Raw genomic sequence first — 55,980 nt, 5'->3', positions numbered from 1 at the left:
AATCTGGCATCTTTGCTCATAGGTCAGTTGCTTGTAGTGTCTCATTGCATAACTCTTGCCGGAGAAAAAGCGAGAAGTCTACGGGCAACTGGCCGCTTTTTCTAGCTCCATTGAGATATGCACTTACAAGTTGAATCTAGGTACCCTTTCTGAATTGTGACGATCACATTACATTAATAAAAAATAACATTCAGGACCCGTGCTTTTTGGTATCTTGATATTGCCATAATACATTAATAATTTTCCACTTTTTATTCTTATTTTTATATAAGTGCAGATAATCTATCCATTCATCTACAGTCAATTTCACAGAAGCAACCCGTTTATCAATGTCCAGGATTTGGATATCTACTTTGGGCGACGGTGGAAATCTATTTCCGTCTTTATTGTAGGTTTCAGCAACCTTGAGCATAGTGTCAAAGTCGGTCTCCAGTATAAACTCGGTGCCATCTTTTGCACGCCAATAGGTTCTTTTCGCTAATTTATTATCCAGGCTTCTTTCCATTAAGTCCGGGCGAACTTTGTGTTGAGATTCAATATAGTCAAGCACCGCCCTGTGTATATGTTCACTATCATTCAGAGTATTGGCCGATATTGAAAAGGATAAAACGGCGAGTAAAACCACAATCATAACACGGCACATTGAGATTGCCTCCAGTAGATCAGTGAGTTTAGGGCAGACAATAGTATAATACTATTGGCTTGAGCACTTTCTTTTGAGTAAGTATTTTGCCTCGAGTGTCTATCGCACTTGTTTAAGCTTCTCATCTTGGTCAAGGAGCTTAATCATTTCCTTTGCCACAAGTGCCGCTGATGGCAGGAACATTGTAGAGACAATACGTTGATCAATGACCACCTCATGCTTGTCCGCAATGTTCTCTTTATTAATAACAAAGGCACCATTTTTTTCAAGCTGCTCTTCCACAAGAAACGGCAACAATGTGCCCTGCTTTGCCCAGCTTTTTATCTTTTCCGTTGAATCCGGAAATCCGGCAACGCGCTTTTCTTGAACCAGGAACCTGCCATTAGGCAATTTCACCTTTGCAAATACCCCAGCGCCATGACCACAACTGCCTATCACGCCACCTGCCCGATAAATTTTCGCGATGATATCAAGCAGCTCCTTATTCAATGCCACATCAAATAAAGTGCCATAACCTCCACCAATATATAACGCGCTATAGTCCTCCACATCAACCTGGCCTGGAGACAGGGAAACATTGGCTTTATCCAGAAACCCTTCGTATTTAATCGTGTAGCTGCTGATACCCAAAGGGTCCATCATGAATGGTATTTTTCCACCCGAAGGGGAAACAAATTCCACTTCATATCCATGGGAGACAAAAACATGATATGGAGGGGCATATTCCAGAAGATTATTTCTTGCGTCATGCTTTTCCGGATCACCCATGTCCTCAACATTGGAGGCAATGATCAGAATTTTTTTAGCCTCATCTGAGTAAACATGACAGGCACCCATAGAGAAAAAAATGCTAACCCACAGCAAGATTTTTTTCAGCACAATTTAATCCTTTAATTCTATTTGTTCGCGAGATTGCTATTTATTCACCGGACTTTATCAGCACCGACACCCCAATCAGGACCACTCGGAAACATCACAGATTACAAGTCCTCTCTGGCCGGATTGGGTTTCTCATGTATTTTAGCGTGCATTTTTTCGATTTGCTCCAGTACGATCCACGGATCCGTTTCATCAAACAGATGGGATGCATATTTCATAATAACAACATCCGTATTCTCTGAAAGAGTATGTAGCGCTTTCTGAGATCGATTCCATGAATCAGTATACGCATCAACATCCCTATAACGCATTTTTGTTTGGCGTATCGAAACATGTGGCAACCCTCTCGACAGCACAATTACCGGATGATCTCTTTTAAAGCTGTAGAGATCGGATTGACGAGAAGCTTCAGCAAAATCCTCGAAAGAATGGCTGTTTCGCTCCCATTCGATAATGGACTCCATTATAGTCCAGGCAGAATCAGACATGGATTCCCTTAAATCCTCATACCACGATTCATGGGCTGAATCTACAAAGATTATCCCTTCAATCAAGTCAGGATTTCGGTGGGCAAAAGCGCGTGCAATAAATCCTCCAAATGAATGTGGAACGAGAACCAACTGCTTCATTTGAGCTTTTCGTGTCAAGACTTCCAACTCGCTTGCCAATTCGGCCATAGTGCGAACCCCAGGGTTTTTTAAGGCACTATTTCCTGTTCCAGCACGATCATAGAAGCATAGCTGGTAACCGTTTGGTTTAGCGTTATGAAATGTATTCTTGTAGGTTGAATGGGCATCAAGGCCCATGCCTGATATCAGTAAAAATGTCAGGTCCCCACTTCCTTTGCACAGGTAAGCCAATTGATTTCCATTCACCTCAACGTAACGATAATCATGGTCGTCAGCGAATAATGGCATGGAAATCAATAAACTGAAAAATACATACAGGATTTTCACAACACTGCCTTCAATAAAAACGACGCTGCCAATAGAGGAACCTCTTTAGTTTATCTACTAGTTGGTACGTATGTACGTGTAGGTACAGTGAAAAACAAACCCACTGCCGGATCGGTAACGCTGCTGAGGTCATTTTACCCATACCAAAAAGTGCAAGTAGACAGACACCATTTAATTAGTAGAGCGTCAAGTCTATTTTATTTGCGCGAACTTTAAAACGTTTTTTCCAAGACACTGCATTTGGCGCCAGGTTGTCTGAGGCGCTGGCCTGCACACAGGACTGGATCCAGCCCGACGCAACAGAACAGCCCGTCGCACCTGCAGATGGGACGGAACAGGCTGCTCTGCTTCAACCACACCTCCCAGGTGCGCTGCCAGTAACCATCAGCCCCCCAGCCCTACTCAAAGTCACAAACCTGGTCACTACAACCACGGCCAATCAGACATATAGGGCGCGTCGCCACGACGGACATCGCTGGGTTACTTCTCAATGGGAGATAAAAGGTCTGTGTTAATCACAAGGTTTCTTACACCATGAGCCTGATTTTCATTGAAAACATTCTCTTCACACCATTTGCCCACGGTCTCTATATTGACCTTGGCAACATTGGGACGAACAGCCCAGGTCACCTGGAATGGCGAACCCGCTTCATTGTAGCCGGGACCCGTTGTTGAGCCACTATACACAATGGGTGTGCCGGTATTATCGGGTATATTCAGAGCCTGGTAAAAAGTATTTTTTTGACCGAGCCTGGTCAGCGCCATAAAGTCCATGGCACGACTATCGTTGACTAAAACAAATACCTGGGCCTCCACCCGTAATTGCGGGTTATTGATTGAGTCACTCAGGCAGGCACCCAGGGTAGGACCAGGTTTTACCTGGGCCGAAGAATGCACATAATGCACCTCAATGGTATCTCCAGACTGCAGGCTGCCGTGCTTGCCTGGACATATCTCCCGACTCACAGGCAAAATTTCGCTCTGGGTTAAATCACCTGAAAAAACGTACCCGGTTTGATACCCATTGCCATCGCCGTTGCCTGCATATTTTGAATATTGACCACCCGCATGCTCTGCAGACTTATGAAAGTGTATATTGCACAAGTGCATTTCGCTGTAGGCAGGCGCCGCACCAAATACAGCCCGATTATTCCCCAGTGGGGAATCGATATCACGCGGAGACTGAGGACCAAATCCTTTACCTTTGGTATTTTGTTTGAGATTAAGTCGTTGCTTGGCAATGACCGCATCGTCAACTGCACCCGAATGACGAGATTCAGACGCAGCGCTGAGTGATAAAACCAGTGTTGCCGATGATAATAAGCAGGCTATTTGCTTCATAAGATCTCCCGATGCACATTAAAGGATATCAATATTGACTGGGTTACATGCATGTTCATATTAACTGCTGAAACTTTCATCATTTCTGCCAGGGTTTTGGGTAACAGCGTGCGTTAGGGTATGTCCACGCGCCAGATAACGCAGCCGCTCCCATCCGATATAGTTTTCCAGTGAAGCACGGGCGCATGAACAACCGGCATCACGGACCTCCAGACGCTGCAGAGCCGGGTTGATCAGGCGCCGGGAATTACCCTGCATGCACAGTTATCGCTCTCACGGGTGCCTGTGGTTTGCGGACCCTGCTCCCGCAGCCCTACCCGGTCACAAGCGTTAGCGCGTTTTTCCTGAACCCGGGGGTGACCGCCCCTCTTTGCCTCTCTCCCGCCACACGGCTTAACGCGGTGTAAGAGGCATTGGCCCGGCTGGGCCTTCAGGCCGTCTCTTTCTCACCAAAATAGGTGCGGACCTACTCTGATAGTCACCAGGTATTGGATGGATACTTTCAGAACCGGTGTTCCCACCCTCCCGAAGCGGGCAATTCATGGCCCGGACCGCCCAGGGTAATGCATGTGTCGATAAGGCTATCTGGCTGTCAAAGAATTTTATACACTCCAAGCGCTGAAATAACTGCACTAGCGTTTGCACTCCACATAACATACAAGAAACTCAAGGAGAAGAGTACAGATGTCAATCACAACCCTCATCAGTATGGCTGTAATGGGCCTGAGTATAACGGCACTACAGGCAACTCCATTGCCGCCAGCCCCCACCTCTCTTTCCGGCAATCCCCAACAGATCGATATGCAGCTTGTTAAAACTGGCGTCTTGTCATCCTTTCAGTTCGCCAGTGGCTTGACCCGACCGGTTTTTGTAACCCATGATGGCACGAATCCCGACTGGATCTATGTGGTTGAACAACGTTCCGGGTCCACTGGGCGGATCAAAATCCTCGACCGGGCAAGCGGCTCCCTGATCTCGACTTTCCTGTCGGTCAGCGGCCTAAACACCGGCTCTGAACAGGGCCTGCTCGGTCTCGCATTCGATCCCGATTATGCAAACAATGGCTATCTCTATATCAACTACACCCAAAACAGTCGCACCCATGTAACACGTTATCAACGCTCCAGTACCAATCCGCAAACAGCAGACCCCGGCTCTGCGCAAGCGGTATTTTCCATCAGCCAACCTTTCGCCAACCACAATGGGGGCTGGATGGCATTCGGCCCCGATGGTTACCTGTATATCGGCATGGGTGACGGTGGCTCAGGCGGAGACCCGGATAACCGCGCGCAGAATCTCAATGACCTGTTGGGCAAACTACTGCGTATTGATGTCACTTCGCTGCCCTATTCAATCCCCGCGAGCAATCCATTTGGTGACGAAATCTGGAGCTACGGCCTGCGCAACCCCTGGCGCTCCAGTTTTGACCGCGACAGCGGCGACCTCTGGATTGGTGATGTCGGTCAGAACAACTGGGAGGAAATCAATTTCCAACCAGCCTCCAGCAGTGGTGGCAATAACTGGGGATGGCGCTGCTACGAAGGCAACAATGCCTTTAATACCAGCGGCTGCCCGAATCCCGGCACTATGGACTTCCCGATATGGGAATACAGTCACGGTGGCTCCCCATTCCGCTGCTCCCTCACCGGAGGCTATGTCTATCGGGGCACCAGCATACCCTGGCTGGACGGAACCTATTTCTTTGCCGATTACTGTTCCAACCAGATCTGGTCGCTGAAGTACGACGGCAACATGGTATCCGAGTACACTGACCGCACTGCAGAACTGGCCCCGAACAACGGCAGCATCAGCAGAGTTTCAAGCTTTGGTGAAGACTATTTCGGAGAACTGTATATCTGCGACATTAATGGAGAAATCTACAAGATCATCCAAAATTAACCCAATAGAGACTGAGATGGTTTAATAATTACCGCCGTTAAGCCATCCCTACCGGGGTAAGGCACGGACACTCAGGAAATACGCCACCAGGAGCATGACCCGGTCTCATCTGGTTGAAAGATCGGGGCCGGATCATGCAATAGATTCCATATTATTTCTGCAGGCCAATTTTGATCAAAAGGTGTGACCACCATGTATTTACTGAGATATAGCGTATTTTTTAGCATTATTTTTACACCACTTGCCCAGGCATCGATGGATTGCCGTTCTTTGGAGGACATTGACTGGATATTGGGCAGTTGGGTTTCTGAATCCTCTCAACGAACCTATAAGGAACATTGGAGTAAGGTCAGTGAAGCTACTTATGAGGGCTACAGTGAAGTAACACTCACCGATGGTAAAAATTCCGGCTATGAGTCGCTCAGATTGGTAAATATGGCTGGAAATATCTTCTACCTTGCCAAAGTCTCTGAAAATACCCTACCCATTGCCTTTAAATTGGTTTCCTGTTCGAAAGACCGGTTACACTTTGAAAATATTCATCACGATTTTCCACAATCCATTCAATATGCCTATAACAACGCGGGCAATCTCTCGGTATTAGTTGCGGGTAGTGGAAACAAAGGGTTTAAGCTCAATTTCGATCGCAGTACAGTGATCAAATAAAAGAGAGCACCCGATGACAGCATCGATAGCAAATGCCTGCTGTAGGGTAGTCTCCCAGAGGAGGAATAGACAGCTAAAGTGGTGGCTTCTCCTGCCCTAGCCACAGGGGAACCTGCCAGACAGCCCCCGACCCAAGAAGCGATATGGCAATGCGCGTCTCAGCCCCGGGATTGTACCGCAAGCCGGTTTTTACTCGGCATCGATGAAATCGGCAAGTTGCTGGCGCTTGCGGTCTACAACCAGGCGGGTGACATCGGGCCTGCTGTAATGGCCGGTGGGGTCAAAGTTCTGGCGCTCCCCCCGAACAACTGCGTGGTCCAGCTCTGCAGTGATCAGGATCTCCTTACCCACCTGAGGCGCCACCACCCAGGACCCATCCGGTGCAGCAATACAGGAGCCTCCATTTGCCAGAAATGGGTCCCCATTCTCAAGAATTTCCGTCCGCGCCAGTGTATCCTCGGGAAAATCTGCAGGGCGCATAAGGCCGGAGACCGAGATCACATAGCTTCTGCTTTCTTTGGCAACAAATCTGGTGGTGTCTTCTGTATTGTGTAGCCCACCGGGCCAAACAGCCACATGCAGGTCTTCTCCTTGGGCATAGAGCGCCGCGCGCGACAGCGGCATCCAGTTTTCGTAACAATTAAGCCCCCCAACGGTAAAGCGGCCCAGGGGGTGCACGCGCAACCCATTACCATCCCCCGGCGCCCAGGCAAGACGCTCTTCGTAGGTCGGCTGCAGTTTGCGATGCGCAGAACCGACCTCTCCCTTCTGGTTGATATAAACCAGGGTACAATAGAGGCTGTGTCCACTTCTGTTCGCCGCGCGCTCCATAATGCCGAGATAAACGGCAATACCATACTGCTTCGCCAGGCTACAGATTGTATCCAGGTGACCATCTTCAATCACCACACCCTGTGCAAGGTACTCCGCATAGATGGCCTTTTGTTTGGGATCATTGAAGCGGGCACCATCCGTACGCTCAATCCAAAACGGATACCCGGGCACCAGTGCCTCGCCAAAGGCCACCAACTGGCACCCCTGCCTGCCGGCCAGTTCAACCGCACCGGCAACTTTATTGAGAGTTTCCCCGCGCTTCAGCCAGATCGGCGCGATCTGGGCAAGTGCGACCTTGACTTTATCCGCAGCAGCAATTGTCTGCGCCTTATCCGCAACTGAAAAAAATTTCATAGAGGTCTACCCAGGTTGTAACAGTAATAGCGCTAATGTGAAAAGCGGGAAAACAACCGGTCCAAAGCGCCCCTCCTTGTACCGCTGCTAAGTTTCGGATTTCCAACACACTACAGGAACTTGATTCCCGGCTATAGGGGACAGCGTTGAATCGACAAGATGAGCATCGTGATGCCAGCCAAAACCACCACAGCAGTCTTGTCAGCCTTTCCCCGCCATAGCATAACCCTGCCACAATGCCATTTCCACAGGCTGTAAAGGTGTACCATCGGATAAAGCGACCGCGGCAATGCCTTAATTGAGCAGAAAGATCGTGACAGGGCCTTTCCAAATAATGCAATGCGGATCACCGGGCCAAGCGGGGAGTAAAAAAAGAAGGGGCGATTATGCAAGCTGGGCATAAACCACAAGACAACGGATGCTTTTGCATTTGACCTAAACAGTGGGCCAGCTGTGAAGCCGGACTTCCCGCACTCCCAAAGGGGCTATTTTCCCTCAGGCTGTTGGCTCTGTTGCTCCGGCAAGAGAGAGGAAGTTGGTCGGGGATAGAGGATTCGAACCTCCGACCTTACCGTCCCGAACGGTACGCGCTACCAGGCTGCGCTAATCCCCGATAAAGGCGGCACGGATGGTAGCGGTAAGCCCGGCCTTTGTAAAGAGGATTGTGCCCGCCCGCGCGCACCGGCGCGTAAAGCAAGTAGAACCTACTGGCCATAAAGAGATTTTAGGCTCACTCAGCGCATTTTTTTGCAGAAAAAGGAGGCCAGACCGGGGCTGCCCCCGCCACCGGTGTAAAGGCTCCACCCCTGGCGGGTTTTTGATGGTTGAGCCTTGATCTCGCTGTGGGGCCTTGTGCAAGGCTTCGGGGGCGGCTACCCGATATCCTCAAACCAAATCTGGCAGAAACCATCCAATTGCGCTTCACTGACCATGGATTTTTATTACCATTTCTGCGTTGCGCCCTAACGCTGCGGCAGCCGCGCGCCCTGTTCGATTGGAGGGGGACAGGGAAATCCATCTCCCAGTCGACACCCTACTCTTCTTCGCTATCCCACTGCTCATCATATAACCAATCAGCGTGTGGAAGATCGCCTCTGTTCGGGACTCGAAGCCCTCGCGCTCCAGTATCGGCATGGCCCGGCCGCGATCATCCAATAGAATCTGGAGAGCACCAGGGCTTCCGGAACATTCTGTACAGCGTGTTTTTCCAGTGGGATTTTGACTTGGGTTTTGCCCATCGTATCGGCGTAGTGGAAAGGGATTTGTTCTTCTTGCGGATATTGATTTTCGATCATAGTGCGTCCTGCGCCTCCCGAATTACAGACACTCTGTCGGCAACCCAGATGAGTTTCCCCACCGGGGGATATCCGCCTCTTCCAGCACCCAGAAAGCATGGATGGGCATGCCGTGGATCACTTTCTTTTTTAAGCGATAAATACGCTTCAGGTGTTGCCAATGGACAGAGAAAGGCAAGCCCACTCGCTTGTGGGGCAGCACCCATTGTTCACCTTGGGAAAACAGGTAATAAGGCTTTCAAACTCCCATGACCATCGAGGCATTGTGACTGCTTTTAGCAGAGTGGGGTACGCCCCCTGTGCTGTGGGCCGGGCATAAAATGGCCCCCATGCCCAGCGCAGCGCACCCCACACCCTACAGAGCCTTACAATCACCAGGCAATGCCCGCACACGCGAGTCACAGAAATCCGGCTAAGCACGGCACATGAGTCATAAGCGGCTCAAGGCCAGTTTGTACAGTGTGGGGGGTGCAATCGCAGGTGGAGGGGGCAGTGCCGCGCTATCCCGGCCAACTAGTCCTGGCCGCAGGCAGGCATTCGGATGATAAAATGAGTTCCGCTACTGCCGGAGTGCTCAATGTCCAGTTGCCAGTTCAGGCGCTCACTGATCAGTTGTACAATAAGCAGGCCAAAACTGCTTTCCTGCAGTCCGCCGGGCGCTTTGCCGGGGGCCTGCGAAAACTGGCTGACCACACTTTGCGGCAAGCCGCTGCCAAAATCGTTGATGTGTATCGACTCCCTGCCCAGCCGTATTTGCACCCTGGCGGCGGTATGCATCAAGGCATTTTTAATCAAGTTGCGCAACAGCATGCGCACCAGTGCGGCGTTTGAATAGACCAGCAGCTCTGCACTGTCATAAATGACCTCGGTGCGGCCCTTGAAATTGCCATTGCTGCTGCCGAGATCGGCAACGATTTCGGCTGTCAGTTTTACCATGTCGAGTGCGACAAACTCCTCTTTGGCGGTTTTGCCCCGTGCCAGTTGCAGCAGCATTTCGGTATCTTCCTGCATGGCACGGGTAGCGTTACGAATTCTCAGTAGCGTTTTTTGATCGCTTTGTGAAACATCGCGACGCTGCTCCAAAATCTCAAGCGCACCACTGATAATGGCCAGCGGGGTGCGCAATTCATGGCTGGCCAGTTTGACAAACGATTTTTCCCGGTGAATATGGGATTCCAATGCGCACAAAAATCGGTTAAATGATTCAGCGATCTCTACAAACTCGCTGTCGCGATAATCCCTGGTGAGGCGCTCCATGGCAATACCGGGTTGGATTTTTTGGATATCCCGGGAGAGCCTTTTGAGCGGTCTGGTCAGTAATTTTGCACTGCCCTTTGCCACCAAAAATCCCACCACCAGCATGATGAGGGCAATTGACAAAAGCAGGATTTTAACCAGAACCTCCCGCCGCTCCAGGATAGTAAAATCCCGCGCCAGGAACAATTTTCCAGGCGGGCTGTCTATTTTTTCAATAATAATTAGCAGGGTCTTGTTACCCACTGCAATTTCTGCGGAAAGCGGCACCGGTCTATTGCGGAAAAATTCCGGCAGGCGGGATTCACCCTCTCCACTGGGCAAAAAAACTGCTTCCAGGTTTCCCGTCCTCCAGCGTTTGAACTGCCCGTTATCAATATGGGTTTAAAAAACTCCGCATCCGCATTTAATTCAAAATTCAATGCATTGTATTCAATATCCTCCACAAAGAGATCCACGGTGATCAGGGAAATCACTATTGTGACCGCAATCATTAAAAACAGCGTCTTGTAAAGGCGGCTGGAGAGGGTACTTTTTTTCATTGCCGGTCTTTGTTATGGTTCACGGCTTCCAGCCTGTAGCCACGCCCATGTACCGTTTTGATAAGACTGACCCCAAACGCAGTCTGCAGGGTTTTTCGCAAGGTATAGATATGCGTGCGCAGACTATGGCCATCGGTCTCCCTGCAATCTGCGCCCCAGATGGCCTCATGCAGGGCACCGTGACTGAGGAAGTTGGGATAGGCACGGATCAACAACTCAAAAATCCGGGCGGGAGTCCCCGCCAATTCCACTTGTTTGCCGCGCAATCGGGCTGTGAGCGTTCCCGGATCAAATGACAGGCTGCCCGCCTGTAAATTCGAGCTTTTCAAAGCATGGCGCCTGTACAGAACCTCAATACGTAACTGCAACTCCCTCAATTCAAAGGGTTTCACCAAATAATCATCTGCCCCGCAGGAGAAGCCCTTTTCCTTGTCGGCCAGGGAGCCCAAGGCGGTTGTCAAAATAACCGGGGTGTCGCATTTCAGGTCCGAGCGAATTCTCCGGCAAATTTCAAGGCCATTGACGCCCGGCAGCATCAAGTCAAGGACGATAACATCATAAGACTGGGTGGCCAACAAGTGCAGGGCCGTCAAGCCATCGGGTGAAAAGTCGAGGTTGTAGCGCGCCTCCCCCAGGAATTCGAACAGGTTCTCCGCCAGGTCTATTTGATCTTCCACAATCAACAGGCGCAGTTTACTGCCCGTCAATGAAGACTCAATCGAATTCGGCACGGCTTGATGGCTCACGTTGGGACATCGGGCTTTTTACAGACAGCAGTCTGAACCTGCGGTTTTGCATTTCCACACTGCCGGTGGTAAAAAGAGGGGCAAGTTGGCTGTCGTTCATTCGCTTTGCAGGAATGACAACGAAATATTCCCGGTAGGTATTGTCCTCTTGCATTTTTTCCAACTGCTTTAAATGTATGGATCGGGCGGTACCGCGTGAGTAGAAACGGGCAGAAAAAGGTGCTTTTCCAAGGTATAGTAAAGGACTACTACCAGCTTCCCTGCGCTGATTATAGTAGCTCACCAAATGTTTTTCACTCTTTACAGAATAGAGGCCGCTACTCCAGGCCAGTGTGATAACAAGCAAAATCAAAGGGCATACGGCCACTGTGGGCACATAGAGAAACTTAATCGTATTCGGCCTGCCAACTCCTGAAAGCTGTCGCGCTATGAGCACGGCACTAAAGGGGAGGGATGGCAGAACATAAGTCCAGAGGGTATTGCCGGCCAATGTAAAAAACAGCAAGGGCCCAAGGGCGCAGAATAGTAATAAAACCGCGCGTTTATCTTGCCAAAAGCCGTTGAGACAACGCGCACTGCCTCCTGCCATACGGACTCCCAGGACCATGAGCGCGAGAATACCCCAGGGAAAACTGGCCCAAAGCCAGAATACCCAAATCATGCCCTTAGGCTGCGAGTGCGCATTGCCGTAGAGGTCACCGGACCAGCCGGGATCAATAAACCGCAGGATATGTTCACCAACGATGAAATAATCGAGAAATCCGGGGGTCTTGAGTTCGGCTGACAAATACCATGGCAGGGTCAGTGCCAGGGTTGCCAGACTGCCCCACAACCACGGCAACCGAGCCAGCACTGTCCATCTGTACAACCCAAACAGTATCCCCAAGACAATCGGTATGCCAACGAGCACGGCTGCCAAAGGCCCTTTGGCAAGAAGCCCGGCAGCCATCCCCAGAAAAAACAGCCAACCCCAGCAGGATTTGCCCCCCTGTATAGTACGGAGGAAGCCCACCAGGGACAAGGTGATGCCCAGCGCAAGAAACGCATCGGTCATCACGGCACCGGCACTGATATAAGGCAGCGCCATACTGACAAAAATCAGCACGGACCAACGCGATGTTTTATCATCCCGGTACCCTTGGGCAAGCCGCCAGGTAAGGAAACCGGTCAAAATCGTGGCTATCAGGGCGGGCAGACGAAAATAAATTTCACTGAGACCAAACGTCTTTGCAGAGGCGGCCTGTGCCCAGAACGATAGCGGTGGCTTGCCCCAAAACGGCATGCCGGCATCAAACCAGGGGGTAATCCAGTCACCGGTATCGGCCATCAGGCGGGCAACTTCGGCATACCTTGCCTCTGTTGTATCAACAAATGGAAACAGGGCCATGCTGATCAGGCGACTTATCAGGATAGCACCCAGCGCCAGGACCCAGTACCTATATTGCCTTGGCATGCTGCAGGGTTCCCTTGCGTTTGATTTCCAGATACGTTTGCACTGACTGGCTCTCCAGGATTTCCTCGATCAGGTATACAGGTCTTTGTTTTGCTTCTATATACGCTTTACCAACGTATTCCCCAACAAGACCGATGCTGAAAAGCTGAACGCCGCCGAGGAAGGTAATAATGGCCATAAGAGAGGGGTAGCCCGCGGTGACATCGCCGATGAATACGGTTTTTGCCACAATCCAAATACCAAATAGTGCACCTGTCAGCGCGGAGATAAGCCCCACGCCCACGGCCCATCTTAAGGGGGAAATCGAAAAGGATGTCAAGCCTTCAAACGCGAGTCCAAACAGTCCGCAATAGTTCCATTTGGTTTTCCCGGCAGCCCGCTGTGCCCTGTCGTACCGGATAACTTTTGTCGGCATGCCCACCCAGGCAAACAGACCCTTCATATACCGGTTGCGCTCCCTGAGGGTTAAGAGTGCATCGACCGAGCGACGGCTCATCAAGCGAAAATCCCCAGTATCTACGGGAATTTTTGTCTGGCTTATGCGGCTCAGAAAGCGATAAAACAAATGTGCGCTCAGGCGTTTGAACAGGGCTTCCCCTACCCTGGACCGACGCTGCATCAGCACCACATCGGTACCGGACAACCAGGTATTGAGCATGGTCGGGATACATTCTGGAGGATCCTGCAGATCGGCGTCCATGATCACAACCGCATCCCCACTGGCATGTTCAAGGCCGGCGGTGATCGCAGCCTCCTTACCAAAGTTCCTACTGAGTTTGATCAGTTTCTGACCTGGGTAATTGTCCAGAGCCTGCCTAAGATATTCCGCACTGTTATCGGTGCTGCCATCGTCAATAAAAATCAACTCCGTCTTTAAAGGCAGCTTTTTCAGGATGGGTATCATCTGCTCAAGAAAAGTCGGCAGCATTGCACTTTCATTGAAGACCGGCACAACTACCGACAGCAACAAATCCTCAAAGTGATTAGCTACCGGATTAAGGTGTTTTTTCATGGAATACCAACCTTTTATAAACAATAAAGTTCAAACCGGCCACCAATGCAGTAGTGACCACCTGCGCGATAATGATTGGAAAATGGACATCCCGTGTTAGTACGAAAAATACAGATACATTGACAATCCATGCAAAGGCACAGGAGGCAAGGTAGCGAAAAAATGTCCGGGCATACATTTCAGCACCCGGAAAAGCCAATCGGTGCTGAAGCCAATAGTTCACTATTGCACCGGAGGCGGAACCGATCAGGGTGGAGAAAACCGGCAGACTGGTCAGCCCAACAAACAACGCCATGACGGCCCAATGCACTGTGGTAGCCAGGCCACCGGCCGCTAGGAATCCGACAAAAGTTACGCGAAAACGGCTGAACTCAGAATCACCGTACATAGGAATCCAGTTGTTAAAAATCAGGGTGCGGGCCCATTAGCCACAGTGGTTATAGGCCCGTATTTTATGGATTCCTGCGTCAGCTTCTTGTGTAGTTTTTGTCAAGAAAGTGTCAAATTTTGCGAGTTTGACGGTTTTTGGAATAATACTATCGGGTCGGAAGCAAAGAATAACTTCCTCTCGGGGCACGCTGTGAATACCGCCCTGTACATTCGTAGTCGGCGTCGATGCCCCATACGGTCCCGAGATAAGGGTATTCTTCACTTCCGCCTTGTTGGTATGTGACCTGAGCAACTATAGGAGTCGGCAAAATTCTTATACAGTCACGAAGCGTTGATGCCCTCCTGCGACATCATAGCCAGGGTACATATCCAGATGATATCGGCACAAATCTTCTCGAATTAGCAGGGAAAACTCTCAAAGCTGGTCGGAAAAATACTCCACACCACGCCAGACCAAATGGAAAAACTGTCGTTGATGAACCCCCGCAGTTGGACACAGACAGCAAGGAACTATCTGGAATTTTTCGATAGTAATTTGCCCGATTGAAGCACCTCACATCAGGTAACCATTTTGCACGATGGCCTTAAAGTTGGACCCTCTACCGTATCGTCTTCAATGATATCATGTTCGCTGTTTGCAAATACCCTTTTCTCGTAATCTGGAACAGATGTTTTCAACTTTTTTGTACCACTCTTGTAAAAATAGATATTTCATTAATAATCTTGTTTTATAATCACTCTAAATATCTTACGCTACTGCTGTTAAATATTGGTTTTGTTGGATAATTTCATCCAGTGGTTTTCAGATTAAAACATGTATAATCCATTGAATGTACTGATAAGGATGACGGGGATAATACCCCTTTCTCAGAATCGTATAAGGTATGGGAACCGATTACGCGCTTACAAGGAGTATAGTCACAACGCGGCCTGGGAGAGGGATATTCATATTATTCCGATCCGCTTGCAAATAGCGGTATAGGTGGTACTGGCGTAATTTTAGCTACCAACAGTAAGCATACTAATAATAGTCACGATGGACATTTTAAATATATCATATTACCCCATAGAAAAATAAGTTTATGCAAACAAACCCCGCCTGCGCGATTTACATTATGAATAAATTAGGTTATAGATAGACTTCCTTACTGAATGCTTACAATTATTTAGGAGAAACACAAATAATCTATTTTTTTAATTTAATAAGCTCCAACGTACTCAATGCCTTACCTGGGAAAAAATAAATTACCTAAAGAATATGAGGCAGCTTATAGAATAAAATTACGCCAAAAATAGGTAATTATTTATTTTTAGACAGTATTGCCAAGATATAAATTACTGTTAAGCCTACATTGAATATAACAGTTCTAAATTTTAAAGTAGGCATGAAATACATCTTCATTCCTTATCACCAAATTCAGCACAGAGAGAGTTGGCTTTAGCAGTAACGCATGAAGATGCCATTATTTAGGGTGTTTGAACCTTTATCTTGCTGTTGAATATTAGCAGTTATTAAGATCACCAGCTGCCGTATCAAGTAAAACTGCCTGCTCAGGTATCTGCTTGGGCATTTTGAGTTTAATTATAATGAAGGCAATCACATGATTATTAAAATAAGTTTTAAAGTGATAATTCTGACCCTGATATTCACTAACCATACATTTGCAAATGACATGCATGAGATATTTATTCAGAATATCGAGAAAAGTTCTGACATCAAAAATAACATCAAACAATCGTCTAAAAATGAAATCAAAGGCGTTATCAACCTGGGGAAATACAATACGAAAATTAAAAATATACAAAAAAACTCCAAGATAAATCTCCGCATCAGAGACAAGGATATTGTTTTTAAAGTTAAGAGTATCAGGAAAAAAAGTACAGCAAGATTTTCTTTTTCGGCATCCGGGGTCGATAATAATACCCTTTATATTGCAGAAAATAATGGCCAGGTTGTAGGATCTCTTCATCATGCCGGAAAATTGTTTAAACTGAGACCAAATAAGAGTGGAGATACCGTATTAACAGAAGTACCACAAGAAACATTAATCGATCATGATAACGCTTATTATGAAGATTTCACCACCAATAGCTTACCCGATAATAATGTATTTACAAAAAGTGATTCTGGTTTAGAGTTTACAGTTATTGTTGCCTACACGGCTCAATTTTTAACTGCTGCAGGCAATATTGATGCCTATATGGATTTACTTGAACTAGAAACCAATACATCGTATCAAAACAGCGACGTGCAAACCAGTGTAAATATTGTTCATGCCTATCAAACCAGTTATAACGACACTGGAAATTTTTATACTGACAGAGATTATTTTTCAAATACAAACAATCCAGAAACACAGGAATTACATAACCTACGTGACTTTTATAATGCAGACATAATGATTGTTCTCACAGGGAATAATTACAGTTTTTGCGGTATTGCCAGATCAATTGGGGCTACAGAAGATCAGGCACTGGCCTTAGGTAGGGAAAGTTGTGCTACGGGTTATTATACTTTCGCTCATGAAATCGGGCACTTATTTGGTGCAAGGCACATTATCTCTCAAGATCCCAATGTAACTCCGTTTTCTTTTGGGCACGGCTATTGTAATGTCACTGCCAATACTTGGCGCACTGTAATGGCATATGGTTGTCCACTCGGAACTGGAGGGCAACGCATACAACAGTGGTCAAACCCCAATGTGTTTATCAATAATGAAACCACAGGGACCGTTGATGTTGAGTTTAACGCCAAGGTAATGAATTTACGTGCCGATGAAGTCGCAAACTTTAGAGTTTCATCTTCCCCCTTTGATGTGAATAGCGATGGCTGCGTAGATCATAATGACCTAATTGAAATGTTACCTCATCTGGGCAACTCAGTCCCACCTGCCCCAGCATCGCTGGATGTCACTGGAGATTTGATCGTTGATATCGTCGATTACAATCTTGTTTTTGAGAATTCCGGTCTGGGTTGTCAGTAGGTTTAACAGGTGAGGAAATTTCTGACTTGTCGATAGCTTCATGTATCTTATCCTACCTAAAGAAAGCTATTTCATTGAAGAAAAGGGGGTTTATCAGGAGATTCTAAATTACACTGCGATGTTTTATCACAGCCAGCGGTTAGCTTCGGCGATGAACCCCATTTGCTCCAATGATTACAGATTCACCTTGGCTAAAATGAAAAGTTGCTTAACTGTTTTATCCTAACTTTTTTGGCCACCCCAATAGTTATTCAATCCTGGCTTGGCTTAAGTGAGGTGTGTATTGATTTAAGGTGCGCTCCAAAGTGGATCATTTGCTGGTATGGGTGACGATAATGTTTGCAGAAAAGCGATGAGTTGCTTGATCTGTAACTCGTCCAACCCCAAGGGTAATATGTCAAAGTGTGGACGACTTGGGTGCTGTCCGGGGTCATAGTAGGGTGGAGCCGGGCTATTGTAATGGGCTAGCACTTGTTCCAGTGTGGAGAATTGGCCTGCGTGCATATAAGGGCCAGTGTGGGCGACGTTGCGCAACGTCGGTGTTTTAAACGCACCAACCAGTTCCTTGCCTTGCTTCTTTAAGAAGCGCATTTCCTGGCAGTCATCAGCGCCGGCGTCGCTTTGCGCAGAGAGACAAGTAAATGCGTCGTGCTGTAATAGCTTTACACCGACATAGCGGCCTAAATCCACATTTTCTGGATCGGCTTCCGGTGCGCCGATATTGTGGAACTCATAGTTGGTAAACAGTGGTCCATTGTGACAGCTGGCGCAGTTTGCGCGCCCCATAAACAAACGCATCCCGGCCACTTCCTCTTCACTCATCAAGTCGGCCAGAAGTTGAATATTCTTGTTGTCCCGTTGCAACTGGCCGACAAAACGATCAAAGCGTGCGGGGTGCAGTTGGAGCTTACGCTCGTAGGCCATAATGACTTTGCCTGCTTGACTAACAATCCGGTTGACCGCAGCTTTTTGTCTCTTTGTCAACCTTGGCTTTCTCCACTGTCTGTCGATAACCCTTTGAAGTTGTACCCAATCCGCTTTATTGGAAAAAAGTTGTTCAAATTCTCGCCGGTAGTGCTGCCGGATAATGCGCACAAGGCCGAGGCGGTCGAGTCCGTGTTCATTGATGTCTTGCAAGGGTCCCAGTGCCTGAGACCACAAGCTGTCTTTGCGACCATCCCAGAACAACCATGGGCTGTGAGTGGCGCCGAGTATGGTGGGCGCATTGCGTCTGGTGGTGCCCAGTGCTTGAGATCGGGGGAGCCCGTCAGTGAAATACTTGTGTGGCTGGTGGCAGCTCGCGCAGGCAACCTGACCATTAACACTCAGTCGTGTATCGAAAAACAGCTGTTGACCGAGGGCAGCTGCGTAGGGGTCATCGGCAACAAGGTTATCCGGCGCTGCGGGTAAAGAAGGCAGGGTGGCTAAAGTAAAGCGATTGAGAAAAACAATATCTGCGTCGGTGAAGCGATAATTTTCGCTGGCCATTGCGAATTTCGTAATGTCGCAGAGAGAAAAAGATAACAGCAACAGGGAAAATAGGTGTAATAGTCTTTTCACGGCAATGCCTACAGACGGATATTGAAAGTAACGGTATCATCCTGGTGATTGACTCGAATATTAAATGTCATCACCCACCAGCCAGGCATTTGGAATTTTACGCCTTCTACTCTGTAAACACCTGGTGCCATCTCCTCCGTGACACGCGGTTGTGTTGGCAGCCCGTGTACATGTCCAGGCATATGTCCTTCGATTGCAACCTCAGCACCACTCAGGGGCTGGCCATCCAGCTTCGATAATATCAGGCGCCATTGGTGCATTTGATTAAGCGGCACCAGAGTGGTTGCAGTTTCCGGTTCCACATGAGCGAAAACCGTAAGCTTGCGAGAAATTCTGGAGCTACTCAGGTTCAGTTCGTCAGGAATGTTCTGTCCACTGAGTGAGGGTATCTCCAAACTCATGCCCGGCGTTAAACCCCTTTTCCCTGGAGAACTATTCATATTTAACTTTCCTGGGTGGACGCTGCGAATGCTGATATTGTGTCCTGCGATGGAGTTGTCACTTTCAGCACCTCTTATCCTGCCGGTTAAACGGATGTGTGGCTGCCAAGTCCGAACATAGGCTTTTTCCAACAATATGAGCGCGCGCTTGCGCTGCTCTAATGCCTGGTTGCGCAAACGGCTGATTTGTTCCTGCCACAGTGGGATTTCTTTGGCAACTATGTCAGTCGTATGCTTGAGCAATTGGTGTTCTCTGCCCTTGGGCAGTGCGTGTAATTGTCGTCGCAATTGATTCAACGATTTACGTAATCGGTTACTGTGCAGGCTTAGCGATATGGATTCGGCTTGTGCCGCCTCAGCACTATGTAACATTTTTTCGCCGATTCGGATCATAGTCTGGCTATTATCGCTATGTACACTATCCTCTAGGAGATTGTTGTTCTCAATAGCTGTAGCCGTAAATGAAAACAATAGGCAAATCGCAATACATCCCTCTCGACAGGTCAATTTTACTTGCATTTTTATTTCCGGAAAATTTGATTACTCCGGATGGCTTCGGTTGATGATCAGCTTGAAGCCAAGGGGATGTCGCAACCTGTGCGCAAAGCGCACAGGTCAATCGACAGTTTCCGGCACGATATTATTGTGAATTCGTAAGAATTTGATTTTGAATAGCATTCCAATCTGGTCGCACTACATACAGACCATTGCCGATGTCGCTGACAATAATATTGCCACTAGAGAAATAAACATAGCTACTCCAGGCGCCGGAAAACTGCGCACTATTTGAACTGGGAATCGTATCAAAATAAGCCACCTCCTGAAGATTACCCGAGGCAATGTTGGCCGCATCAAGAATGCGTAGACCGGCCCGGTAATTGCTCTCATACACATAACCATTGTTTGTATAAAGATTGTGATCAATTGCTCTGGTCGGCCCCACATAACGTCCTGTTTCAACTGGCCCATTCAGATTGCTTACATCAAAAATATAGGAAGTTGTATTTTGACCACGCGACGTTTCATCCTGTTCATCATTCATGATCAGGAAGGTATGATTGTCGTCCAGAAACCAGCCCTGATGGGTATATCTGGAACCCTGATATACTGTGCGCGATAATTGCTGTGGATTTACTTTGTCGGTCATATCCACAATGGTAATACTATCCTCATTGTACCCGACACAAATTTCCCGGCCTACATAAAACGAATCGGGACCAGAATAAATAACACATTGGGCATCATGGGTATAACCATCGGATGAAAAACAGCCTGCATAGCGAGGATTATTTGGAGTGGAAATATCCACTGTATACAGTCCGCCACTGCATTGATTACTACCGACGATATAAGCATAGCCACTATCTTCGTTGATAGCGATATTATGCGCGTTACCAAATCCACTCATATGGGCGGTTTCACTGAGTGTCTGCCCCGGAGAAGGCAGGTTGCGCAAAGTGCGCAAATCAAAAACCTGTAAACCATGCGAACGGTTACTGAATCCATCGGCAACAATAAAAGCGTGATCGTTATAGACCTTTATATCCCGCCAGGCACTTGTACCATTGTTATGCGACGGTAAAAAACCGAGATACAGCGGTGCATCAGGCACGGTAACATCTATAAATGAAGTACCATTGGTCCTGCCCACTATTGCAATCTCAGCGCCCGTTAGGGGGTCAGAATAACCCCATATATCGTTGAGATTGGCGCTTCCTCCACCCATACTTGTCTTGGAAAAAAAAGCCATCAAATCAATATTTCTGCAAGGATAGCCTGCGGCATTGCCATTTAGGCAAAATTCGACCGACTGAAAATTGGCGCTAAGCCTGCGCTGCTCCTGCGACAGTCCACCATTATTGCTTTCATCAAATTTGTAATTATCGGGGAACATGGCGCTGTGACCCCAGGTCATATAAGGGATTACCAACAGGACTACGGCAGCGATACTACGTTTGAAAAATTGGAACATTGCCTGAGACTCCTTGTGTGGTTGGCGATTAAATTCATCGTAACTGTGTAAATCTGTGACCACCCACAGAGCGGGTGGTATGACGAAAGCCCCAGGAGAGGGGCAGTGCTACAGTCCCGTCAATTTTATCTTCTTCTGACAGCGCTCTTCACCTCCTTGATTCTTTATATACTCTCGAATCCCTACTCATCTAAACTAGTGATACTAACGTAGTAATTTCTAAACCTAAACTGTCAGGTGATTAAATTTTGCTTTAACTGCACATACTCACGAAATCTTCAAATCGACGATGACTCATCAATTACCGTGAATATGGTCGTTCGTCGCATACCCTTTGATCTATCCAATCCGTCGTATCGGTAAAAATTACAGAATATGGCTTCTATCTCTTTGCGCAAAATCCAAAATATCGTCTTTCTAAATAATTCAAATAAAATACCAGCAATACTGCTTGATTCAGCCGGTCGCTGAAATAGCCTCCTAATAGAACTTGTCAGTTTATGTAAAACCAAACTCCTTACCCTGAACGAGTGAACGATAGTGACAGGTCAAATCTGACCACCAGAAACAGCGGTTAACCTATATGATAATTCGACTTACTGTATTAACAATTGCGGACTAAGATAGTTTATTATTTACGCTGAACGTTGAATAAATTTCAGCACATAAAGTATTGATAGCGTGACGATACAATTCGTCTTCATCAAGATAGATCTGGCAAGACGACCACCGAGAACCCAATTTAAAGGCATCTGAAGAGGTCATGCGATAGCTGCTCAGAAAGAAAATTCTGCCGTAGAAGTAAAATAATTTGTGTTTCTTGGAAAATAGCTGAGCTTTGTGGCGCCGAATAATTCAGAATGGCACCTCTTATAATATAAGAGGATTATTTTATCATAAAGCTGTTAAAAATGAATATTTAGGAGTTGAAATCAGCGCATATCCTTATTACTGAAACGCTTGCAGTTACACAGGCGCGCAATATTAAAAATTTTTCTGCAAATTTTTTCATTAGAAATGCTGGAAAAAGGTCTATCATCTTAAGATTCAACAGGCATCTCCAAAAAAAGCATATTATATAAGTCTTAAAAAACGACAACTCCGTTAGAATAACAAAATTTTTTTCTTTATTTTCTGTGCGCTTCTGTAAAAAAGCGAATGGTGGCATCGGTATCAATATCCAGGTACCAGATAGCCGCGTTAAACTGCCAACGACTTTCCCGGCCAAAGGCAATGTTTATTCCCACCTCCCCAGCCAGGCCCCAGGAATTTTTCAGCTTAAGTCTTGCCCGTGATTTCGCATCGAGTACAGTTTCAAAATAGCTCTGAGCCACACTGTTGATATGTTCACTCAAAAAATGGGTGTAATTCACTCCGAGGCCGATATAAGGTTGTATCCAGGATTCTATGCATACCGGGTACCACTGTATGCTAAGAGTTGGCGGCAGGTGTTTGATATCGCCCAGGCGAACCCGACCGAGAAGCTCCCCGGTCACCGGGTCTGGCAGACCGCGTACATCAAGGTCGTGTTTAAATGGTGCTGCCGCTAGAAATTCCAGACCCCAGTGGTCTGCAAACAACCAGGTACCGGTAATACTAACGGAATAGCCAGTATCTACGTAGACCCGTGTGCCTGGCAGGGCTGTGCTATTCAAGCGCAGATGATTGGAATCGTCATTGGGGTCAACTGCTACACCCCCGACCCGAACAATCAAGTCGCCTTTTTTATACTCGGCCAGAGCCTGGCCACTGATTAATATGGCAGCACAAAGCATTGCTGTCAGATTGTATCTTTTCATCATTCACTTTCCTGCGGATTCCAACTATAAATGGAGATACGTAACCAGTGTAGTCAGCAGTAGCCATGGGTCGCCCTATAAAAAATGACATGTATAGTATTCCAGCTGGTAATTGGCGGAAAGTGGAATGCACAAACTGTTTCTCCAGTAGTTATTTTCTCTCTTATCGACTCGCCATAAATGGCACTCCCTCTGGTTGCTTCACCCCCTGAATACGGGTTGGCGAGTTAGCCGAAGAGGAGAATCCATTTAATATACTAGTAAAGCAGGAGGGAAGAATAGCCCTCTCCCAGGATCGTATGAGGCATGGATGCCGATTACGAGCGTACAAGGATGTATTCACAGCGTGTCCTGGGAGAGGGGTATTCTTCCCTTCCGACCCGGTAGGAATCAAGGAAATCGCCGTTTTCCACCTCCAGATGCTTGGCGATTTCCCAGTCGATAACGTTGCCCTTTCCCACAGCAATGACAAATTTATAAGTAGAATATTACGCCATTGACTGAAAAACATACTGAATAAAAGCTATCCCCAACTAGTGCAATCTAATCAGGATGGTATTGGGTGGTAAAATGAGTTTTTCAAGCGATTTGGTTACGGCTACAGTAGGGCTGTTGTGATCTGCAAATTCCCTTAGCTTCTTGCAGATAAAAATCTCCGATACTCAACCGCGGCTCCCAGCATACACAACTCCACCAAGATGCAGACGGCAAGCTTCTGCATCAGGGAAAAATCCTGCATATCCCACAGCACGATTTTCAATGCGACTAATCCATACAAAATCGGTGACAGCTTCAACAAGGACATGAACTTTCCCTACACCCCCGCCGTATTTACCCTACCCATCGAACCTGTGGACTTCGTTATCTTGTGCTAACTTGAATCACCCTGGGGCTTGCCTTTGCCATCGAATAATAGTTATGATCACCGCTAGCCCAGTGACCCAGCTCTCCTACAGAGGACTTTCATCTCATGAGCTCATACCCATGCTGGGCGTACACAGGTAAACGCACGAGCCGTCAAAACTGCTGCTCCGCTTTGCTTTTGCCTCCCATGCTTTAAGCGGTATAGAAGGAGAAATTGAATCAAGTTGACCGGAAAAAAGTATCAAGCAGATATCTATGGAAGTTTATAGCCTGCCTGCTTGCATCAAGTTTCCTCCCCGTGACATATGTGTTATTAGTGATCGCGCCAGGGTTAAAAAGCTACCTGGTTTGGTGTTGCTGTAGTTTCAGCAATTGCCTCTTCATTGGTTATCTTGGTTCTTCCTCTTAAAAGAACACGTTATTATGTTCCGAGTAGTGTTGTGGTGAGTCTCGCTGTTTATGGGATAATTCAGGATCATCTAGTATTCAGCCATGTTCCATAATCAATCCAAGCCGGCCTACCCGGCCGTTAGATTAGTGGGTTGGACGGCCTACGCTCTGCTTAGGCCACCCTTGTTGACAACGTTAAAAAGCAAATCATGATTACACAGCAATCGCATTAAGGATTTTTTCAATTTGACTTTTAATTCAGCTAATTCTGAATTTACCAAGCTTTGTATTACTATTCACCAGCGTCGCACAATATCAGCAACATGAAATACCTATGGGTGCTTATGCCGGCCTCATTGGAGCAATTATCCTGGCCGGGCTCATCGCAGTTTACTTAATTAATAAAGCGGCGAACTCAGTATTGAGCCGTGCCAAATCTAATTTCGAGGCAACATTGAGTAGCGACTCTCAAAAAGTATTGTTTCAGCTAGCAGGTTTGTACTTTGTAGTTAATGCCCTAGCTTATCTACCACGCTCACTATCATTCATACCAAATACAGTGGAAATAGCATCATCAAGCATTCTTTGGCCTGCTGGTTTGGTGTTCCAGTTAGCAATTGGCTTATGGCTTGTTAGCGCATCCACTTTTTGGCACAATCTATTTAATAAGCTCAGGGGTCGTGTCTAATGTCTTTTAGCAAGCCAATCAATTTCGCCCCTTCGGGGCTGGGTCTCAGCTTTGCGTGCTTCGACCCATTATTGAGGCGTGGGACTTCTATACATAAACAAAAAACGCTAAAATCAAAAGGGTGACATGTCGGTGAGAATAGAAGTTGATGATCTTTCAAGCCCTTTGGTTGCTCAATTTCTCGAAGAACACTTAGAGGATATGAGAGCAATTTCTCCGCCGGAAAGTAAACATGCTTTAGATTTAGAAGCATTGAAGTCATCAAATGTTACATTTTGGACTGTTTGGGATGAAAATAAGTTAGCGGGTTGTGGTGCAATCAAAGAGCTGGATTCTAGTCACGCAGAAATTAAGTCTATGCGAACAGGTCCTGAATTCAGAAACAAAGGGATCGCTTCACTCATACTTGAGCACATCATAGAAATCTCAACTGAAAGTGGTTACAAAAGACTGAGTTTAGAAACAGGTTCTATGCCTTTTTTCAAACCTGCTCACCGGCTTTACGAAAAATATGGTTTTGAGTATTGTAAGCCCTTTGCTGATTATGTAGAAGACCCGTATAGCAAATTCATGTCAAAAAACTTGTCAACGAAGCCTAATCGGGTAATGGTAGGTTTCTAGCACGCCCTCCACTCACCACCGTACAGGCGGGTCTGTATCTCGCGGTTCACTAAAGCACTTCGTTCGGAGAGTGAAATTTCCCCCAGTTATCCCTTATCGCAACAAGTCCTAGATTCGCCAGGACTTGATTGCAGATTCCTTGATGCACTGCAAACGTCTTCGCCAGCCGGTACGGCCCCTTGGAACTCAATCCGACCGATACCGCCCAGCGTTCCGGTACACTCTGTGGACTGGGATGGCGAATACGCGTTCGGAGTCTGCACCACTGCTTGAAAAAACACATGCGCAGACACCTGCGAACCCATTTATCGCATAAGAGCAAGGGGCTTTTCAGGCCCCGCTTGATGCAGTGCTGGATAGGGCTAACTGCGTCCTAAGCACGTCTACCAGGCCTGAAGTCATAGCTGTGATTGGAGAAGGTCGGGCCTAGGATTGGCGTCAGCACTTGGCTGATCGCTTACTGGATCACGCGGTCGTGTACTGTGGCTATCCCCAGGTGGCCTTTGCCCCCGAGGACTTGGGTGTTGCGACCCGTTTGACGGGTTGGGGTTGGTAGTAGCTCTCAACCAGGGCTCGGTGCAGTGCGAGCCAGCGTGACTTTATCCACCGGGGATAGTCATAAATGGAGATACCATCGACCCTGCCAGTGACACAGACACCCCCGGATAAAGACATGAAATGTCCCTGCACAACCGCCGCATTTGCCCTACCCCTCAAGCCTGCGGACTTTGTTATCTTGTGCTAACTTCTTCCTGGGGCTGGGCCTTATATACGATTTTTGTCCGTCGGCCCCAAGGTTTGTGTTCGGGCTTCCTCCACACAGCCCTTCTCGGGGTTGCCCTTGCCTTCGGCTAGTAGTTATGATCACCGCTAGCCCAGTGACCCAACTCTCTCACAGAGGACCTTCATCGCATTAGTTCCTGCCCATGCTGGGCGTACACAAGCGGCTAAAATATAACCTTCACCGCGTAGCTTATTTTGTGCGTAAATAGCACAAAACAACCAACTCTGTTCCGACAGTTTAGCTGGGCGTTACCTTTCTCAAAAAAATCAACAAATGAGTTTTATGAAAAAAATATTTATACTCGTGTCTCTGGTAATAGCATGTACTATTGCGCCAGTATTCGCTACATCCAAACCCTATCTATTGGCCAACGAAGTAATCGATCGATCGCCATCATCTAATTTTCCAGATAATGCTGCCAAGTATTGGGCATTGCGCACTCAAGCCATCAACTTTGCAAAAAGTCAACAGTGGAATAAAGCTATTCCACTGCTTGAAAAGTTGACCAAACAGTACGAAGACGATGGCGATACGTGGTTTTTACTTGGACATGGATACCTACAAACTGAGCAATATCAAAAAGCAATACTACCGCTAGAGCAAGCGCTTCAGCTTGGCACTATTATGACAGGGGTAAAATCTGCTTCATCACCGTCTAACGATATCATGATTAAAATAGCGCAATGCTATTCTGCTATTGGCAAAAAGCAAAAGGCACTAGATTGGCTACAAATGGCATTAGAGTACAGATGGGATGATAGAAAATCTCTCATTAAAAACACTCAGTTTGAAAAAATCGCTCATTCTCCAGAGTACAAAAAGCTCTCAGGAGAGTTCTTAGATTCTGGTTTATCAAGAAATGATGCGTGGCGACATGATTTATATTTTTTGCTGGATGAGATTAAGCGACTGCATGTAGATCCATACCATAGAAGTTCTGCAGAACAGCTTGAATTAAAATCCAAGTCAATCGCCGAAAAGATTCCAAGCTTGAACGATCAACAAATTGTCTTTAAATTTATGGAGTTGTTGGCCACTGTCGGGAACGGGCATAACTTTATTGTACCCACACACTCTCTGAAAGGATCTTTTACTCGCCTGCCAGTTCAGTTCTATTGGTTTAGCGATGGTATTTATATTGTAAAAGCCAGCTCCAATTATAAGCATTTGATAGGTCGTAGAGTAGTTTCGGTGGCTAATACGCCCGTAGAACAAGTAATGAAAAAGATAGCGAGTGTTAACGCCAGAGATAATGAAATGCAACAGTATTGGCTGGGGCCCTATTATCTGACACTACCCGAGGTACTAGAAGGAATCAAAATAGTTAACGACATTAATGATGTTGCTTTTACTTTAGTCGATAAGAATGGCAATAATACACGAGTAAGTTTTCCTGGGGAGTCATTCCAGTTTACAGGTTTCCCAACACTACCAGCGCTTGAAACGATCAACAATCCAGATTACCTGAAAAGAAAAATTGAAAATTACTGGTATGCAGAGCACGAGAAAGACAACTATCTTTACCTACAGTTCAATGCGGTAGCTCAGAGTGAGTCACAGTCTCTTTCTCAATTCAGCGAAGAAATTCGACAGCGCATCAAGCAGAACAACATAGGTAACCTCGTATTAGATCTGCGACATAACAGTGGTGGAAATGGTTCAATTTTACCGCCACTCATAAGCACATTAATTTACTTTGTAGAGAAAAATAAAGATAACAAGTTGTTCATTATAGTTGGTCGTAATACATTCTCTGCTGCTCATCTGTTACTTGCTGATCTTAATAGATTGACAAATGCCATTATTGTTGGCGAGCCCAGTGGAAGTAAGCCAAATCACCTAGGTGAGGCGGGTTGGTTCAAGCTTCCGTACAGTGGTGTCTGGGGGATTATCTCGTCGCAATATCACCAAGCGTCGAAGGCTGAAGACCATCGCATCTGGATAGCTCCCCATTTACCTGTAACACAGTCTTCCGAGAGCTACTTTTCAGGTGAAGATTCTGTGATGATACAGATACTCGATGCTATTAAATAACGACAACTTAAATTGAAAAATAATCGAGTAAAGGCGGGTTTTAGCCCGCCCTTCCCACACCAGCGTACGTGCGGGTCCGTATACGGCAGTGCATTCAGCCACTCGTTCGGATGGTGAAATTTCACCCGGATACCCCTTACCAAACATGCCCCGGATTCCCTGGGAACGGATTGCTGATGCCCCCATGCATGGCAAATGTCTTCGCCAGCTAATGGGGAAACTAAACTTAGTGTCATCTAAAGCTTCTGCTTGATTGAATTCTTTGCAAAAAGCGATTACGGTAGCTCCGCTGACATAGCACCCAACCGGTAAGCCAGCGCAAACGAAGAAAAAATAGATAAAAACAGCGCTACGATCATTATTCACTCTGCGAGGCGCCCTGAACGGGAGCCCTCGCAGGAAATCGATAACTACAACAAGTCTTCAACAAACAATGAAGGACCGCACCACGACCGCGTAAATGAGAGAAAAACGCCACCTCCCAGTGAGCCAACACCGAGAGATGGCTAACCCCAATAGATAAATGACCTATCTAGCGAGGCTGTCTTGAATGATACGCCATACACTCGTTCGTCTTCAATAAACGTCTCCCTGAAGGCGAGCTTTTCGAGTCACTTCTGCCCCCGGCGGCGGAGTGTGCTGTGGTGTTGCGTGATGATTGGTGTGGTCTTTTACTTCAGCCGCGCACCGCCTGTCTGGCTGCGCACCCTTTCTGCAAGTTTCCCTTTTCTTTTCCTCACAAGGATCATGCCTGCGGCGAGAGAAGTGGTTCAAACCGATGCACTTTTCCTGCGCCTTTCCGTCACAGGCAACTCAAGGAGCCAATAAAGATGCCTATATTACCCTGTCGATTGTTTCAGCCACTGGACCTGGGCGGGTATTTTACTATCACACCGGTCGCCATCAGAGATAAGGTTGTGGATCTGCACATTGCGCCCGGCAGGGGTAACCGGGTGGTGCGGGCCGTGCGTTTGCTGCAACTGTTGGACGAAGCTTGGGCGCTCGAGGAGGACCCAACCGATCAGCCCCCAGCCATCCTCAGGCCATTCAAGCACCGACCCAATGAAAAAACATAGCCCCGAGGGGCAGAGGGGGCGCCTCGAAAGTCTGTGCAATCCCGTGCAGCACCGCAAACGGTTACCTTCTCGTACACTGCCTGGGAAGGCAAACACAGTCAAGACGGCAAGCCAGTGACCTTGCGTTCCGCCCTGGTGCCACAGTAGGTGCGCAAGGCTCGATCGCCGGAGCCGGCGCTGCCGTGGCTGTACCGGAAAGGTGGATCAACCGGCAGAGGGAGGAAATCCTGACGATACGCCTATCTGGGTAGTGGTACCGTTTTACGGGCAATTTGACCAGATGCGAGGCGGAATTTCGATCACCGTGACTGTTATTTTTACAGGAAGACTTACTACCGGGCCGGAAGGAAAGAATACCCCTCTCCCAGGACACACTGTGAATACATCCTTGTACGCTCGCAATCGGCATCCATGCCTCATACGGTCCTGGGAGAGGGGTATTCTTCCCTCCTGCTTTACTAGTATTCCTCCTAGCAATCAATAAATGCAGGGGGTTACACTTGGTGGTAGTTTTTAGATACTAGTTATGATGATCATTTCCATGTGGGACAATAGCGCTAAATTTCTGTAGGTGATTGATTCAAAATCAGTTTTTTACGATTTGACGCAGAATGAATTTTGTGTTGCCAACCAATATAATACTGGTCATGGTGATCAGTCTATAAAGGTTAGGCGACTACAAATAATGAAACTACTTTTAATCATAATCATGAGTCTGCTACCACTTAACTCATTGACACAGGATAATTATGAATGCGATGGTTTAATAAATACTGAAGCAGAGGCGATTAGCTGCGCAATGTGGCACTCCCGCGTTATCTCGGGGTTATCCATAAATGGGTACAAATTTATAGCTACTGAGACGGAGAGTGGTTGGATTATTGAACATGCAAACCAGGACCTCAACGGCTCCACTTATTCCGTTTCAATTAAACGTAATGGAGAATTAATTGAACTTAATAGCAAATAAATCACTTAACCAGTGCCAGCACTGAAAATTGCTGACACACCGCTTATTCAACAGACATTAAACACCAAAAGGATGAAGCCATTGAAAATTCTAGTATCAGCTATCATTACATTAAGCCTTTCAGTCTCGGCGTTAGCTAACACGCCTTTATCGGAGGCAGAATTAAAACAGAAAGCAGAAGCCTTCATTCAAGCAAAAAATACCAGACAACAACCGGACACAACAATACAAGACATTGATAAATTTATCTCACTATTTTCTGATAATTTTATTGACGAACATATAAAATTCAATGTTACCGTTACAAAAAAGGCGGAACTCCGAAAAGGAATGATTGCCAAATTATCAGACAAGGTTTATTTTTGTGAAGTAAAAATAGATCAATTAATGCTTGGCCGTAATGTGGTTTTCATAAAATATACTGAACACGCTAAAGTAAAGCCTTCACACATGGATAAAGTGGTTGAATATACAAGCACCAATATTGTCTCGTTAGAATTTGACAACAATGGACTGATCAAGCATCTCCGGCGGCATCATGGTTAGTTGAACTTACGGGCATCTCTATAAATTGATTTTTCCTCAATTTTATCGCCCTGGAGCCCCCATTATTCGGTGCTTATGGGTACCAAAAATCTCGCCCTGCGCGGCGTTATCTGTATTAAGGTAGAGATGGAATATATAAAAATTTCAGATGCCTCAGTTCCAAAAAATCTTTTACTAGAGGCAGACCCATCCGAGGTAAAGATAGGTTCCTATCTTCCAGGCGCCATCTGTTTCGCAGCAATTGATAATAATGAAATAGTAGGAGTCTGTGTAGTTCAGGAAATTGCTACTAAAACGGCAGAAATATTCAATATTTCAATCAATTCAAGACATCAAAACAAAGGTATTGGCTCAAAGCTACTTCAGTTTACGCTGTCTGAACTTGAAAACAAGGGTTTTTCACGAATAGAGCTAGGCACTGGTGCTTTTGGGTACCAATTAGCGTTCTATCATCGTCACGGTTTTAGAGTCGATTCCATCCTTAAAGATTATTTTATAAACCACTATAATCATGCAATTTTTGAAGCTGGGATTCAGCACAAAGACAGGTTGCGACTATATCGAGAAACTGAGAAGAACACAGATTAGTAAGAAGGGAAGAATCCCTCTCTCCCAGGATCAAATGAGGTATGGATGCCGATTACGAATCGTACAGGAATGTATTCACAGCGCGTTCTGGAACAGGGGGTTTCTTTTCTTACGCCCCGGTAGTAAGTTTCTTCACCGCACGGAGCTCTGATCCATGTCAAGGATATAGGAAACGCCCGGTTGACTGCCGGACAAAGAATCACCAGCACAGCGCTGGTTTAACCAGGATTTTCCCCCTCCCGTGACAACACAACCCGATAATTTGCCTTGCCCGATTTCAGGTGCTGAAATGCCGATTCAATCCGGTGCATGGGATAAATCTCCACCCGGGGTCTGATTCGGTGGCGGGCAGCAAAGTCCAGCATGGTTTCCATGGTCGCCGGACTGCCAACCGGGGAAGCGGACACGGTGCGCTGGCCCAGAATCATGGGCAACAGCGTGAATTGAATGGGGTCCACAACAACACCCACAAAGTGCAGGCGACCCTTTGGCTTGAGCGCCTGGATATATAAATCCCAATCCAAATTGACATTGACCGTCGAGATAATGAAATCAAACCGCATGGCGGCTGCTTCAATCTCCGCCGGGTCACAGGAGTTGAGGGTACTGTGCGCACCCAGGGCCAGTGCATCCCGATGTTTGTACGCGCTGGAAGTAAAAGCGGTCACTTCACAGCCCCAGGCATTCAAAAACATCACCGCCAGATGCCCGAGCCCGCCAATGCCAACCACCGCTACCCTATCGGTTGGTTTTACATCAAACTGCACCAACGGATTGAAGACGGTAATGCCCCCGCACAACAGTGGACCGGCTGAGACGGGATCAATCCCCTCCGGGATCGCCACCAGGCTGTTCACATCCGCACGTACTTTATCTGCAAAGCCCCCGTTGGTGAGCACGGTGAATCTGGCCTCCCTGCAGAGGTTGCGATCCCCCATCCGGCAGTTGTGGCATATTTCACAATACCCCGAATTCCATCCCAGCCCCACAATCGCCCCCGGCGCAAAGCGCTTCACCTGCTTGCCTGTGGCTGCAACCCGCCCGATCACTTCGTGCCCGGCAATCATGGGGTATTGGGACAGCCCCCATTCGTTCTCAATCATGCTGAGGTCGCTGTGGCAAATGCCGCAGTAGAGTACATCCAGTTCCACTTCTGTCGCCCCCAGCGCACCCACTGGAATCCGATAGGGCTGAAAGGGCCCGCCGGCTTGCAGAACCGCATAGGCATTGATGCCGGTCGTGGTAGACATACAAGGCTCCCATGGTTTTTGCCAGTGCACTGCCCGGTTTCTGCCGCAGTTCAAATGTGCCATCGGGGAGAAACCCCATCGGGCAATCAGCCGCGAACAGCCCCTAAAAAAAAGGGCCGGTGTTTACCCCGGCCCAAACCAAGTCCTGTGAGGTTGCCGAATACCAGAGGACCTGCGGGAGAAGCTGGTCACTCCCCGGCGGGAGACATTAATTCAGCACGCGATAGCCACGGCCGCGCAGACAGTTTTTGATAATCTGGTTGGCTTCGGCGCCGGCACTGCCCGCGCCGGAGAGGCCGCCCACCAGGGCACCGGCACCGGCACCCGCAGCGGCGGAACGGCTGCTGTCACCAACAATGGCTCCCAGCGCACCCCCAACCACAGCGCCCCCGGCAGCACCGGCCAGGCCACGGCGGCCCTGATCGCTGTAAGTGGAATAGGCAATTCCCTTGCACTCGGCAAGGTCTGCCTGGTACTGGTTGATGTTGACACCCCAGGTGTCGATCACGATACCCCCAGCACCGGGCACCTGCTCCGGCTGGGCGGCACAAGCCGCGATCAGTACCATGCAAAATCCGGTGGTGGCAGCAAAACCCGTTTTCATCGGATACCCCTTAGCGCGAGAGTCAATAGCGGAGATGTCATGCTTTTCTTCTTTAGGTTTAGCTGCTGGTTGAAGTTGGCGCCAGTCGCCCAGGAAAGAAAAAGCACAAAAAAACTGACCCACTGGCCGCGCTCTGGAGGAGATACTGCGATAAGGGGTTATTTGCGCGCTTCGGCCAAAGCCAACGGGCAGGCCCGGTCAAGAACCGTACTGGTAGTAAATCCTTAAGCGCTGGGTCCGCGCCTCGGAGTCGAGAATATTCACCACGCCTTCAAACCACAGCAGATTGCGGCTGGCTCCATCGTAGACAAGGTCGAGATTCCCCGCGAACAGGCGCAACAACGGTTGCGCAACATCCACGCGGATACACACCGCTTCCGGCCGGGCATTTTTACAGGTCAGCTTGCGCGCACGCAGCCTGATCGCACGGCCGTGTAGGGGCGAGGCAAAATTGAATGCCAGGGTGTCGCCGCGCACCAGCACAGACCAGTGCTCGCGCACATAGACATCAAAGCCGGCATCCACCACATCGATACCGGCAAGACCGTGACGCGCTGTTTTCCAATCCGTATGCGTGGATTTTCGGTAGCGCATCAGCCACTGCCCCCGCTCCCGACGCACCTCGCGGATTTCCCCATGGCGAAAGTCCCTCTGCACTACTTCCGGCACTGCCGTACCGCCGCGGGATTTGCCCGAGTGGTCCAGCAGGGTTTTCTCGGCAAAGCGCTGCCCATCGGCGGTAAAATACAGGACCCTGATCCGGTTCTGTGCCGAAGGCAGGTAATACTCGCAGTATTCCAGCGACTGGCTGTGGGGATCGAACGCCAGGCCCCAGGCGGTGGACGGCCCCTGGTATCCGCAGCCCGCGGCTGCCACTGCCAGGGCGGCGAGCAGTTCAAGCATGCTTCCTCTCTTTCAGGTATTGGTTCCGGGCTGTGCGGGCAAACCCCGGCAGCATCAGGGCCCAGAGCAACGAAAGTACCAGCAGGGACTGCCAGAGGGGCTGGTGCAATGCCACGGTACCGTTGAGAAAGGCACCGGTATAGTAGCTGAAAGGCCCGAAAATCCCCCCCAGTACAGCCGCCAGCCACAGATTGCGTTGCAGAAAAACCAGGCTGTAGCGCAAGGTCATGGCAAAATTCAGCCACAGGCAAATCAGCCATAGCGGAGGCCAGGGCTGTCCACTTTGATTCTGTAACAGCCCCAGGTGAAAAAGGACCGAATCCACCCCCACACCAAACAGAAAGACGCCGGCCAGCCACAGGGGTTCCCTGCGCAAATTGGCCACAAACGCCAGGTGCAAAAACAGATTGATAAGGGTAAAGGGCACAACGATCCAGGGCCTGGCCACAATCACGCAGAGGGGCCAGGCGATATCGAACAATACGGCATTGGCGACAAATCGCCACATATCAAAAGCTGCCGAGAAACCGCGGCTTGGCGAAGACAAATTGTGCGGTACTGATGACTCTCTGCATAAAACCACCCCGGCAATAGCACAAATAGAATTCCCACATACGGATAAAACGTTCATCGAATCCCAATGCCCGCACTTTGTCTGCCCCGGCCAGAAAGGCCCGGTGCCAAGCACCCAGGGTGCGCGCATAGTGTGCGGTTATATCCTCCAGACCGACTATTTGCAGATCCGTGGCAGTGGCAATATGGTGGGCGATCACCTGATTCGATGGCAGGCAGCCACCGGGAAAAATATAACGCTGGATAAAGTCTATTTCTTTGCGGTAATAGTGATAGCGTTGATCCTGAATGGTGATGGACTGCATGACCATCAGCCCATCCTCCTTCAGGAGCCGGCTGCAGGTGGTGAAGAACTGCCGGTGGAATTCATGCCCCACGGCCTCCACCATCTCAATGCAAACCAGTTTGTCATAGCGCCCGTGCAAATCGCGATAGTCCTGCAACAGCAGGGTAACGCGATCCTGCAGTCCTTCTTTTCGCACCCACTGTTGCGCATATTCAAACTGCTCGCGGGAGATGGTGGTGGTGGTCACGCGGCAGCCGTAATGCTTTGCGGCGTAGATGGCCATGGCTCCCCAGCCAGTGCCAATTTCCAGCAGGTGATCGCTTGCCTTTAACTGTAACTTGCGGCAAACAAGTGCCATTTTATGGACGGAAGCATCATGGAGTGTGGCGGATTGTGAGGGAAATACCGCCGAGGAATACAGCATGGTGCTATCGAGAAACAACCGGAAAAAGTCATTGCCCAGATCATAGTGGGCTGCGATATTCCTGCGCGAGCCGCTGTGGTCATTGGCATTGAGGCGGTGCAGCGCGCGCAGCACCTTGCGCGGCAAGTAGCTCCAGCGGCTGTCCATATTTTCGATCAGCGCCATGTTATCAACCATCAGGCGAATCACATCCACCAGCCTCGGCGAACACCAGGCGCCCTGCATATAGGCCTCGCCGGAACCGATGGACCCGTTTGCCAACACCTGCAGATAGACGCTGCTGTCCTCTATGCAGATATACGCGCATAGGTGTGCCTGTTCCCGCGGCTCGCCAAAGCCATAGCAGCTTCCGGCCTCCTCCACCACCAGGTGCCCCCGCTGGATCAGGCGCAGTTTGTTCAGCACCAGCTTGCGGGCAAATTGTATCAGCCGGGACCCGCTGGCCCGCGCCGTTGGGGCCTGTGAAGTCCGCCCCGTGTCCTGCACGGCTCTCATCAGCACTTGTCTCCTGTACGGGCCCCGCGGCCACCACGGGGATGTGCAAACACCGGGGTGCGCCTGAGCCACAACTTGAATGCCTGCCAGTAGATGGCAGTGATTACTTTTACGGTCATGAGCGGGTACTGGATCAGAACCCCGTTGAGGACACTGGGGCTCGGCTCCTGCCGACGCAGACTTAAAGTGGCATCGAACAGCGGACGCTCTCCCTGCCCCGCTGTACTGGAGTCAATATTCTGTAAATAAGCGCTAAGCCGTTTACCCGGGGTGGTACTTCGCCAGCGATAGCTCTGTGCCATGGGCATAAACGGGGAGACGTGGAATGTCTTGGCAAACGCTGCCCTCTGCACCCGCGCATCCGAGCGACAGTCCAGTACATAGCTGTGGCGCTCCTGCCAGGGGGTGTTGCGGACTTCCAGCAATATCCAGTGCACCGCCCGGCCCCGGTCGTCAAAACAGTAATAGATACTGATGGGATTCATGTTGTAGCCAAAGTAGCGCCAGTTGGCCAGCAGGCGTACGGGCCCCGGTGGGCGCTCCCCGCAGGCTTCCCAAACCCGGCGCCGCACCGCTTCGTCCAGGCTGAGGGACGGATCACCGAAAAAGTCCTCCCGGCAAAAGCGCGCCGGCGCCCAGGGTTTCCTGGACCACCAGGGGGACAGCGCGCACAGACTGTCCAGCTCTGCCAGGTCCGCATACACCATAAACACCTTGTAGCGGAATCGGTGTGCCCGCGGGGCGAACCGGCGGTGCTGTACCCACCCGGTGTAGATGGCACTCTCCATCAATCAAGCTCCCTCACCAACGCACACCCAACTGTTCGGCAACGCGCAGGGCGCTGTTCACCCCGTCTTCATGGAACCCGTTGGCCCAGTAAGCTCCGCAAAACCAGGTGCGATTCACCCCGTTAATACGTGCCCACTGTGCCTGGGCGCGGCTGCCGGCCACGGAAAACTGCGGGTGGGCATATTCGAAGCGGGCGAGCACCCTGTCCGGGTCAATACGCGCTCCCGCATTCAGGCTGACGCAGTAGGTTTTGTGGGTTTTCAGCCCCTGCAGAATATTCATGTTGTAGGTGAGCACCGGCAGCCGGTCCCGCTCTGTGCGCAAACGGTAATTCCAACTGGACCAGCTGCGCCGGTGTTGTGGCAGTAAACCGGTATCCGTATGCAGTACCACCTGATTGCAGGCATAGGGAATGGCGCTGAGGATCTGCCGCTCGGGATCACTGGCATCCCCCAGGCACCTCAGGGCCTGATTCGAATGACAGGCAAATACCACCGCATCAAAAGATTCCCTCTGCCCGGAGTCGGTGACCAAATCCACCCCTCCGGGCCTGCGCAGTACGGATTCTACCGGTGTGGAAAGGCGTATACGGTCGGCAAAAGGCGCACTCAAGGGGCCAATATATTCCCGCGAACCGCCTTTGACCACGCGCCACTGGGGGCGTCGGAACACATTCAGCAGGCCGTGATTAAAAAAGAAACGCACAAAGAAACTGACCGAGAACTCCAGCATCTGTGCCACGGAGGCAGACCAGATGGCCGACCCCATCGGCACCAGGTAGCGATTGGCAAATTCCGCCGAATAGCCGTTGGCTGGCAGATATTCCCCCAGGGTCAGCCCCTCGTGCAGGCGTCCCTGGCGCCAGTCCCGCAGGGCCGCGCGGTTGAAGCGCACAATGTCCCACAGCATGCGCCAGTGGCCGGCACTGAGCAGGTTGGCGCGCTGGGAAAACAGCGCGTTCAGATTGTTGCCGGCATACTCGAACCCCTCCCGTTCACAGCGCACACTGAACCCCATGGACGTGGGCTGGGATTGAATACCCAATTCATCCAGCAGGCGGATAAAGTTCGGGTAGGTCCAGTCGTTGTACACAATAAAACCGGTATCGATCGCGAGCCGGCGATCCCCCTCCTGCACCGCCACGGTGGCGGTGTGCCCACCCAGACGGTCAAGGGCCTCGAACACCGTGATCTCATGTTTGCGGCTCAACAGATAGGCCGCCGTGAGCCCGGCAATACCGCTGCCGACAATGGCGATACGCATCAGCGCTTCCTTAACCTGCGAATCCTTGTCATTTTGGGCGCAAAGAGATAAAACCAAAGCGCACTGCAGCTGCCCAACAACCGCAAAGGCCAGCTCAGGCGCCGGGGAAAATCGATGCTGCTGCGCCCTTTGCACAGGCCCAACTCGATACGCTCCGCGGCCTGCTCCGCACTCATTAAAAAAGGCATCCCGAAATCATTGCGCGCGGTGAGCGGGGTGCGCACAAATCCGGGGCGAATCCGCACCACTTTCAAGGGGGTGCGGCAGAGGTCTGCACGCACTGCGCCGAGGAAATAATCCAACGCGGCCTTGGAGCTGCCATAGGCCTCTGCACGGGGAAACGGCACCACCGAAGACAGGCTGCCCAACGCGGCAAAGACCGGTGCGGGGCTGGCGGCCAGCAGCGGCAAGGCGCTGCGCAGGGTATTCACCACACCGAAGAAGTTGGCATCGAACACCTGCCGGTAGGTGCTCCCGTCAAGCTGGAGATCGTCATCGTACTCGCAGGTACCGGCACAGGCGATCACCATATCCAGATGGCCACTCAATGCGCCCAAACGCTCGGGGACGGCCGTCATAGCGGCGTCGTCGGCCACGTCGCAATCGAGTACGCGGATACGCTCGGGACAGTGCGTTTGCAACTCGGCCAAAGCCTCGAAACGGCGCCCGGAAGCAATGACGATATTGTTATGGCGGGCAAGGCGCAGCGACAGCGCGCGACCGATACCGGAACTGGCACCGGTCACCCACAGAGTCTTGTTGCGAATCTCTTTCACCGCTCAACTCCGCTCCATTCGCGCCTTGAAAAAGCGCACCAGTGTGCCCAGTAGTGGCACCTGTTCATAGACCATCGCGCCCAGATCAAAAAAATCCTCGTGGTAAAACACCTTATCGGAGCAGCGCAGCAGGCTGCAGCCACGCAAGCGCAGCGGGCGGCCCCCTCGCAGGGACTGGTGGGCATAGTGCATATGCCAGGGCAGACAGGCGCTGTCGTGGTCAATCGAGGCTTTCTCAAACTGGAAGCGGCACTGGGTCAAACCCCGGCTCATGTGTGCAAAGTGCGCCTGCAGGGCCGGGAGGCCTTCAATACGGCGCAATGGATCGCAAAAAACCACCTCCTTGCTATAGATCCCGGCCAGGTCCGCCGGGTCCCTGACCAGAAAATCCGTGTAGTACTCCTGTACTTGTTGTATCAGCGCTTGCCTGCTCATGGCTGCTTCCGTTTTAGTCCGCCTTGTACACCTTTATAAAATACGACAGCACAGGGAGTATGGATCACTGTTCGAAATCAACCTGGCAGTTTGCCTGGCTGCCTGACCAAAAAACTGCCCCGCCAGCATCCATTCGCCCCGGCGGTGCGTAGAAAGGGTCGACAACACCGCAAAGACCACTAAGATGGCGCAGACGCACAAACACAATCGCATTGAAATTGCCGTGAGAAACCCCCGGGACCGCGAAGATGACTGGTGTAACCTCCTTACGCTTGTGGGCACAAAGCGCGACCGGCAGGCATTTGAGCGTGTATTCCGGCATTTTGCACCCTTGATCAAAGGGTTTCACCACAGTCGCACCGCTGCGCTAGTGCATACTGAAGCGGCCGATGAACTGGTGCAGGAGGTGATGCTCAAAGTCTGGCACAAGGCCCCCCGCTTCGATGCCAGCAGAGCCTCCGCCGGCACCTGGATCTACACCATCATGCGCAACTGCCGCATCGACATGCTGCGGCGCAGCCAGCGCCACCGAAACCGCGACGACGCTATCGATGTGGCCGATATCTGGGATGAAACCCTGGAGAGCCAGCCGCTGCTCTCTTTGCAGCACAAACGCAACGAGCGGGACATTGCCGAAGGCCTGAAAGCCCTGCCGGCGGAACAGGGCCATATTCTGGAAAAAGCCTATATGGAGGGCAAATCCCACAGTGAGATTTCCGCAGAGTTGAAACTGCCCCTGGGCACGGTCAAGTCCCGCGTGCGCCTGGCAATGAAAAAACTCCAGGGCAGATTGAGCAGGTAGGTACGCTATGATTCGTCATCACCCGGATCAAAATCTGCTACTGGAATATGCCTCGGGGAGTCTGGCGCGAGGCCCGAGCCTGGTTATCGCTGCCCATGTGCAACTGTGCGCAGCGTGTCGCCGGCAATACCATGCGCTAAACAGCCTCGGCGGTTCGATACTCAAGCAAAGTCCCACGCAGCCGTTGCAGGCTGGCGCCTTTGAACAGGTGATGGGGCGCATTGACCAGGTGCCCGGCAGAATCGCCGGCCGGCGCGAAACGCCCCCGCCTCCCGCGCCCGATGCGACCCTCGCCGATATCCCCCCGGTTCTGGGCAGACTGCTGGCCCAAAACGTCCCCCTGCGCTGGAAAAAAATCACCCGCTCCCTGCAGATATGCCGGCTCAGGACCGGGCAGAAACACTATGAGGTGGCCTTCCACCGCTTGTGCAGCGGCGGCGAGATGGTCGAACACGATCACCGTGGGAGCGAGCTCGCGGTTGTGCTGCACGGCAGTTTCTCCGACCATTTTGGCGTCTACAACCGGGGCGATTTTATTTTGCGCCAACCGGGCCAGGTGCACAGGCCCATAGCCACCCAGGATCAGGCGTGTGTGTGCTTCTCTGCGGTGAGCGCGCCGGTGGCCGTCACCGGGATCAGCGGCTGGCTGCTCAACCCACTGATCCCCTTCCGGCCCGGATAACAGGCCAAAACGTGCCGGGTCAGGACGCCAGCGCCGAACCCTGACCGCTGCCGCCATCGGCGAAGCGGTCGAACAGGTGCTCCCAGCGTGCCTTCACCCGGGCAAAGTGCTGTTCGCGCACATGGCCATAACCGCGCACCTGCTGCGGAATTTCCAGCAGTTCCCGCGCCGCGGCGACATTGTCGGGGTGCAACCGGGCCGCCACCGCCACCACCGCCTGCGACACCTGGCGCGACCAGGCGCGCTCGGCGCGGCGCTCGGCGCTGTAGCCAAACACGTCCAGGAAAGTACCGCGCAATACCTTGCCCCGCGCCAGCAGCGGCATCAGCCTGCCCATCCAGGGGCCAAACTGCATTTTACGCACGCGGCCGCTGGCATCGGGCCGCGCCAGCAGCGGCGGCGCCATATGAAATTTCAGAGTGAAGTCGCCGCTGAAGGTCTCGCGCAACTGGCGCTTGAAATCTTCGCCACTGTACAGGCGCGCCACTTCGTACTCGTCCTTGTAAGCCATGGCTTTGAACAGACTGTTGGCGGCCGTGCGCGTGAGCGTGGCGCCGGTGCCCGGCAGGGCCTGCTCCGCCCTGCGCAGGCGCTCGATAGGTTGGGTAAACTGGCGGGCGTAGGCAGCGTTTTGGTATTCGCCCAGCTCTCTCGCCAGGCGTGCAATCAGTTGCTCCACAGGCTCCTGGGGGTCCGCCATTTTCACCGCTTGCGCCGGCACCGCCAGCTGCTCGACCAGCTTCGGGTCCACCGCCAGCAGGCGCCCCGCGCGAAAGGCGCGCAGGTTGTTTTCCACCGCAACGCCGTTCAGTTGGATGGCGCGCTCCAGCGCCGCCTCGCCGATAGGCAGCAGACCCTGCTGGCAGGCAAAACCCATGATCATCAGGTTGCTGGCGAGGGTATCGCCGAACAGGGCCTGCGCGGTTTGGTTGGCATCGAAGGCATAGTACTGGGCACACAGGGCCTCGATACTCTGCCGGGTTTCCTGCGCCGGGAAGGCCAGGTCGTTATCGCGCACAAAGGCCGCCACCGGCACCTCGGCGGTATTTACCAGTGCGCGCATTTTGCCCGTGGCAAACTTGGGGCGCTGTCCGGCAGCGGTCACCATATCGCAGCCCAGCAACAGCTCTGCAGCACCGTCGCGAATACGCGCGGTGGTAATATCCTGTGGTCGCGCGCCCACTTTTACATGGGCCACCACAGCGCCGTTTTTCTGCGACAAGCCGGTGAAATAGAGCGTGGTACTGCCCTTGTCTTCCAGGTGTGCCGCCATGCCCAGGAGCGCTGCCACAGTGAGCACGCCGCTACCACCGATACCGGCAACCAGGATACCCAGGGGCTGCTCCAGCGCGGCGGTGGGCGCCGCGGGCAATGTGGCAATGGCCGCATCCAGGGATTCCGCCAGGGTTTCCAGCGGTGGTTTTTTCAGCGCGCCGCCCTCGACAGTGACAAAGCTCGGGCAGAAACCCTCGGCACAGCGCAAGTCCTTGTTACAACTGGACTGGTTGATCTGGCGCTTGCGCCCATAGGGGGTTTCCAGGGGCTCCACCGCAATACAACTGGACTGCACACTGCAGTCCCCACAGCCCTCGCACACCCGCTGGTTGATCAATAGCCTTTGGGCCGGATCGGCCAACTGCTGTTTCCTGCGGCGGCGGCGCTTTTCCGCCGCACACACCTGTTCGTAGATAATCGCCGTCACACCGGGGGTCTCGCGCAGGCGGCGCTGCACCGTGTCCAATTCCGAGCGGGGCAAAATCTGCACCTGGGCCGGGAGCTGGCTGCGATGTTTGTGCCAATGCTCGGGATGCTCGCTAAGCAGTACCACTGTGCCCACCCCCTCGGCCAGCAACTGTGCCGACAGGCTGGGCGCGCTCACCTCGCCATCAGCGGGCTGGCCGCCGGTCATGGCCACGGCATCGTTGAGCAGGATCTTATAGGTGATATTCACCCCGCTGGCCACTGCCTGTCGAATGGCCAGCAGGCCCGAGTGGTTGTAGGTGCCGTCGCCCATATTCTGGAAAATATGTACGGTGCGGGTGAAGCGGTGCAGCCCCACCCACTGCGCACCCTCCCCACCCATATGGGAGTAGGTATCGGTGCGCAGGCCCTTGCCCAGCGCCATAATATGGCAGCCGATACCGGCGCTGCCGAGGCTGCCTTCGGGCAGCCGGGTGGAGGTATTGTGGGGGCAGCCGGCGCAGAAGATCGGCTCCCGCACCAACAGGCCCGAGGCCCGTTGCGGCACATTGCCGCCGAGCTTTTGCGCCAGCGGAATCAGTTTTGCCGCCAGTTCGGTATCTGCGAGCCAGCGCGCGATCGCCTTGGCTACCTGATCCGGCCCTAAGCCCCAGACTGCCGGCAGCAGATCCTCCCCGTTCAGGTCTCTCTTGCCCACCACTTTGGGGCGGCGGGTATCGTCCCAGCCATACAACTGCGTCTTCAACTGGTCCTCCACCAGCGGGCGCTTCTCCTCCACAACCAGCAGCCGTTCCATACCCTCGGCAAACGCGCCGATTCCCCTGGGTTCCAGCGGCCAGGACATGGCCACCTTGTAGATGGAGATGCCGGCCTCGTGCAGGTCGCCCTCATTCAGATTGAGCAACTGCAGGGCCTCGAGCAAGTCACCGTGGGCCTTGCCTACTGTCACAATGCCAAAGCGCTTGCGCTGGGCTTCGCAGGTGGTCTTGTCCAGGCGGTTGGCATAGGCGAACGCCTGCGCCGCCGGCAGGCGCTCTTCCAGCAGCCGCCGCTCGTATTCCAGGCGCTGCGCCGGCCAGTTGAGGGTGGGATCGTAATTGAGGCCGTGGGCCGGAAGCGGGAAATCCGTGGGCAGCACAAACTGCGGCAACCCGGGCACAACCAGGGAGGCCCCCGCCTCAACAGTCTCGGTAATCGTCTTAAAGCCCACCCACAGACCGGAAAACCGCGACAGGGCAATACCGGCGAGGCCGAGGCTCAGGTACTCTTCAATAGTGGCGGGAAACAGCAGCGGCATCATCACCGACTCGAAAATCTGGTCGGTATTGTGGGAAAACATGGAGGATTCCGCGGTGTGGTCATCACCGCACAGGGCCAGCACCCCACCGCGCTTCGAGGTGCCCTGGATATTGGCCTGGCGGAACACATCTGCGCTGCGGTCCACCCCGTGGCCCTTGCCATACCAGATCGCAAAGACCCCATCGCGGGTGGCCTGCTGGCGATAGTGATCGAGCAGCTGGGTCCCCCAGATATTGGTGGCCCCCAAGTCTTCGTTGATACCGGGCTCAAAGTGGATATCCTGCCCGGCGAGCAGTTTTTTGTGGCGCCACAGCGCCTGGTCATAGCCGCCCAGAGGCGACCCGCGATAACCGGAGATAAAACCGGCGGTATGGAGGCCGGCTTGTTCATCCAAGCGTTTTTGCATCAGGGGCAGACGTACCAGCGCGTCGATACCCGTCAAAAAGATCCGGCCGGATTCGCGGGTGAATGCGGCTTTGAGGGAATACGCCGTATCAAAACCCAGTTCCTGATCGCCTTCAACCATTGCCATGGATACCACCTACTGATTCGTTTTTGCTTTTCTCGCTCGCCGGCAACGGCCGGTGGGCGCCGCCAAAATTCCCCAGGCGCCTGCCAAACCGCCTGCAACACCGTCTCGAGCCCGTGTGAATAACCGCTAAAACTAACATCGCCCGACCGGGCAGGTCATACCAAAATAAACCCAGCTAAGGCATAATGCGGTCACAAATCGCTAAAGGGTGCCCGCTGGTGGCAACAAATCACCTAGTTCGCGGGGTTTTGAGGGATATAACAATTAAGAGCCCCGACAGCAGCGCGCTGCCGGGGCGCAATACCAGACCCAGGCTTTCTGCTGGTGGCATAGGCACTGAACCCTTGAAACCTGGCAATAGCGCGGGGAAGATACAGGTAAAGCCCAAACAGGTCACAACCAGAGACCCCTTTAACAGCAATACCCCCGCAGGGGGGATAATCCGGCGCTGCAGCCGAAGCCCGCCCAGCGGCACATTGCCTGCTGGCACCGGCCAGGTTGATCAAACTGAAGCCGCGGAAAGCGCCGGAGTTGATTCAGAGCCTCGACATACGGAATAAAGCCATGGCCTATTTACCCGATGCCATTGATAAAAAAATCCTGGAAATTCTGCAAGGGGACGCCACCATTGCGAATATTGAACTGGCGGAGAAGGTGTGCCTCTCGCCCTCCCCTTGCTCACGGCGGGTAAAGAACCTGCACGAACAGGGTTTTATCAAACGCGCAGTCACCCTGCTGGAACCGGAGAAAGTGGGCCTGCCGGTGAGCGTGTTTATCCAGGTCACTCTGAACCACCAGGTGAAAAAGGAACTACAGGATTTCGAGTCCGTGATCGGCCAATGGCCAGAAGTCATGGAGTGTTACCTGATGACCGGTGATTTCGACTACCTGCTGCGTGTTGTGGTACCCAACCTGCAGGCCTACCAGGCGTTTCTCGATAAAAAACTCACCGAGTTACCGGGCATCGACCATATCAAGAGCAGCTTCTCCCTAAAACAGGTGCGCTACCATACCGAGCTGCCGCTGGATCAGTTGCTGGAGAAACGGGAGGAGTGACAAAGAGGCAAGTGGGCTTTGTATTTTGATCCGACAACCGGACAAGGCCACACAGTTGTGCAACGATTCCAAAGGCGAACATCCAGCGGGGTATACAACAACCGGGCAGCGGGCCCAGGGAAACCCTTTTGCCAACAAAAATAATCGGGAGTGACCTGCAATGGAAACATACAAACCCTGGGGCTTAAAAAGAAACACCTTTTTAATGCTGCTGCATCTGAGCCAATTGGCCTGGATCATCATTCCCGGCGCAGGATTTGTACTGCCTATCATTCTGTGGGCGACCACCAAGGATCACTGTGCAGAAGTCGACAGGCACGGAAAAATGATTTTCAACTGGATGCTGAGCCTGCTTCTCTACTCTATTGCCTGCACCCTTTTAATACTGATCGGCATAGGTCTGTTGGGACTGCTGCTACTCGCTCTGCTCAATATTGTGTTTATCCTTATCGGCGCGATCAGGGCCAACGACGGAATATTTTGGCGCTATCCCCTCAGTATTGACTTTTTTCAATCGGGAAACCGGGTGCCTTGAACAATCCGAGCCGGTTTTCAAGGGCACTCCCCGGCCGGTGGCGCCACCTCCCTGTGCCGCATTGATCCCACAACCTATTGGGTAACCGGATCAATAGTGGTGCTCGCCAATAGGGCCTGCAGCCCTATTTTTCCGCTTACTTCCCAGCGGGCCCAGCCCGCCACCTTTAATAGTAGGATGCGATGTCATCCACGATCGGCCCAAGGGCCCGATAGGCGTTGGAAATGTCCACACCATTTCTGCGCTCGCCACATGGTAGGCCGCCGCACTCGTTCCAGTCCGGATCGGAGAACCAGTCATACTGGGTGACATTGGCACCGTACCGCCAGGGATACGCCATGATGGTGGAAAACCGGTTGTCAACGCCGTGTCCCAGACCAAAGGAGTAAACCCCGCCGGTGCGATCCCCCTGTTTGGTGGAATGTGTCAGCCCCATATTGTGACCAAGCTCGTGCACGAAGGTGTTGTAACCGCAGTCGACACCGGTAACGCTGTAGGCGCGATCGCGGGCACTGGCATACATTCTGCCGTTCGCGCCCTGACCAACCCAGGCGATACCACAGGTAATATAGGTACTGCCATCAATGACCTGCTCCTCCGCCTTGCCCAGCATAACCACCATATCGGCGTTTTCCGATGCGCGCCAGTTAGTGACGGTTCTGTGGAAGGTAATCAAGTCCAGGGTATCTTCATTCACCCGCAGGTCCGAACTGGTGGCACGCCAGCTATCAACCAGGCGAAGCTGAATATCCACACCGTTTCTGCGAAATGAATTATTGGCGTAGCTGATGTAGCTATCGATTTTGGCAGAGATGTCACCGGTATGCTGCGCCGCTGGCGCGGTGTACATAATGGCAATATCAACCGTTTCCGCCGTTGCGGCGCCGGATACGGTCAATGCCGCAATGACCGCTGCCAGGCTTTTTTTCAAATGCATTATAAACTCCTATTATTATTACTTGTGCATACCCAAATCCCGGCAACTAACAGGGCGCTGTTGGTTGCCGGGCAGTATGTGTGCGATACACTTTTTCATACCCTAACTCGATTAAAAAAGCGTCCATGCCAATTAATCGCCTGTGAAGAGAAACTTCCGGTATTCGCAGGATTTACATCGGCCCCTCCCTTGCCCATGATCAATCCGGAGCCACTCACCCCGAACCAATTCTTGTCCTAGTCAAAATCATTCAGGGGTAAGTCCTGCTCATCAAATGACTTTTCCCGGGGCGCTTCGGATGACAGATCCTGATCATGTTTCTCCACATGATTTTGAATCAGGGCGCCGTTGGGGGCGATCCACGCATAGCCGTCCTGGGCTTCCAGCGTGTACGAACCCGAAGGTAAATTCAGTTGTGCGTACACGGTATCCTTCCCGAGGGTAAAGGTAGCCCCGTGCAGGCGGGTCAAGCCGGGAAAATTCATTTGCAGGCTTTTATTGCCGCTGGCATGCTCCTCAATACCACCCACCTGGGCATCATAACTGCCTTCCACACCCGGCAAAGTGATATCCAGGTAATCCCCGATCGCCAGGTTCCTTAAAATTGCCACGTCAATTTCCAGATAGGTTTCCCCATTCAGGTCAACCGGCAAGCGGCCGGTTTCCTGCAGCACCTGTTCTGCCAGTTCCGACTCTGTCCATAAACGCTTTTCGACATCTTCGACACTTTCTACAGGTTCGTCAGCAACGGTCATTACTGCTGTTTTTTCCGCAGATTCTTTTTCTGGCGGTATCATGCTCATAGGGGGCTTGGATGCGCGATGCTCCGCAGTGGACTTGTGGGTATCGGATTGACCTTTCGCCCAGAAGAAGTAACCCCCGGCCAGAAGGAGGGCTACGAGAGGAATTATTTTTCTCACAATCTTTTTCTCATAAAAATAACGCAAAATACGGCTAAGAGAACCAGCCACTGGCCCTTAACCAAAAACAGCGCTGTGTCAAGACTGAATCCGTCACAACAGCAAGCACCTACCACCAGGTCGAAAGGAAAGAATACCCCTCCCACCCTCTTAGTAATTGAGACGCTTAAGGGTAAATTTCACGCAAAAAAAATTTAGGGAATGTTTCACAGAAACTTCATAAAACGGCAATCCCGGAGTATTTCTCTCCGGTTTTGTGTGCTGTGGCACAAAGGAGGGAGGAGTACAATAGCCTTCAGGAAAACCGCCCGCGCACTGCCGGCGGCTCCTTTCTATGCTGTTTACCCCTCCCGTGGGTAGGATGGGAAATCGGGCAAGACACTCACAACGCCGGGGCTGCGCGGGGATAGCGGGAGTGCAGAAGGGATTCAAAAAAACCGCTGGCAAAACCGATGAGTATTATGCCCAAAAGCAGTAGCCACAACAGCCTATGGGTGCTGTTGTGCGGACTGGACTTTTCAACCTGTTCCAGTTTCTGGCCGCTGACCTCTGAAGTTGCAGCCGTACTAGCGGAAACAGGATCGGATATTTGCCCGTTCACCAGTGGGGCCAGGCCAAAGCCAAGTGCCTGCGTATTGACATAGTCCGTGAATTTTTCATTGTCCGTCGCAACATCATGCCGGTTCGCAAGCTCCGTATAGGTTTCCACCATCTTTGATACGGTTTGCGCATCCGCGGGCCAATAGCCCTTGCGCACCGCCTCCAGCATCCGCTCCAGCATCTGCGCCAGGGCCTCGGCATTGTGTGTCTCAAAAAACGCGCGCATCTCCATCTGGTATTTGTCATCCACATAGACTTCAAATATCTCCTGCCACTGGTCATCGCGGATGGTTTCCGGGGTCATCACCTCCCAGCCCCACATATTATTCACGCGATCGAGAATGGCCGTGGCACCAGCGTAGCCGGACGCCTGCATGGCCTCAATCCAACGGGGATGGAAGTAACGACTGCGCATTTCCTGGTTAACGAATTCCCCCAACGTCTGGGTTTTAACATTGTCCCTGCGGCGCAGGTTGGAGACATACATCTCCGGGGTTTTGCCATCCAGGTTACGTACCGCAAGCCCCATGCCACCAAAGTACTGGAAGGGATCGTCGTTGGTCATCATGGCGTAAAGGTTGGTGGAGCGCGAGAAAATTACCCCATCGGTGCCGGACAATACCTTGCCATACAGCGCAACATTGCGCGGGTCCTCACTCCAACGGGACTCATCCTTGCCGTAGGCAAAACCCATGCGGCGCAGATACAGGTCTGCCAGCTTGTCGTCCGTCTCCCAGCTATCGGAAGCCAGGCTGGCGCCATTCAGGCCGGTACCGTAATTGCCGCTCTCGTTGGAGAAGAGTCGCACCGAGGAAAGATAGCGAGCGTCGTCCTCGGAACTACCTTCTTGCAGTAACTGTTGCTGCAGGGCCTGGCTGTGGCGATAGACAAAGTTATTTTCTTCCTTCATCTGCGCCACCTTGTCGATGGCTTCTGCCAGCCACAACATCACGTTGGGGAAAGCATCACGGTAGAGACCGGTCGCGGAGATCACGACATCGATCCGGGGACGCTTAAGTTCCGAGTAGGGAATCACTTCGGTGCCGGTTACATTGCCCTGCTGGTTCCACTTGGGTTTGAGGCCCAACGCATGCAGTATCTGCGCTTCCAGTGCCCCCTGGTGACGCATGGTTTCCAATGACCAGAGGGAAAAGGCCAACTTATCCGGGAATCGGTCGTGCTTCTCACGATATAGGGCGATGGTTTGTTCCATGAGCTGCACACCGGCTTCGTAAGCTTCCCTGGAGGGTACCTTGGCCGGGTTGAATCCGATCAGGTTGCGCCCTGTGGGCACAGCCTGTGGATTGCGAATGGGGTCACCCCCATGGCTCACCGGAATATAATTGCCGTCGAGCGCAGACATCAGGTTTTGCAGCTCGGCGATATTGGCAAAGTTATCCGCATACGCCCGGCCTTGCTGCAGATGGTTTTGCAGCTCTTCGGACAAGCCAGGTAGCTTGCGCCCGGCCAGGTAGGCATCCAGTAGCTGGTAACCCGGCTGGGCTTCCAGGGCAACGACATTGCGCTTATCGCGTACCTGCTCCTGCGGTAGGCTCAACTTCTGCTCCGCTTCGTATTGCCCGGCAACCGAAATGAAATGCTCGCCCAGCATTTGTAACATGGTGCTGGTGAGATGCTCGGACTTGGGCAGCTGGCCGAAGCGGTGGATACCCAGTGGCTGGCTCATTTCTGCCAACTGGCCCAGGTGGTCCTGCAGACGGCTGAGCTGGCCATCGAAATCCGCCTGCAAAGTTTCAGTACTGATTTCGAGATCCTTGAGCATATTCAGCTTGTCTGCCTGGGCGACAATGCGCTCCCGGGTATTCAGCCGGGTCTGCCCCTCCTCCAAAATCAGGTAGTTGCCAATCAACTCGGAAAGCTCTGCCACTTCTGCATAGAGGCCCGCTTTGGCAAAGCCCGGTGTCAGATGGCTGATCATGGTGGCGCGGCCGCGGCGCTTGGCCTGCATGGCCTCGCCCACATTGTCGATAATATAGGGGTAGAACACCGGAATATTGCCCAGAGCCAGGTTGGGCGCATCGTACACCGACAGGCCGCGCTCCTTGCCGGTGAGCCACTCCTGGGAACCGTGGGTGCCCAGGTGAATATAGGCATCGGCTCCGAAAGTCTCGCGGGCATAGAGATAAACCGCCAGGTAAGCGTGGTTCACCGGGGTTTTCATATCGTGATAGAGCGATGAATGCTCCTTGGCATTATCCGCACGCACACCCTGGGGTAGTACTATCAGGTTGCCCAGCGTCATACGTGGGATCACAAACGCCCGCTCACCCATATGATCTGCCAGCATGGCATTGTCTTCCGGTTTGCCCCAGCGCGCCACAATGGGGTCGCGCACTGTGGCCGGCAGGGTATCGAACCAGTCGACATAGGTAGAAAGCGGCATCCAGTCCGCCAGACCTTGATCAATCAGTGCGGCACTATCTTCGCGTCGATAATAGGGGCGCAGCAATTGGCCGGCCCAGTCGATCAGGGTATTGGCATCCCGCTGCTCCACCTGATAGCCACGTTCCGCCATGGCCTTGGCAATTGATTCAATAGAGGAAGGTACATCGAGAAAGGCCGCACCAATATTCTTTTCCCCCGGGGGGTAGTTCCAAATAAAGGTAGCGACTTTTTTCTGGGTATTCGGTTTGTAACCCAACGAGGCATGACGCCAGGCGCGCTCCACCAGCGCATCCAGCTGATCTGCCATCACCACTTTGTTGCCACCTTCACTGGCGGCGATGATTACCGGGTCGATACTGCCGGTATCTTCAGGCATCACCAGGAAAAAAGGCGTTAATGATGGGGACACCCCGCTGTTATCGGCAAAGTAATCCGCTTCACTACCCTCTGTATAGTTCAGCGCATGTATAACCGGCACCCCCAGTTTCTCGAACTCGGTGCGGCGCTTACTCACATAGTGCAGGGCGCGGTAATTGATCATCAGATCGATACGAGTTTGCCCTGCCCCATCCTGCAATAGATCGGGGTAGGAAAGTGGCAAGTCCTCACCCTCGAAGAAAAACGCAAAGGCTTTCGCCCCTTTTTCTTCCAGACCATCCAGGATGGCATCAACTACCTGCTGCTGCTCGTAATCCACCACCGAACGGTGAATAGCCAAGGCAATGACCGGTTGCTGACCGGATGCCTGTAGCCACTTAAAGAAATCCTCTTCACTATCGGTGACCAGTTGCGGCAGGCTTGGATGATAAAAACCCACCTTGGGCACAATAATAGGCTCAACTACGGAAAGCGCAGAGAGGTCAAAGACTTCGGTGGAGAGAAACTGCATCAATTGCCGGTAGTTTTGGCGCCCGGCATTGTTGAAGTAGGCAGCGATGGCCTTGTGCTGCCTGGAAGACAGCCCCTGATTCATGGATTCGTTATCGGCATCCCCCAGGGAAATCACCGGCACTTTGGGATATTGCGCCAGCAATGGCTGGAATTCTCCAAACATAAACCGGGACAACGCCGGATTGATACCATCGAGCATCACCAGGCTTGAGGAGGCCCAGGCCTGCGCCATTTGTTTTTCACTCTTCCCCTTGCTGTTAAAAATTTCCAGGGTAAACGGCTGCTCTGCAGCCAAGTCAGAAAGCAAGTCTCCCTTGGCCTTGGCAGTGTGGCTGGACATCATCAGTAATACTTTGGGCCTATCACCGGCCTGTACCACCATTGTATAAAGAGCCAGCAGAACAATACCCGTCAAGCGCAAGCAATATTTTTTTTGCATGGCTATTTACCCCCGCCAGCGTTGTTTTTTGAGGACACTTCTTTTCCTTCCGGTACATACACCAGGCTGCCATCGGCCATCTGGTAGGCAACCCCCGCACGGGTCCCCTCGCCCGAGCCGATCTCTCCGTTGGACTTGTACTGCCTGATTTCCTCACCATCTTTTACGATGACTTCCATATTGGGCTCGCCGGCATTCTTGATTACCGTGACTTTTTCATTGGAAAAGACATTTAAAGGGTTTTGCGCGATGGCGATCAGGAGTGCAGCGATGATCACCAGGAAGACATCAATCAGGTTGACCGCGCTCAGAATCGGATTGAGTTCTTCATCTTCATCCAGAAAGCGCATCAGGCGGGCTCCTTCAACTTGCGGATATTGATTAGCTCGGCGGCAAACCAGCGCTTCTTCACCGAGGCGGGCCAGAAGGTGAGTGTGGCAATCACCAGGCCCCAGATCACTGCGGCAAAGGCAATGATCAGGTTATCGCTGATGCCCTGAATATTGCCATCGGCCAGGGCGCGCAGCGCCGGTCCCATGGGGATCATGGTGGCAATCAATCCCAGCATGGGGGCGAGGCGGGTGGCCATGCGCAGCGTTTCCAGTTTTTTCAGCGCGAATACTTCCAGTTCGTCTTCACAGGCCGCGGGGTGACGCACAAAGTAGTTGTGCACCTGGTACCCCGGCAGCCACTCCGCCCGCCCCTGCTTCAGCGCCAGTCGATAGGTCACGGCGTTGCGGCGGCGCAGTGCCCACAGGGCAACAAAGCGCCCCACGGCGTAGAGCGCATAGGCAAACAAGACCAGGATTATGAGCAGCACCGGGGTCATCAGCACATCGGCCACATTCGCCATCAGGTTTTCAATCGTTGCAATCATCACGGCAAGCCTCCCCGGCCCGGCTGTTTTCGTTCTGTACCAAAGGCCGCGAAAAGTACCTGAACAATCCGATAGCGTCAAATTTAATCTAATTAAAATTGATTATCATTTAGCTTTACATTATTCATCCAATCCCTATAATCCGCTTCCGGTCAAGCCGGCAACCAATCCGGTTGTCGGTTTGCTGCGGCACAGGGAGCTGCCGCTGCCGGTCACAGGCTGGCACGGGCCCCGAAACGCCCGCAATTCCTCGCAGTTGCGCCAGTTTTCGGGGGCGACCACCCAACAGGTCACAGAAGGGCTGTTGGTGGTCAGGCCGACACCGGGCCAATACGGTGGACACAGTACCGGCGCACCACCCAGGCCTGCTGGCATGCGCAAAAACAACGCAAGGACAACACCATGAAACTTCGCCCACTCGCAGCGGCCTTACTGGGCTTGGCTTCCTCCTCCCATCTCTACGCAGAGACTGTACCCGCCTCCTCCGCCGATGACCTGGAGCTGGTTGTTGTCAGCGGCCGCGCGGAAAAGCCGCTGAAAGACGTTACCGGCAGTATTTCCGTGGTCACCAGTGATGAAATCGAACAGCTGCAACTCAACGATATGAACCAGCTGTTCCAATACGAGCCGGGCGTCGATGTCACCGGCATGGTGGGCGGTGCGCAGAATATCCTGGTGCGCGGTATGGGCGGAGACCGCGTGCTGATCATCAAAGACGGCATGCGGGTCAATGAGGGCTACGGCGCAAATGGCCTGAACGATATTGTGGGGCGCGGCTTTATCGAGGTGGACACCCTGAAACAGGTGGAAGTGGCCAAGGGCGCCGCGTCCTCCCTGTACGGCTCCGATGCCCTGGCGGGCATTGTGGTCTTTGTGACCAAGGACGCCAGCGACTACCTGGAGGGTGGGGCGCAGTTCGGCGGGGCCCTTAAAACGGGCTACACCGGCATTACCCGCCAGGCACATCTCTCCCCCACCCTGGCCCACCGCGCGGGCAATTTTGAGCAACTGCTGCAGATGGCCTACCGCGATGGCGAGGAACAGCAAAATTACAACGAGACCCGGACGCCCTTCCAGATTGAATCCGACAGTCTGCTGTACAAGGCCAGGTACAATCTGGGTGGCGAGGATTTTATCGGCTTCAGCATCGAGCACTGGAAACAGGAAACCGAGGGTGGGCGCGCCAATGGCCTCCTGAGCAACTTCCGTCACTTAGCCAGTTTCGGCTACAACATCGTGGAAGAACAGACGGTTTCCAGCAAGGAAAACCGCGCGTATCAGCTGCGCTACCACAGCGAAACCCCCAGTGCCATCTACGACCAGTTGAACATCAGCCTGTACCGCAACGCGTCTGAACAGGAAGACGAACAGTACGCACGCCTGGATATCAATGCGCCCCGATTCGGCGTATTCGAAATCCGCGACATGTGGGAAACCGGTCTCTACCGCCAGGACACTCTCGGCCTGCTGTCCAATGCCAGCAAAGCCCTCAACGACACCCATACCCTGGGCTACGGCCTGGACCTGGAGCGCACCGAGAGCCGCCGCACGGTTCACCAGTACCGGGAAGTGGAAGCGACTACCACGCGGGATCTGAGCACGGATAAATTCCCGCAAAACACGGTAAGCCGTGCCGGCCTGTTCCTGAACGACGAGATAACCCTGGCCGCCGGCCGGCTCACGGTAACACCGGGACTCCGGTACGACTGGTACGAAATGGATCCCGAGGGTGCCCTGAAATCGGACGGCACCCCCTACACCACCATTGAGGAGAGCAATCTCTCCCTCAACCTGGGTGCCCTGTACAGAATCAATACGCACCTGTCCGCCTTTGCCCAGTACGGCCAGGGCTTCAGGGTACCGGCCTACGATCTGGCCTATATCGAACACGAGCAGCAGTTCTCGGACTACATTTACCAGATACTGCCCGCCGATGACCTGGCACCGGAAACCAGCGACACCTTCGAACTGGGCCTGCGCGGGCACTTGGGTCCCCTGGCCTTCAGCAGCGCCTTTTACTATACAAAATACGACGATTTCCTGCAGGCCGCCCTGGTCAACAGTGCGCGGATATTCGACGACGCAGGCAATTTCTCCCACGACCTGGAGCAGTACCAGTACCAGAATATCGAGTCCGTCACCATCAAGGGAGTGGAACTCGCTGCAAGCTGGCCTCTGTCCCCGGCCTTTGAATTGTTTGCCAATGCCAGCTACCAGCACGGTAAGGATGACGCCACCGGCGACTACCTCACCAGCATCAGCCCGCTCTCCGGGGTAGTCGGGGCCAGCTACAGCAGCGCGAGTCTCACCAGCCAGTTGCTGCTGCGCTGGGCAAACCGCATGCACCTGGTGAATGACAACGAGACGGAAACCGCCGGCTTCGGCACAGTGGACTGGGTACTGGGATACCAGCTGTTGGATCAGCTGTCCGTGAATCTGGCGGTCAACAACCTGTTCGACAAATACTATGTGCCCTACCTGAACGTTGCGGGTCGCGACGCGGTCCGCGATCTCTCGGTCAACGCCGCGCCGGGGCGCACCTTTTCCGCATCGCTCCGGTACGCGTTTTAATTTCCCCTCCCACGCTTCACCCAGTCTCTTTTGGCCGCCCCCGTGCGGTCTTTTTTATGCGGGAAAAAAGCCCCCAAAGCCCTATTGTGAGAGCCGGCAAACCCGGGGAAAACCCGCGCGCCCTGTGCCGGGGGCAGAGGCGGCACACAGCCCCATAAACAGATACAATACGCACAAAAAAGTCCAACAGAGAGGCAAATCACCATGCAGATTCTCCGCACACTGGCAGCCGCACTGGTTGCCACCGCCGCCATGGGAGCCCAGGCCACCACGCTGATACATAATGTTTCCGGGTACCAGACAACGGACCATGCCCTGGTCCGCTTCGATGCCCTGGCCTTTGACCGCGGCAGG

47 protein-coding genes and 1 tRNA gene (1 of these 48 cut by a window edge) are annotated in these 55,980 nt (G+C 51.8%); 16 read left to right on the top strand and 32 right to left on the bottom strand.

Annotated features, from left to right (window positions below; translation table 11 throughout):
• Positions 1 to 190: 190 nt before the first annotated feature.
• The 4 genes from Q1A48_RS05995 to Q1A48_RS05980 all read right to left on the bottom strand — a co-directional run bounded on the left by Q1A48_RS05995 (position 191) and on the right by Q1A48_RS05980 (position 3,819).
• On the bottom strand, positions 191 to 643 hold the full coding sequence (locus Q1A48_RS05995) for a nuclear transport factor 2 family protein (RefSeq protein ID WP_299942440.1): 453 nt from the start codon (positions 641 to 643) through the stop codon (positions 191 to 193).
• 99 nt (positions 644 to 742) lie between these two features.
• Complete coding sequence (locus Q1A48_RS05990) at positions 743 to 1,522, bottom strand: type 1 glutamine amidotransferase domain-containing protein (protein WP_299942438.1); 780 nt, start codon at positions 1,520 to 1,522, stop codon at positions 743 to 745.
• A gap of 101 nt (positions 1,523 to 1,623) precedes the next feature.
• Entirely contained in the window at positions 1,624 to 2,478 is an 855-nt protein-coding gene (locus Q1A48_RS05985; RefSeq protein ID WP_299942436.1) for an alpha/beta hydrolase, read from the bottom strand.
• Between the two features lie 480 nt (positions 2,479 to 2,958).
• Positions 2,959 to 3,819 carry a delta-class carbonic anhydrase gene (locus Q1A48_RS05980; RefSeq protein WP_299942434.1) on the bottom strand — a complete coding sequence of 287 codons (861 nt, stop codon included), beginning with the start codon at positions 3,817 to 3,819 and terminating at the stop codon, positions 2,959 to 2,961.
• Positions 3,820 to 4,503: 684 nt separating this feature from the next.
• Between Q1A48_RS05980 and Q1A48_RS05975 the strand changes: the two genes are divergently transcribed.
• Together Q1A48_RS05975 and Q1A48_RS05970 are read left to right on the top strand one after the other, a co-directional pair.
• A complete protein-coding gene (locus tag Q1A48_RS05975) occupies positions 4,504 to 5,718 on the top strand; it encodes a PQQ-dependent sugar dehydrogenase (RefSeq protein WP_299942432.1) in 1,215 nt (404 codons plus the stop codon).
• 192 nt (positions 5,719 to 5,910) lie between these two features.
• Positions 5,911 to 6,384, top strand: a complete 474-nt coding sequence (locus Q1A48_RS05970) for a DUF6265 family protein (RefSeq protein ID WP_299942430.1) — start codon at positions 5,911 to 5,913, stop codon at positions 6,382 to 6,384.
• 189 nt (positions 6,385 to 6,573) lie between these two features.
• Here the strand turns inward: Q1A48_RS05970 and Q1A48_RS05965 are convergent, their stop codons facing one another.
• The 7 genes from Q1A48_RS05965 to Q1A48_RS05935 all read right to left on the bottom strand — a co-directional run bounded on the left by Q1A48_RS05965 (position 6,574) and on the right by Q1A48_RS05935 (position 14,262).
• Positions 6,574 to 7,572, bottom strand: coding sequence for a carbon-nitrogen hydrolase family protein (locus Q1A48_RS05965; RefSeq protein WP_299942428.1), 999 nt, complete (start codon positions 7,570 to 7,572; stop codon positions 6,574 to 6,576).
• A 536-nt stretch (positions 7,573 to 8,108) separates the two neighbouring features.
• Positions 8,109 to 8,185 (bottom strand) — tRNA-Pro (locus tag Q1A48_RS05960).
• Between the two features lie 1,195 nt (positions 8,186 to 9,380).
• Positions 9,381 to 10,445, bottom strand: coding sequence for a HAMP domain-containing sensor histidine kinase (locus Q1A48_RS05955; protein WP_299942426.1), 1,065 nt, complete (start codon positions 10,443 to 10,445; stop codon positions 9,381 to 9,383).
• A gap of 214 nt (positions 10,446 to 10,659) precedes the next feature.
• On the bottom strand, positions 10,660 to 11,370 hold the full coding sequence (locus Q1A48_RS05950; RefSeq protein WP_299942424.1) for a response regulator transcription factor: 711 nt from the start codon (positions 11,368 to 11,370) through the stop codon (positions 10,660 to 10,662).
• Between the two features lie 7 nt (positions 11,371 to 11,377).
• Entirely contained in the window at positions 11,378 to 12,862 is a 1,485-nt protein-coding gene (locus Q1A48_RS05945) for a glycosyltransferase family 39 protein (protein WP_299942422.1), read from the bottom strand.
• On the bottom strand, positions 12,846 to 13,874 hold the full coding sequence (locus tag Q1A48_RS05940; RefSeq protein ID WP_299942420.1) for a glycosyltransferase family 2 protein: 1,029 nt from the start codon (positions 13,872 to 13,874) through the stop codon (positions 12,846 to 12,848). The genes Q1A48_RS05945 and Q1A48_RS05940 overlap by 17 nt, the downstream gene beginning before the upstream one ends.
• Positions 13,858 to 14,262 (bottom strand): GtrA family protein, encoded by a 405-nt coding sequence (locus Q1A48_RS05935; protein ID WP_299942417.1) that lies wholly within the window; start codon positions 14,260 to 14,262, stop codon positions 13,858 to 13,860. Before Q1A48_RS05935 ends, Q1A48_RS05940 begins: the two co-directional genes overlap by 17 nt.
• Before the next feature lie 1,603 nt (positions 14,263 to 15,865).
• On the opposite strand from Q1A48_RS05935, the gene Q1A48_RS05930 reads away from it, so the two are divergent.
• Positions 15,866 to 17,248, top strand: a complete 1,383-nt coding sequence (locus tag Q1A48_RS05930) for a M12 family metallo-peptidase (RefSeq protein ID WP_299942415.1) — start codon at positions 15,866 to 15,868, stop codon at positions 17,246 to 17,248.
• A gap of 288 nt (positions 17,249 to 17,536) precedes the next feature.
• On the opposite strand, the gene Q1A48_RS05925 is transcribed toward Q1A48_RS05930, so the two are convergent.
• From Q1A48_RS05925 to Q1A48_RS05905, 5 genes are all read right to left on the bottom strand, one after another.
• Complete coding sequence (locus Q1A48_RS05925) at positions 17,537 to 18,736, bottom strand: cytochrome c peroxidase (protein ID WP_299942413.1); 1,200 nt, start codon at positions 18,734 to 18,736, stop codon at positions 17,537 to 17,539.
• An 80-nt stretch (positions 18,737 to 18,816) separates the two neighbouring features.
• On the bottom strand, positions 18,817 to 19,767 hold the full coding sequence (locus Q1A48_RS05920; protein WP_299942411.1) for a FixH family protein: 951 nt from the start codon (positions 19,765 to 19,767) through the stop codon (positions 18,817 to 18,819).
• Positions 19,768 to 19,888: 121 nt separating this feature from the next.
• Entirely contained in the window at positions 19,889 to 21,220 is a 1,332-nt protein-coding gene (locus Q1A48_RS05915) for a choice-of-anchor B family protein (protein WP_299942409.1), read from the bottom strand.
• Between the two features lie 1,127 nt (positions 21,221 to 22,347).
• Positions 22,348 to 23,019, bottom strand: coding sequence for an OmpW family outer membrane protein (locus Q1A48_RS05910; RefSeq protein ID WP_299942407.1), 672 nt, complete (start codon positions 23,017 to 23,019; stop codon positions 22,348 to 22,350).
• A gap of 631 nt (positions 23,020 to 23,650) precedes the next feature.
• Complete coding sequence (locus Q1A48_RS05905; protein ID WP_299942405.1) at positions 23,651 to 23,824, bottom strand: hypothetical protein; 174 nt, start codon at positions 23,822 to 23,824, stop codon at positions 23,651 to 23,653.
• 783 nt (positions 23,825 to 24,607) lie between these two features.
• On the opposite strand from Q1A48_RS05905, the gene Q1A48_RS05900 reads away from it, so the two are divergent.
• Together Q1A48_RS05900 and Q1A48_RS05895 are read left to right on the top strand one after the other, a co-directional pair.
• Positions 24,608 to 24,961: a hypothetical protein gene (locus Q1A48_RS05900; RefSeq protein WP_299942403.1), complete on the top strand. Its 354-nt coding sequence runs from the start codon at positions 24,608 to 24,610 to the stop codon at positions 24,959 to 24,961.
• A 126-nt stretch (positions 24,962 to 25,087) separates the two neighbouring features.
• Positions 25,088 to 25,582, top strand: a complete 495-nt coding sequence (locus Q1A48_RS05895; RefSeq protein ID WP_299942401.1) for a GNAT family N-acetyltransferase — start codon at positions 25,088 to 25,090, stop codon at positions 25,580 to 25,582.
• 486 nt (positions 25,583 to 26,068) lie between these two features.
• Here Q1A48_RS05895 and Q1A48_RS05890 read toward each other — a convergent pair whose 3' ends face one another.
• A complete protein-coding gene (locus Q1A48_RS05890; RefSeq protein WP_299942399.1) occupies positions 26,069 to 26,257 on the bottom strand; it encodes a hypothetical protein in 189 nt (62 codons plus the stop codon).
• Positions 26,258 to 26,648: 391 nt separating this feature from the next.
• Here Q1A48_RS05890 and Q1A48_RS05885 point away from each other — a divergent pair, with 391 nt between their 5' ends.
• From Q1A48_RS05885 to Q1A48_RS05865, 5 genes are all read left to right on the top strand, one after another.
• Positions 26,649 to 28,400 (top strand): S41 family peptidase, encoded by a 1,752-nt coding sequence (locus Q1A48_RS05885; RefSeq protein ID WP_299942397.1) that lies wholly within the window; start codon positions 26,649 to 26,651, stop codon positions 28,398 to 28,400.
• A 654-nt stretch (positions 28,401 to 29,054) separates the two neighbouring features.
• Entirely contained in the window at positions 29,055 to 29,228 is a 174-nt protein-coding gene (locus Q1A48_RS05880; protein WP_299942395.1) for a hypothetical protein, read from the top strand.
• 2 nt (positions 29,229 to 29,230) lie between these two features.
• The gene (locus Q1A48_RS05875; RefSeq protein WP_299942393.1) at positions 29,231 to 29,476 is read left to right on the top strand and encodes a hypothetical protein; all 246 of its coding nucleotides are present in this window, start codon (positions 29,231 to 29,233) and stop codon (positions 29,474 to 29,476) included.
• A 1,051-nt stretch (positions 29,477 to 30,527) separates the two neighbouring features.
• Positions 30,528 to 30,992, top strand: a complete 465-nt coding sequence (locus Q1A48_RS05870) for a hypothetical protein (protein WP_299942391.1) — start codon at positions 30,528 to 30,530, stop codon at positions 30,990 to 30,992.
• Between the two features lie 75 nt (positions 30,993 to 31,067).
• On the top strand, positions 31,068 to 31,580 hold the full coding sequence (locus Q1A48_RS05865) for a GNAT family N-acetyltransferase (RefSeq protein ID WP_299942389.1): 513 nt from the start codon (positions 31,068 to 31,070) through the stop codon (positions 31,578 to 31,580).
• Between the two features lie 218 nt (positions 31,581 to 31,798).
• On the opposite strand, the gene Q1A48_RS05860 is transcribed toward Q1A48_RS05865, so the two are convergent.
• The 9 genes from Q1A48_RS05860 to Q1A48_RS05820 all read right to left on the bottom strand — a co-directional run bounded on the left by Q1A48_RS05860 (position 31,799) and on the right by Q1A48_RS05820 (position 39,378).
• Positions 31,799 to 32,830, bottom strand: a complete 1,032-nt coding sequence (locus Q1A48_RS05860) for an NAD(P)-dependent alcohol dehydrogenase (protein ID WP_299942387.1) — start codon at positions 32,828 to 32,830, stop codon at positions 31,799 to 31,801.
• A 208-nt stretch (positions 32,831 to 33,038) separates the two neighbouring features.
• Entirely contained in the window at positions 33,039 to 33,434 is a 396-nt protein-coding gene (locus tag Q1A48_RS05855) for a glycine zipper family protein (RefSeq protein ID WP_299942385.1), read from the bottom strand.
• 198 nt (positions 33,435 to 33,632) lie between these two features.
• The gene (locus Q1A48_RS05850) at positions 33,633 to 34,337 is read right to left on the bottom strand and encodes a hypothetical protein (RefSeq protein ID WP_299942382.1); all 705 of its coding nucleotides are present in this window, start codon (positions 34,335 to 34,337) and stop codon (positions 33,633 to 33,635) included.
• The gene (locus tag Q1A48_RS05845; protein ID WP_299942380.1) at positions 34,330 to 34,845 is read right to left on the bottom strand and encodes a DUF2878 domain-containing protein; all 516 of its coding nucleotides are present in this window, start codon (positions 34,843 to 34,845) and stop codon (positions 34,330 to 34,332) included. Before Q1A48_RS05845 ends, Q1A48_RS05850 begins: the two co-directional genes overlap by 8 nt.
• 1 nt (position 34,846) lies before the next feature.
• Complete coding sequence (locus Q1A48_RS05840) at positions 34,847 to 36,115, bottom strand: cyclopropane-fatty-acyl-phospholipid synthase family protein (protein WP_299942378.1); 1,269 nt, start codon at positions 36,113 to 36,115, stop codon at positions 34,847 to 34,849.
• Entirely contained in the window at positions 36,115 to 36,903 is a 789-nt protein-coding gene (locus Q1A48_RS05835) for a DUF1365 domain-containing protein (protein WP_299942376.1), read from the bottom strand. The genes Q1A48_RS05840 and Q1A48_RS05835 overlap by 1 nt, the downstream gene beginning before the upstream one ends.
• 13 nt (positions 36,904 to 36,916) lie before the next feature.
• On the bottom strand, positions 36,917 to 38,167 hold the full coding sequence (locus Q1A48_RS05830; RefSeq protein ID WP_299942374.1) for an FAD-dependent oxidoreductase: 1,251 nt from the start codon (positions 38,165 to 38,167) through the stop codon (positions 36,917 to 36,919).
• Positions 38,167 to 38,943 carry an SDR family NAD(P)-dependent oxidoreductase gene (locus tag Q1A48_RS05825; RefSeq protein WP_299942372.1) on the bottom strand — a complete coding sequence of 259 codons (777 nt, stop codon included), beginning with the start codon at positions 38,941 to 38,943 and terminating at the stop codon, positions 38,167 to 38,169. Before Q1A48_RS05825 ends, Q1A48_RS05830 begins: the two co-directional genes overlap by 1 nt.
• Before the next feature lie 3 nt (positions 38,944 to 38,946).
• The gene (locus Q1A48_RS05820; RefSeq protein ID WP_299942370.1) at positions 38,947 to 39,378 is read right to left on the bottom strand and encodes a nuclear transport factor 2 family protein; all 432 of its coding nucleotides are present in this window, start codon (positions 39,376 to 39,378) and stop codon (positions 38,947 to 38,949) included.
• Between the two features lie 184 nt (positions 39,379 to 39,562).
• Here Q1A48_RS05820 and Q1A48_RS05815 point away from each other — a divergent pair, with 184 nt between their 5' ends.
• Both Q1A48_RS05815 and Q1A48_RS05810 read left to right on the top strand, forming a co-directional pair.
• Positions 39,563 to 40,180 (top strand): sigma-70 family RNA polymerase sigma factor, encoded by a 618-nt coding sequence (locus Q1A48_RS05815; protein WP_299942369.1) that lies wholly within the window; start codon positions 39,563 to 39,565, stop codon positions 40,178 to 40,180.
• A gap of 7 nt (positions 40,181 to 40,187) precedes the next feature.
• A complete protein-coding gene (locus Q1A48_RS05810; RefSeq protein WP_299942368.1) occupies positions 40,188 to 40,862 on the top strand; it encodes a ChrR family anti-sigma-E factor in 675 nt (224 codons plus the stop codon).
• A 19-nt stretch (positions 40,863 to 40,881) separates the two neighbouring features.
• Here Q1A48_RS05810 and Q1A48_RS05805 read toward each other — a convergent pair whose 3' ends face one another.
• Positions 40,882 to 44,394: an indolepyruvate ferredoxin oxidoreductase family protein gene (locus Q1A48_RS05805; protein ID WP_299942366.1), complete on the bottom strand. Its 3,513-nt coding sequence runs from the start codon at positions 44,392 to 44,394 to the stop codon at positions 40,882 to 40,884.
• A 564-nt stretch (positions 44,395 to 44,958) separates the two neighbouring features.
• Here Q1A48_RS05805 and Q1A48_RS05800 point away from each other — a divergent pair.
• Both Q1A48_RS05800 and Q1A48_RS05795 read left to right on the top strand, forming a co-directional pair.
• Positions 44,959 to 45,450 carry an Lrp/AsnC family transcriptional regulator gene (locus Q1A48_RS05800; protein WP_299942363.1) on the top strand — a complete coding sequence of 164 codons (492 nt, stop codon included), beginning with the start codon at positions 44,959 to 44,961 and terminating at the stop codon, positions 45,448 to 45,450.
• A 160-nt stretch (positions 45,451 to 45,610) separates the two neighbouring features.
• Positions 45,611 to 45,985, top strand: coding sequence for a DUF4870 domain-containing protein (locus tag Q1A48_RS05795; RefSeq protein ID WP_299942361.1), 375 nt, complete (start codon positions 45,611 to 45,613; stop codon positions 45,983 to 45,985).
• Between the two features lie 166 nt (positions 45,986 to 46,151).
• Here Q1A48_RS05795 and Q1A48_RS05790 read toward each other — a convergent pair whose 3' ends face one another.
• The 5 genes from Q1A48_RS05790 to Q1A48_RS05770 all read right to left on the bottom strand — a co-directional run bounded on the left by Q1A48_RS05790 (position 46,152) and on the right by Q1A48_RS05770 (position 53,055).
• Positions 46,152 to 46,922 (bottom strand): zinc-dependent metalloprotease family protein, encoded by a 771-nt coding sequence (locus Q1A48_RS05790; protein ID WP_299942359.1) that lies wholly within the window; start codon positions 46,920 to 46,922, stop codon positions 46,152 to 46,154.
• 236 nt (positions 46,923 to 47,158) lie between these two features.
• Complete coding sequence (locus Q1A48_RS05785; protein WP_299942357.1) at positions 47,159 to 47,842, bottom strand: hypothetical protein; 684 nt, start codon at positions 47,840 to 47,842, stop codon at positions 47,159 to 47,161.
• Between the two features lie 382 nt (positions 47,843 to 48,224).
• On the bottom strand, positions 48,225 to 52,178 hold the full coding sequence (gene cobN / locus Q1A48_RS05780) for a cobaltochelatase subunit CobN (protein WP_299942355.1): 3,954 nt from the start codon (positions 52,176 to 52,178) through the stop codon (positions 48,225 to 48,227).
• Between the two features lie 2 nt (positions 52,179 to 52,180).
• On the bottom strand, positions 52,181 to 52,528 hold the full coding sequence (locus Q1A48_RS05775) for a DUF2149 domain-containing protein (RefSeq protein WP_299942353.1): 348 nt from the start codon (positions 52,526 to 52,528) through the stop codon (positions 52,181 to 52,183).
• Positions 52,528 to 53,055: a MotA/TolQ/ExbB proton channel family protein gene (locus Q1A48_RS05770; protein ID WP_299942351.1), complete on the bottom strand. Its 528-nt coding sequence runs from the start codon at positions 53,053 to 53,055 to the stop codon at positions 52,528 to 52,530. Before Q1A48_RS05770 ends, Q1A48_RS05775 begins: the two co-directional genes overlap by 1 nt.
• A gap of 402 nt (positions 53,056 to 53,457) precedes the next feature.
• Here Q1A48_RS05770 and Q1A48_RS05765 point away from each other — a divergent pair, with 402 nt between their 5' ends.
• Positions 53,458 to 55,626: a TonB-dependent hemoglobin/transferrin/lactoferrin family receptor gene (locus Q1A48_RS05765; RefSeq protein WP_299942349.1), complete on the top strand. Its 2,169-nt coding sequence runs from the start codon at positions 53,458 to 53,460 to the stop codon at positions 55,624 to 55,626.
• Positions 55,627 to 55,830: 204 nt separating this feature from the next.
• Positions 55,831 to 55,980: the 5' end (the start) of an amidohydrolase gene (locus Q1A48_RS05760; RefSeq protein WP_299942346.1), read on the top strand. 1,503 nt of this gene lie beyond the right edge of the window; 150 of the gene's 1,653 nt are visible here — the first part of the coding sequence; the start codon lies at positions 55,831 to 55,833; its stop codon lies beyond the right edge, outside the window.

This window comes from uncultured Microbulbifer sp. (genome assembly GCF_947489355.1).
GTDB lineage: Bacteria > Pseudomonadota > Gammaproteobacteria > Pseudomonadales > Cellvibrionaceae > Microbulbifer.
Note: the sequence above shows the minus strand (reverse complement) of the source record. Positions and strands in the feature narration are given on the sequence as shown.

Bases quoted from the DNA above. Each gene is read 5' to 3' on its own strand.
- Q1A48_RS05995 (WP_299942440.1), bottom strand. From the start codon at position 643: ATGTGCCGTGTTATGATTGTGGTTTTACTCGCCGTTTTATCCTTTTCA.
- Q1A48_RS05980 (WP_299942434.1), bottom strand. From the start codon at position 3,819: ATGAAGCAAATAGCCTGCTTATTATCATCGGCAACACTGGTTTTATCA.
- Q1A48_RS05975 (WP_299942432.1), top strand. From the start codon at position 4,504: ATGTCAATCACAACCCTCATCAGTATGGCTGTAATGGGCCTGAGTATA.
- Q1A48_RS05970 (WP_299942430.1), top strand. From the start codon at position 5,911: ATGTATTTACTGAGATATAGCGTATTTTTTAGCATTATTTTTACACCA.
- Q1A48_RS05965 (WP_299942428.1), bottom strand. From the start codon at position 7,572: ATGAAATTTTTTTCAGTTGCGGATAAGGCGCAGACAATTGCTGCTGCG.
- Q1A48_RS05945 (WP_299942422.1), bottom strand. From the start codon at position 12,862: ATGCCAAGGCAATATAGGTACTGGGTCCTGGCGCTGGGTGCTATCCTG.
- Q1A48_RS05940 (WP_299942420.1), bottom strand. From the start codon at position 13,874: ATGAAAAAACACCTTAATCCGGTAGCTAATCACTTTGAGGATTTGTTG.
- Q1A48_RS05935 (WP_299942417.1), bottom strand. From the start codon at position 14,262: ATGTACGGTGATTCTGAGTTCAGCCGTTTTCGCGTAACTTTTGTCGGA.
- Q1A48_RS05930 (WP_299942415.1), top strand. From the start codon at position 15,866: ATGATTATTAAAATAAGTTTTAAAGTGATAATTCTGACCCTGATATTC.
- Q1A48_RS05925 (WP_299942413.1), bottom strand. From the start codon at position 18,736: ATGGCCAGCGAAAATTATCGCTTCACCGACGCAGATATTGTTTTTCTC.
- Q1A48_RS05920 (WP_299942411.1), bottom strand. From the start codon at position 19,767: ATGCAAGTAAAATTGACCTGTCGAGAGGGATGTATTGCGATTTGCCTA.
- Q1A48_RS05915 (WP_299942409.1), bottom strand. From the start codon at position 21,220: ATGTTCCAATTTTTCAAACGTAGTATCGCTGCCGTAGTCCTGTTGGTA.
- Q1A48_RS05910 (WP_299942407.1), bottom strand. From the start codon at position 23,019: ATGAAAAGATACAATCTGACAGCAATGCTTTGTGCTGCCATATTAATC.
- Q1A48_RS05905 (WP_299942405.1), bottom strand. From the start codon at position 23,824: ATGTCCTTGTTGAAGCTGTCACCGATTTTGTATGGATTAGTCGCATTG.
- Q1A48_RS05900 (WP_299942403.1), top strand. From the start codon at position 24,608: ATGGGTGCTTATGCCGGCCTCATTGGAGCAATTATCCTGGCCGGGCTC.
- Q1A48_RS05895 (WP_299942401.1), top strand. From the start codon at position 25,088: ATGTCGGTGAGAATAGAAGTTGATGATCTTTCAAGCCCTTTGGTTGCT.
- Q1A48_RS05890 (WP_299942399.1), bottom strand. From the start codon at position 26,257: ATGTCTTTATCCGGGGGTGTCTGTGTCACTGGCAGGGTCGATGGTATC.
- Q1A48_RS05885 (WP_299942397.1), top strand. From the start codon at position 26,649: ATGAAAAAAATATTTATACTCGTGTCTCTGGTAATAGCATGTACTATT.
- Q1A48_RS05880 (WP_299942395.1), top strand. From the start codon at position 29,055: ATGATTGGTGTGGTCTTTTACTTCAGCCGCGCACCGCCTGTCTGGCTG.
- Q1A48_RS05875 (WP_299942393.1), top strand. From the start codon at position 29,231: ATGCCTATATTACCCTGTCGATTGTTTCAGCCACTGGACCTGGGCGGG.
- Q1A48_RS05865 (WP_299942389.1), top strand. From the start codon at position 31,068: ATGGGTACCAAAAATCTCGCCCTGCGCGGCGTTATCTGTATTAAGGTA.
- Q1A48_RS05860 (WP_299942387.1), bottom strand. From the start codon at position 32,830: ATGTCTACCACGACCGGCATCAATGCCTATGCGGTTCTGCAAGCCGGC.
- Q1A48_RS05855 (WP_299942385.1), bottom strand. From the start codon at position 33,434: ATGAAAACGGGTTTTGCTGCCACCACCGGATTTTGCATGGTACTGATC.
- Q1A48_RS05850 (WP_299942382.1), bottom strand. From the start codon at position 34,337: ATGCTTGAACTGCTCGCCGCCCTGGCAGTGGCAGCCGCGGGCTGCGGA.
- Q1A48_RS05845 (WP_299942380.1), bottom strand. From the start codon at position 34,845: ATGTGGCGATTTGTCGCCAATGCCGTATTGTTCGATATCGCCTGGCCC.
- Q1A48_RS05840 (WP_299942378.1), bottom strand. From the start codon at position 36,115: ATGAGAGCCGTGCAGGACACGGGGCGGACTTCACAGGCCCCAACGGCG.
- Q1A48_RS05835 (WP_299942376.1), bottom strand. From the start codon at position 36,903: ATGGAGAGTGCCATCTACACCGGGTGGGTACAGCACCGCCGGTTCGCC.
- Q1A48_RS05830 (WP_299942374.1), bottom strand. From the start codon at position 38,167: ATGCGTATCGCCATTGTCGGCAGCGGTATTGCCGGGCTCACGGCGGCC.
- Q1A48_RS05820 (WP_299942370.1), bottom strand. From the start codon at position 39,378: ATGAGCAGGCAAGCGCTGATACAACAAGTACAGGAGTACTACACGGAT.
- Q1A48_RS05815 (WP_299942369.1), top strand. From the start codon at position 39,563: ATGGCGCAGACGCACAAACACAATCGCATTGAAATTGCCGTGAGAAAC.
- Q1A48_RS05810 (WP_299942368.1), top strand. From the start codon at position 40,188: ATGATTCGTCATCACCCGGATCAAAATCTGCTACTGGAATATGCCTCG.
- Q1A48_RS05805 (WP_299942366.1), bottom strand. From the start codon at position 44,394: ATGGCAATGGTTGAAGGCGATCAGGAACTGGGTTTTGATACGGCGTAT.
- Q1A48_RS05800 (WP_299942363.1), top strand. From the start codon at position 44,959: ATGGCCTATTTACCCGATGCCATTGATAAAAAAATCCTGGAAATTCTG.
- Q1A48_RS05795 (WP_299942361.1), top strand. From the start codon at position 45,611: ATGGAAACATACAAACCCTGGGGCTTAAAAAGAAACACCTTTTTAATG.
- Q1A48_RS05790 (WP_299942359.1), bottom strand. From the start codon at position 46,922: ATGCATTTGAAAAAAAGCCTGGCAGCGGTCATTGCGGCATTGACCGTA.
- cobN (WP_299942355.1), bottom strand. From the start codon at position 52,178: ATGCAAAAAAAATATTGCTTGCGCTTGACGGGTATTGTTCTGCTGGCT.
- Q1A48_RS05775 (WP_299942353.1), bottom strand. From the start codon at position 52,528: ATGCGCTTTCTGGATGAAGATGAAGAACTCAATCCGATTCTGAGCGCG.
- Q1A48_RS05770 (WP_299942351.1), bottom strand. From the start codon at position 53,055: ATGATTGCAACGATTGAAAACCTGATGGCGAATGTGGCCGATGTGCTG.
- Q1A48_RS05765 (WP_299942349.1), top strand. From the start codon at position 53,458: ATGAAACTTCGCCCACTCGCAGCGGCCTTACTGGGCTTGGCTTCCTCC.